Here is a 57,003-nt window from a genome sequence, read left to right as displayed (position 1 = left end):
TCGACCTAGCCGCCTTCGTCGCGCCCAGAGTAGGAGCACCAAAGGGCGCGACCATGCTGGTAACGGAGTTCAGCCGCCATACCCAAGGATTCCTGGTGGAGGCGGTCGATCGCATTGTGCGGGTGGACTGGGACCAGGTGAAGCAGCCAGAGGACATCGTGGCGGTGGAGGGAAACTTTATCACCGCTCTTACTCGGCTTCCCGACGGGCGGTTGGTGTCTATCCTGGACGTGGAGCAGGTGCTGGCAGTCGCCCTCGGCGAGCCTACGGTGCCAGAGCTTGCGCCGCTTGCCGCACCCATGGAAGGGATGCTCTTCTTTGCCGACGATTCTGGCACTGCCCGGCGGATGATCGTACAAGTGCTCGAACGTCTCGGCGCGCGCTATCAACAGGCCAGGAACGGAGCGGAAGCCTATGCCCGCCTGAAAGCCATGGCCGACCAAGCCGAGCGGCAGGGGGTGCCACTCAAGCGCGAGTTAAAGCTCGTGCTTACCGATGCCGAAATGCCAGAAATGGATGGCTACGCCCTCACCCGCCAGTTGCGGGCCGACACGCGTTTCGACGGTGTCCCGGTGATCATGCACTCGTCACTGTCTTCATCGGCCAACCGGGCCCTGGGGCAAAGCGTGGGTGTAGACGCTTACGTAAGCAAATTCGACCCCACGGTGTTGGCGGACACCTTGCGACCATATCTCTCCCGTTGAGAGCTGCTCGACCGATCATTAACTGGAGCAAAGGCGATGAGCGACCCGAACACAAAATTCCTGGTGGTGGACGACTTTTCCACCATGCGCCGCATCGTCAAGAACCTGCTCAAGGAGCTTGGGTTCAACAACGTGGAGGAGGCCGAAGACGGTGCCGAAGCTCTCGCCAAATTGCGCGCTGGCGGCTTCGGTTTCGTCATCTCCGACTGGAATATGCCCAACATGGACGGCCTGACCCTGCTCAAGGAGGTGCGTGCCGACAGCCGGCTAAAGGATCTGCCCGTCCTCATGGTAACCGCCGAGGCGACCAAAGACAATATCATCGCTGCAGCCCAGGCAGGCGCGAGTGGCTACGTGGTCAAACCTTTCACTGCCGCCACTCTGGGAGAGAAGCTGGAGAAGATTTTTAAGAAAATGGAACAGGCGGCTTGATCATGAATGCTATCGACGCAGGCGCCACGGGCGCCGAGGATCTGGAGGCGCTGTTTGACGCTGTGGCCGAGCAGCGCAGGCACAATGCTTCTGCCCCGGTAGCCCAAGGCAAGGAGCCGGCGGCCCATGATGCCCAATCCTGTCCGGCGGGGGAGGTGATGAGCCGGTTGGGGCAGCTCACGCGGGCGTTTCACGATGCGCTGCGACAGTTGGGCTACGACCGTCTGCTGGAGCAGGCTGCCCAGACCATCCCAGACGCGCGGGACCGGCTGAACTACGTTGCTGCCATGACCGAACAGGCGGCGGAAAGAGTGCTGAACGCCATCGAAGCGGCCAAACCTATCCAGGAGCGGCTGGGCAGACAGGCCGAGGACTTGGCCACGCGCTGGGACGCCCTGTACGAGGGACGGCTTGACGTGGAGGGCTTCAAGCGGCTCGCGGCCGAGACCCGCGCGTACCTGAAAGAGGCCACTGTGGACGCGTACGCCACGGGGGAAAAACTGTTGGAGATCATGATGGCCCAGGACTTCCAGGACCTTACTGGCCAGGTGATCAAACGCATCGTGGAGTTGGCGCGTAACCTGGAGAGCCAGCTCGTGCAACTGCTGCTGGATATTTCCCAAGGAGAGATCAAGCCGGCCGCGCCGCTTGGAGCCGATCGCCTGCTCAATGGGCCGGTCGTCAATCCCGGCGGGCGCGATGACGTGATGACCAGCCAAGACCAGGTGGACGAGCTGTTGGAGAGCCTGGGATTCTGAGTCTACCACGACGAACGGGAGAGAGGCGATGAGCGGATTCTCTGGCATGGAGGACATGCTGCAGGAGTTCCTGCAGGAGGCAACCGAACTCCTCAATGAGGTTGATCTGAAGCTGGTGGATTTGGAGCGGCGACCCGACGACCGGGGGCTGCTCAACGAAATCTTCCGCGGTTTTCACACCATCAAGGGCGGAGCGGGTTTTTTGAACCTGACGGCGCTGGTGGAGTTGTGCCACCGCACTGAAAATCTATTCGATAAGCTGCGCAGTGGTACCCTCGCCCTCACTCCGGAAATGCTGGATGCGATTCTCTGGGCCACGGCGTCGGTGCGCGCCATGTTCGACGAGCTGACCCAGGGCCGGCCGCCGGCCGAGCCGGAGGCGGCACTGCTCTCGGCACTGGAGAGCGCTGCCGAAGGCGATTCACGCCCTCGCGAGCCGTTGCCCGGCCCTCGTGAAGACATCGACTGGGCGGCGTTGCACAAGGCGGTGGCCGAGGACGCAGTTCCCACAGGCGCGGCGCCCGATCAGGCGGCAGATGGGCAGGCGCCCGGCCGAGCAGCGCGCAACGACGCCGAACGGATGCCGTCCGCCAAGGACACGAGCATCCGGGTCGATACCGACCGGCTCGACTACGTGCTTACCCTGTCTGGGGAGATCGGGCTCACCAAGAACCGCTTGACGGCGCTGCGCAATGATCTCCTCAAGGGGCGCGTCGATGCGCACACCCTGAAGGCGCTCGACGAGGCGGTGAACCAGTTGGATCTGATGGTGGGCAATTTGCAGAACGCGGTGATGAAGACCCGCATGCAGCCCATCGGCCGGCTGTTCCGCAAATATCCCCGTGTTGCCCGGGACCTGGCGCGCCAGCTCGGCAAACAGTGCGAGCTCATTCTTTGCGGCGAGGATACAGAGATCGACAAGACCATGATCGAGGATCTGAACGATCCGCTGGTACACTTAGTGCGTAACGCCGTGGACCACGGGGTGGAGCCACCCGAGGAGCGGGTGCGACTTGGCAAGCCGGCGAAGAGCGAAATCCGGTTAGAGGCACGACAGGAGGGCGACCACATCCTTATTGCCGTTTCCGATGACGGCCGGGGCATGCGTCCAGAGGTGATCCGCACCAAGGCAGTGGCAAAGGGCCTGATTTCTGCGGAGGAGGCGGACGCGCTGGATGAACGCCAGGCCTTGAACCTGATCTTTCTTCCCGGCTTCTCTACCAAGGATCAGGCCTCGGACGTCTCGGGTCGCGGCGTGGGCATGGATGTGGTGAAGACCAACATCGAGAAGCTCAATGGTGCAATCAGCATCGAGTCCGAGCCCGGCAAGGGCTCCTGCTTTACCATCCGCCTTCCCCTCACGCTCGCGATTCTGCCCGTACTGGTGGTGCGCCTCGGCGGACAGCCGTTTGCCCTGCCCCTATCCCTGGTGCAGGAGATCCTGACGGTAGCTCCAGGGGACGTACAACGGGTGGGGGGCCGCCCCACCATGGTCATACGTGGAGAGGTATTGCCGGTGCTGTCGCTCGCTGACCTCCTCCAGTGGCCAGAAGGCCGCGCGGGCGAGGTGGGCGTGGTCATTCACTTGGGAGGACGGCAGTTCGTGCTTACGGTGAATGGCTTTGCCGGACGCGATGACGTGGTAATCAAGTCGCTCGATTCGTTCCGGCCCAAAGGGGTCGCCGGCGCCACTCTGTCCAGCGAAGGGGAGGTGGTGCTGATCCTGGATCTGTCTCAGCTCCTTGCCGGTCGAGAAGGGCTGGTTGCCAGCCGCGCCCCCGTGCCGATGTCCCTCGCCGCCTGAAGACGGCGGTCCTACCCGGCGCCGCGCATCGCCGAATTGACGCCCGATCCCAGGCCTATTCTGCGTATGGAGGTTTTTGCCTTCTCGCCATAATCGTCGGCACCAGGGGCGTTCGAGCTTCGCCCCGTCACTGCATACATCATGGCCGACGAGAACGATCTCGAACGTACAGAACCGGCCTCGCCAAGGCGCCGCGAGGAGGCCCGCAACCAAGGGCAGGTGCCCCAGTCGCGGGAACTGGCCAGCCTGGCGATGGTGGGTGGCGTAGGCGCACTGCTGTGGCTCGCGGGCGCCTCATTGGTCTCTCGCGTCGGCGCCACCCTGGCCCACGGTCTTACCGTGGAACGGGAGCTCGCCTTCGACGCACACCTGCTGCTGCCGCGCCTTGCCCGTTTGACGGTCGAGGCGCTGGTGGCACTGCTGCCCATTGCAGGGGCAGCGCTTGTCTGCGCTCTGGTGGCGCCCATCGCGCTGCGCGGCTGGATCCTGAGCGCCAAGGCCCTTACTCCGGATTGGAACCGCTTGGATCCCGTTAAGGGTCTGAGCCGCATGTTTTCCCTGAGCAGCCTCGTGGAGCTCGCGATGTCGGTGGCCAAAGCGCTGCTGGTGGGTGGGGCTGGCGCTTGGGCCCTGTGGAGCCAGCGCGATACCCTGGTCGGCCTTGCTTTCCAGAGGCCGGGCGCTGCTTTTTCGAGCCTTGCCGCGGTGCTCGCTCTCAGCTTTTTCTGCCTGGTAGGAGCGATTGCCCTGGTGGCCCTGGTGGACGTGCCCTTTCAGCTTTGGAACTACGGTCGCCGGTTGCGGATGAGCCGCGAGGAGGTAAAGCGCGAGCACAAGGAGACCGAAGGGGATCCCCAGATCAAAGCGCAGGTGCGCGCTCGCCAGCGGGAGGCGGCGCGCCGTCGGATGATGGCGGAAGTCCCGAAGGCGGATGTGGTGGTGGTGAACCCCACCCATTACGCCGCGGCGCTTGCCTACCAGGAAGGTCGCATGCGGGCGCCGCGGGTGGTGGCCAAGGGCGCGGGGCTGCTCGCCGCGCGCATCCGTGAGGTGGCGCAGGCGCATCAAGTGCCAGTGCTTTCGGCTCCGGCGCTCGCCCGTGCCCTGTACTATCATGCGGAGCTGGGCGAGGAGATTCCCGAGGCCCTCTATACCGCCGTAGCTGAGGTACTGGCCTACGTGTATCAGCTGCGGCATGCCCGCGTCTACGGTCGGGCGTTGCCACCTTTCGGAGAAGTGCCGATCCCCCCGGGAATGGACCCTCACGCCGAGGATCCTGAGCGGAAGAGCGGGTAAAAGCCGTGACCACTGCCGCACAGCCTTCTTTCCTCCAGTTGGCACGGGCTTCCAGCACCGTTGCCGCGCCCGTGGTCATCATCCTCATCCTGGCGATGATGGTCTTGCCCCTGCCGCCCCTGGTCCTGGACATGCTGTTCACGTTCAACATCGCCTGCGCCATCATGGTGCTGCTGGTCGCCCTGAATACCGTCAAACCCCTCGATTTTGCGGTCTTCCCCACGGTGTTGCTCCTCACCACGCTGCTGCGGTTGTCGCTCAACGTGGCGTCCACCCGGGTGGTGCTTCTAGAGGGCCACACCGGACCGGATGCTGCGGGCCGGGTGATCGAGGCTTTCGGTCACTTCATCGTGGGGAGCAACTATGCCGTGGGCTTCGTGGTGTTCGTGATCCTAGTGGTTATCAATTTCGTGGTGATCACCAAGGGCGCTGGGCGTATCGCGGAAGTTTCGGCGCGTTTCACTTTAGACGCCATGCCCGGCAAGCAGATGGCGATCGACGCCGACCTGAACGCGGGGTTGATCGGCGAGGAGGAGGCGCGCCGCAGGCGGGCCGCCGTAGCCCAGGAGGCGGACTTCTACGGGGCTATGGATGGGGCCAGCAAGTTCGTGCGCGGCGATGCAGTGGCCGGGATCCTGATCCTGCTGATCAACGTCGTGGGTGGCCTGGTGGTGGGGATCTTCCAGCACGGTATGGATTTCAGCCAGGCGGCGCAGAACTACACCCTGCTTACCATCGGTGATGGCCTGGTGGCCCAGGTCCCGGCACTGGTGATCTCTACGGCCGCTGGCGTGGTGGTCTCCCGGGTTGGCACTGGCGAGGACGTCACCCAGCAGGTCAAGGGTCAGCTTTTCCACAACCCCCAACCTCTCGCTCTCACCGCCGCGATCCTGGGGGTGTTGGGGCTCACGCCCGGTATGCCCCATGCGGCATTCCTGCTGCTCGCTGCAGCGCTGGGTACGCTCGCCTACGCTTTGGCTCGACCCCGTCCGTCGCCTGCTGCCTCGGCTCCTTCTGAGCCTGGGCCCGAGACCCAGGAGGCGAGCTGGGACGATGTCACCCCGGTCGATACGCTAGGGCTGGAAGTGGGCTATCGCCTGATTCCCCTGGTGGATCAGGGCCAGCAAGGGGAGCTGCTACGACGGATCAAAGCGTTGCGCAAGAAATTCGCCCAGGAAGTGGGTTTTCTGCCGCCGGCGGTGCACATCCGTGACAACCTGGAGCTAAAGCCGGGGGGCTACCGCATTTTACTCAAGGGGGTGGAAATGGGGCGGGGCGAAGCCCATCCGGAGCAATACCTCGCGATCGACCCGGGCCGGGGCGCGCCGGCGTTGCCGGGCACGGCGGCCCGGGATCCGGCCTTCGGGCTGCCGGCCACGTGGATCGAGGCGAGCTTGCGCGAGCAAGCTCTGGCCCAGGGCTACACGGTGGTGGATGCGGCCAGCGTGATCGCCACCCACTTCAATCAGGTGATGCGCACCCACGCGCGAGAATTGCTGGGGCGCCAGGAAGTGCAACAGCTCCTCGATTACCTGGGCCGCGTGAGCCCCAAGCTGGTGGAAGACTTGGTGCCGAAGACGCTTTCCCTCACCACGTTGCAGAAGGTGCTGCAAAACCTGCTGGAGGAGGGCCTCCACATCCGGGATGCACGCACCATCGTGGAGACGCTGGCCGAGCATGCATCCCGAACCCAGGACAGCGCCGAGCTCACCGCCCTCGTGCGGATCTCCCTCGGCCGTTCCATCGTCCAGGGCTTGTTCGGGACGGTGGCTGAGCTGCCGGTAATCGCCCTCGAGCCCGAACTGGAAAGTCTGTTGCTGCAGGCAGTGCAGGGTGCGGCGCCCGCAGACGGCTTCGAGCCGGGCCTCGCCGATCGGCTCCTCGCCGGGGCGAAGGCAGCCCTGGCCCAGCAGGAGCGGAACGGACACCCGCCGGTTCTGCTCACGCCCCCGCCGCTGCGGCCGCTGCTCGCCCGCTTCCTACGGCAGACGCTGCCCCAACTCCAGGTGCTATCCCATGCCGAAATTCCCGACTCGCGGTCTATCCGCGTCACGGCCGTCATCGGAGGTAGAGCATGAACGTTTCCCGTTTCGTTGCAAAAACATCGCGCGAGGCCTTGCGCCAAGTAAAGGAGACCCTTGGCCCGGACGCAGTGGTCCTGTCCAACCGCACGGTGGAAGGCGGGGTCGAGATCGTAGCGATGCGTTCCGAGGAGATCGCCCCCCTGGTGACGCCGTCCAAGCCGGCGATTGGGGGCGATACCGGCGAAGCGAGCGAGCCGCCGGCTCCGGCTTCTGCGCTCCCATGGATCCAGACACTCGTGGCGGAGATCAAGACGTTGCGCGGCATGGTGGAGGAGCAGTTGGCGGGGCTTGCCTGGGGCGGCGTTGCCCAGCAGGATCCGACACGGGGTGCTGTGCTGCGCAAGCTGCTCGCCGCCGGCTTCAGTCCGTGCCTCGGGAAAAAAATCCTGGAGCGGCTACCCCGCGGGCGCTCGCCCGACCAGGCGCTGGAATGGGTACGGGCAGCCCTGGTGCACAACCTCTCCGTACTAAAGGACGAGGGGGAGGTGCTGGAGAGGGGAGGCGTGTACGCGCTCATGGGCCCCACGGGCGTGGGCAAGACCACTACCACCGCAAAGCTGGCGGCTCGCTACGTGGTGCGCCACGGTGCCCAGCGCCTCGGGCTCGTGACCACCGACAGCTATCGCATCGGCGGCCACGACCAGCTCAAGCTCTACGGGCAGATTCTTGGAGTGCAGGTGCACTGTGCCCGGGATGCCGAAGAACTGGCAGCGGTGCTCGAACGCCTGCAGCACAAGCATCTTATCCTGATCGACACGGTGGGCATGAGCCAGCGCGATCGCCTGGTATCGGAGCAGGTGGCCATGCTGCGCTCGCAAGGACAATCGGTGCGCCGGCTGCTGCTGCTCAACGCGACCTGCCACGGGGACACCCTGGAGGACGTCTATCTGGCTTACAGGGATGGGCTCGCAGGCTGCGTGCTTACCAAGCTTGACGAAGCCATTACCGCTGGCGCCGGGCTGGACGTGGCGATCCGCCACAAGCTCAAGGTGTTCTACGTGGCCACGGGCCAGCGGGTTCCAGAGGACCTGCATCTGCCCGATGCCCGGGCACTCATCCAGCATGCGTTCGACGATCTCTCCTTGCGTTCCCCCCATGCGCCGGCAGAGGACGATCTGGCGGCGTTCATGGCCTGTGGAGCGGCACGCCGGGCGGCGGTGGAAGCGGCCTATGGCTGAGTGCTATGGGGACCAAGCCGCAGGCCTGCGGAAACTACTGGCTTCCCAAGGGCCGCGGGTCGTGGCCGTGGCTGCAGGAGTCGACGGGGTCGGCCGGAGCACCACCGTGGCCCACTTGGCCATGACCCTTTCTCGGCTGGGACGGCGGGTGGTGGTACTCGACGGCAACTCAAACGCTGGCAACCTGAATGATCTTCTGCAGGCCAAGGCCCGCTTCGATCTGGCTCATGCCCTCTGCGGCGAGCGTTCCTTGCGGCAGGTACTAGTGCGCAGCCCCCACGGGTGCATCGTGCTGCCGGCGGCGCGGGGTCTCGCCCAATTATCCAAGCCGGGCTGCTGGGGTGGGGACGGGCTGCTCAAGCGGCTGATGGACCTGAATGTCGGGGCGGATTTCGTTCTGGTGGATGCGGCCGCTCGCGCGAGCGGCCTGCTGCTGCCGGTGGATGCGATCTGCCAGGAATTACTCCTGACGATCTCTCCGGAGGCCGGCTCCATCACCCAGGGCTATGGGTTGATCAAACGCCTCGTGTGGCGCGGCACTCCGCCGCCGTGCCGGCTCCTGGTGTGCCAGGTCGCTGATGCTGCCCAGGCGCAGGCGATCCACGGCAATGTCGCCGATGTGGCGCGCCGTCATCTGGGGGTGAGGCTGCCCCTGGCCGGCTGGATGCCCACCGATTCGACGGTGAGTCATGCCGTTGCCCGCCATGGCTCGGCGACAGGGGCTTTGCGCGGGGGTGCCTTCCTCCATGCGGTGGAGCGGCTGGCCGAGACGCTGCTTGAGCCGGTGGCAGAGGGAGACAACCGCCCGCAAGGGGTGGTGCCAGCAGCGGCGGGCCGTCGGGCCCGGGTGACAACGGTTGCATGCTGATCCCTACAGACTAGCCCGGAACGGCTGTGGCAATCATCCTGAGCGGCCATGAGGATCAAGGAAGGAGGAAGGTGGGATGTACACCGCAACAGGGTTGAGCGATCGGGAGTACTGGGTCGAGCGCTACATGCCCCTGGTCAAGCGCATCGCCTATCACATGATGGCGCGGCTGCCCGCGAGCGTGCAGGTGGAGGATTTGATACAGGCAGGGATGCTCGGTTTGCTGGACGCGATCCAGCGCTTCCAGGAAGGACAGGGTGCTCAGTTTGAGACCTATGCTACCCAGCGTATCCGAGGCGCGATCCTCGATGAGTTGCGGGCCGCAGATTGGATGCCACGCAGCGTGCGCCGCAGTCTGAGGCGCATCGAGCAAGCGATAGCGAGCTTGGAACAGCGCCTACAACGGCCACCCAGCGAGCAGGAACTGGCGCGGGCGCTGGGGGTTTCCCTGGAGGAGTATCAGGCAATGCTGTCCGAGGCGCGCGGCGTGCAAATCGTCCACTACGACGATTTTCACGAAAGCGAGGAGGAACACTTCCTCGACCGCCACGCGGCCGACCCCCATCCGTCTGCTCTCGAGCGCATCATCGACGAGGACTTCCGCAGGCGGCTTGCGGCGGCGATCGATGAGCTGCCGGAGCGGGAGAAGCTGGTCATGGCGCTCTACTACGAGCAGGAGCTTAACCTCAAGGAAATCGGCGCAGTGCTCGGGGTTACCGAGTCCCGGGTGTGCCAAATTCATAGCCAGGCTGTGGCGCGATTGCGCGCCAGACTCAGAGACCGATAGCGACGCCCTAGCGGTGGATTTTTTTTAACCTTCACGGGCCTGCTTTCCTACTTGTTGCGCTCCTAGAGGCGGTTGCTGAACCTGGTTCCGGATCGCGGAGGAGCCAAAGGTTTCCTACTGCCCCGTTGCTGGTGACGAAACGCCAGAGAGCCGAGCGCCACAGCCGCCGCGTGACGGTGATGACCCTGGCCGAAAGCGTGGGGGAAGCAGAGCGGGCTCCTTCCGGGCACGTCGAGGCAAAGCCCCGGGTTCCGCAGCCATTCCATGGCTCGAGGCTTCCCAACTCGGGCAACAGGGCCAAAGGCTGACCGCCTGGAGGGAACCGGTCGCGGGCGTGGAGCTCAGGCCCGAACGGCCTCGCAGGGGCGGCTTGCGGGAAGGAGGCGTCCGGTCTGATCGTAGAGGTTTGCCTCGCTGGAGCGGGCCAAAAGGGCGAGACCCTGGCGGCAGAGGGCTAGGCGCTGGTCGATGAGCCGCCCGTTGAGGCGGTTCAGATCCCGAAGCCGGGCCGCCTCGGCAAGCAAGGATCCCCAGGCGGCGTGCACCGTATCCGGCTGCCGCGCAAGCCAGGCGTTGTGTCGGGTGCGCATATCCGGGGGGGCGCCTTCCCCGCCAAGTGCGGCGAAGCGCTCAGCCAAGAGCCGCTCCAGAGCCTCGACGGACGCCTCTTTTTCCGCCGCGAGGCAAGCCAGGGTCTCCAAGTCTCCGGCCACCAGCGTCTCCCGCTCCCGGGTGAGAAGGGCAGCCAGGGCAGCGAGGGCGCGACGCTCGGCAGTGAAGTCCTGCGCGGGGTTTTCTTCAGCTCCGGGGGCGGGCGAGCAGCTCACGGGCCTCCTCGATTAACTTGTCGGCAATGGCCTGTGGATCGATGCGCAAGCGCCCTTCGGCGATAGCAACCCTGAGCTCGGCTACCTTGGTGGCGTCAATCCCCTCGGTGTCGGCAATTCCTTGCGCCAGGCGCTGAAGTCGGGCAGAAAGGGGGGAAAGTTCGACACTATCTGCCTCGGAGGTTCGGGGAGCGGGTGCTGGGCCATTTGTTGGCCGGGCTTGTCCCTCGCCCACGGGGCCGATGCCGGGGAGCTGCTTCACCGAATGGTCGATTTTCATGGGTGTCCTTCCGTCTCCTGGGGGCAACTGGATTACGGCTTCGGTTCCGGAAACTTTAATGCGTCACCTCCACCATGGCTCCCGGGCGGGCGATCCCCGAGACCAGCTGCCCGCTCCCCAAGCGCACCTGGACGAGCTGACCCTCGGCGGCGGAGGACAGAGACCGGCCCTCGGCGCTGACGGAAAACCCCCGTCCTCGGGCGATTACCTTTACTGTCTGGCCCTGCATCACAACGGGCGTTGCCTTCAGCTGATCTGAGCGCAACAGTTGCCCGGCGGCGATGGGGGAGGTCACCGTCTTGCCCAAGGCGTCCCGGGGGTCGCTCACCACGGCGGCCGGCAATTGGGTCAGGTCGGCGGCAACAGGGACGAGGTCCGCATCGCTTAATCGCATTCCGGGAGCGAGGGGACGAGCGGCGGCCAATACCTCGCCCTCGACGCGCACAGTGACCGGCAGATAGACGGTCCAGGCGGTGGGCGCCACGCAGCGCACACCTACCGAAGCGTTGCCCCACAACCGCTGGCCGGGCGGCAGAAAGGGCTCGAGAACCCCACAAGCCGGCAGGACGAGCCGCTCGTCGAGCCCGCCCACCTGCACGCTTACCCGGCCGGATAGGGACCGCGTTTCCTGCAGCACGAATTCCTGGGCTGCCTGGGCGATCGCTCCCGGTGCTTGGCGTAGAACCTCAGCACTCACCGGCCCGAGGGCGAGGGCGAGGGCGAGGCCCGCTATCCTGTGTCGGACCGCAGGGCGTTGGAAGATGCTGGCACGCTCCATGGGCGCCATGGTGCCACCGGGAAGAGCGGCCCACAGACGGAAAAAGGAACGGTTTTTCCGGCTTTTTCTTGCGTTTTGCCCTGCCGATACCGGGCGAAGATGCGCGAGATCGCCGGTCGCAGTGCAGCGAAGCGTTTAAGCTCCGAGACACGAGCGCCGTTAATGGGATCGTCGGTTTCGCGGAGAGAAGGCAGCCTCCGGCCCGGGTGGTTTACGGGGACCCTTCGGCTCCGGGAGGCCCTGGCTTAAGACGGGCACGTCGATAGGTCATCCACAGTGGGATCGCTTCGAGGGGAAGAAAGAGAGTTCGTCTACCAGGACCGCGACTTCGAGCGGGTGCGCACCCTCATTCAACAGCGGGCAGGTATATGCCTTTCGCCTGCCAAGAAGGATATGGTCTACAGCCGCCTGGCCCGCCGGTTGCGCTCCTTGGGCCTGAGATCTTTCGGCGATTATCTGGCTCGGCTGGAACAAGGCGACGAAGCGGAGTGGGAAGCCTTCACCAATGCCTTGACCACCAACTTGACAGCCTTTTTCCGGGAAGCCCACCACTTCGACTTGCTGGCGCGCCACGTGGCGGAGCATCGCGGCGGTCGTCCTGTGCGCTTGTGGAGCGCGGCCACTTCCACCGGCGAGGAGGCGTACTCCCTGGCAATCACCATGATGGAGGTCTTTGCGAGCTATACGCCGCCGGTGACAATTCTCGCCACCGACATCGATACCCAGGCCCTGGCCTGGGCCCGAAGCGGGGTATATCCAGAGGAGCGGGTGGCGAAGCTTTCCCGGGAACGCTTGCGGCGCTTTTTTCTGAGGGACGCCGGCACTCCGGCGGGCTGCGTACGGGTGCGCGATGAGCTCAAGGCGATCATCACCTTCGCGCCCCTTAATCTCCTGGATCCCGTCTGGAGCGTGCGCGGGCCCTTCGATGCCGTTTTCTGCCGCAACGTGATGATCTATTTCGACAAGCCCACCCAGTATCGGATACTGGAGAAACTCGCGCCGCTGCTCGCCCCTCATGGGTTGCTGTTTGCTGGGCACTCGGAAAGCCTGACCCATGCGGCGGACCTGTTCCGTCCCTGCGGGCGCACCGTCTACGCACCGCTGTGCAACCCGCGGCAAGTCCATGAGAAGGAAAGAAGAATGGGTGAGGAAGGCTTTGGCTTGGCGGAGGGCCGTCCCGTGGCCGGGGCGAACGGGCAGGTTTCCTCTGTCGGGCTGCATGGGAGGGTCGGCACACCAGGTGTGGAGGCGACTGCACCGTTCCGAGGAGGGAAACGCTTGCCATGAGCGCCGGGCATCATCATCCGGCATCCATGCCTTCGGCAAAGAGAAGACTGGGGGGTCGGCTGCGGGTGTTGATCGTCGACGATTCCGCGCTCATGCGTAGGATCCTGACCGAGATCGTCAACGCAACGCCGGATCTGGAAGCGGTGGGTGCGGCCCGAGACCCCCTCGCGGCCGAGGAGCTCATTCGGACGCTCAACCCGGATGTGATTACCCTGGACGTGGAAATGCCCAGGATGGATGGGCTCACGTTCCTCGCCCGGCTCATGCGGCTGCGTCCCACGCCGGTGGTGATGGTGTCGAGCCTCACCGAGTACGGCTCTGAAACTACCCTGAAGGCGCTGGAGCTGGGTGCAGTGGATTTCATCGCCAAGCCAAAAAAGGATCCGCTCGGAGCCATGGGCGCTTACGCCGAAGAGCTCGCAGAAAAGATCCGCACCGCGGCCATTGCCCACCTGCGGCCTCCGCCTAACCCCTACCCGCAGCCTGCCGCAGTGCCGTCACGATTTTGCGCGAGCGACAAGCTGGTCTTGGTGGGAGCTTCCACTGGGGGCACGGAAGCGATCAAGGAATTTCTCATCAATTTTCCCCCGCAGGCTCCCGCGGTGCTCGTCACCCAGCACATGCCAGAAGGTTTCACCCGCTCCTTCGCCAGGCGGCTCGACGGCCTGTGCCGCATCGCCGTGAAAGAGGCCGAACATGGCGAGCGGGTGTTACCCGGGCATGCCTACATCGCCCCGGGTCATTCCCACCTCAAGGTGCGCCGCAGCGGAGCCCACTATACCGTGGAGCTTAGCCAGGAGCCGCCGGTAAACCGCCACCGACCGTCGGTGGAAGTGCTGTTTCGCTCAGCCGCCCAGTGGGTAGGCGGTAACGCCGTGGGCGTGATTCTGACCGGCATGGGCAAGGATGGGGCAGTAGGCATGCTGGAGATGAAACGCGCCGGAGCTTACAACTTCGCTCAAGACGAGGCGACTTGCGTGGTATTCGGCATGCCCCGGGAGGCGATCGCCTTGGGCGCAGTGGACGAAGTGCTGCCGATCCAACGGCTGGCAGCCCAAGTGCTGGCTCATCTCGCGCGGGCCTGAGCGCGCGGAATTAGCGGGCTTTCCGTCCGCTTATCCTCCTTTGGCTTTCCCTACATCGCGGCTAGCATGGTCTACGTGGGACCCCGCGCAGACAGCGCGCAGCCTTTAGCTCAAGGAGTATGCTCGATGATGGATCGGCTGGACGCATCGCTTTCGTTACACGAACAGGCGCTCGCCTTGCGCCTGAGGCGCCAGCAGCTCATTGCCTCCAACATCGCCAATGCCGATACGCCCCATTACAAGGCCAGGGACCTTGATTTTGGGCGCGCCGTGGCAGAGGCGAACGGTGGCGCCGGTGTTTTCATGGTACGTACCCAGTCAGCCCACCTGCCCGCTTCCAGCTTCGCTGCTGGCACGCCTGCGGCTCTGTACCGGGTGCCCCTGCAACCCGGCCTGGACGGCAACACGGTGGACATGGATGTGGAGCGTGCCCACTTCGCCGACAACGCGATCCGAGCCGAGGCGAGCATACGCTTCATCGCGTCCCGGCTCAAGTCCTTGCTCGCCGCGATCACCGGCTAGCGCGGTTCCTAACGGAGGAATTCCATGGCTCTCGGCAAGATCTTCGGTATCGCCGCCTCCGCCATGGCGGCCCAGTCCCAGCGGCTCAACGTGATTGCCAGCAACCTGGCGAACGCGCAGAGCGCCACTAGCGCGAGCGGCACACCTTATCGGGCCAGGCAGGTGGTGTTTAGCCCCGTGCCGATCGACGCAGGGGCTTCCGCGGTACGGGTGGCGGGCGTGGTGGAAGACCTCTCTCCTCAGCGCAAGGTGCATGACCCGGGGCATCCCCTCGCCGACGCGGACGGCTACGTTACCTATCCCAACGTGGACGTGGTGGAGGAAATGGTGAACATGATTTCCGCCTCCCGCTCGTATCAAAACAACGCTGAGGTCATGGCGACTGCCCGCCATCTGATGTTAAAAACCCTGGCCATCGGGGAATGAAAGGAACATGGCCGTGAATGCCGTCGAATCCGTCACTGCCGCCGCCACCTCTGCTACGCCGCCCCGCTCGGTCATGAAGGAGCAGGAAGACCGTTTCCTGCGACTGCTGGTCACTCAACTCAAAAACCAGGACCCACTTAATCCCCTGGATAATGCCCAGATCACCAGCCAAATGGCTCAGATCAGCACAGTACAGGGGCTCGAACGGCTGAACACCACCTTGAACGCTCTGCTTGGCCAAGCGAATGCGACGCATCAGTTGGCTGCTGCAAGCCTGGTGGGGCGGGGTGTCCTGGTGCCGGGTGGGGAACTGGTTCTGGAAGACGGTCATACCTTGTTCGGCGTGGAGTTGAAGGAGCCGGTGGACCAGCTCACGGTGGAGATCCGCGATGCCACGGGAGGCCTTGTCCATCGGGCGGAGTTAGGCCCCCATAGGGAAGGCATCCACGGGCTTCATTGGGATGGTGTCACCGAATCCGGCGTTGTAGCCGCAGACGGTCGCTACTCCTTTGAGGTGAGCGCCGTACGGGGCGAAGAGAGCGTTGCGGCGATGGCGCTTTCCTTCGGACGAGTAGACGCAGTTGCCCGCTCTGGGGATTCGGTCTCCCTGGTACTGTCCGGAGGACGCAGCGCGGTGCTCGCCGACGTGAAACAAGTGTTCTAAAGATCGGCCGCAAAAAGGAGCGATTCATGAGCTTTCAACAGGGATTGAGCGGTCTGAACGCCGCCTCCAAAAACCTGGATGTCATCGGCAACAACGTGGCCAACGCCAGCACGGTGGGATTCAAGGCGTCCGTAGCCCAATTCGCGGACGTCTACGCCAATTCCCTTGCAGGGGCCGGCGCCGGCCAGATCGGCATCGGCACGCGCCTTGCGGCGGTGGTCCAGCAGTTCACCCAGGGCAACGTGACGGTGACCAGCAATCCTCTAGACGTGGCTATCAACGGCAACGGCTTCTTCCGCTTAAGCGACAACGGTGCCGTCACCTATAGCCGCAACGGCCAGTTCCATACCGACCGGGATGGCTACATTGTCAACGCGAGCGGCAAGCGCCTGACCGGATATGGGGCGGTGAACGGCTTACTCAACACCGCCGCTCCGGTCGAGCTGCGCATCGATACCGCTGACCTCGTGCCCCAGGCGACCGGATCCGTGGCGGCGCGAGTCAACCTGGATTCCCGTAGCAGCGTGATCAGCGCCGCTTTCGACGTGAACGATCCGGCGACCTACACTAGTTCCACAGCGGCTACGGTCTACGACAGCTTGGGGAACCCCCATACTTTGTCCACCTACTTCGTAAAGACGGGGGCCAATCAGTGGAGAGTTTACGGGGCCCTGGACGGTGCCCAGATCGGAACCGGTCCCTTGGGAAGCCTGAATTTCACCTCCAGCGGCACCATTGACACGACCACTACCTCTTTGCCTTTCAGCGTCTCCGCGCCCGTTGCCACCGGCGCGATAAGCCCCCTGACGTTCGACCTAGATTTCGCCGGCAGCACCCAGTTCGGATCGCCCTTCGGAGTGAATGCCCTCAGTCAGGACGGCTACGGACCCGGCCGGCTCGCCGGCTTCAGCGTGGGGGGCGACGGCGTGATCCTGGCACGCTACACCAACGGCCAGTCCAGCGTGCTGGGGCAGGTGGTGCTCGCGAATTTCGCCAATCCGACGGGCCTGCAACCCTTGGGGGACAACGCCTGGGCGGAGACCGCCGATTCGGGGCAGCCCCTGGTCGGAGCGCCCGGCTCGAGCAACCTAGGCCTGCTGCAATCGGCGGCGGTGGAGGACTCCAACGTAGATTTGACCCAGGAGCTGGTCAATATGATCACCGCTCAACGAGTCTATCAGGCCAACGCCCAGACCATCAAAACCCAGGATGCCGTCATGCAGACCCTGGTGAACCTGAGGTAAGGACGATGGAAGCCGTGCCTGCCGACGTAGGCCCCCGGAGCCTGCAGGAGGTAGTCGGAGGAAATCTTCTATGGACCGCGTGATCTATCTCGCTATGGGCGGCGCCAAGCAGATCCTGGTACGCCAAGAGGTGGTGGCTCATAATCTGGCCAACGCCGGTACCACGGGCTTTCGGGCCCAAATGTCGGCTTTCCGCGCAGTCCCCGTGGAGGGGGCGGGCTTGCCCACTCGGGCTTACGTGGTGGAGACAACGCCTGCAGTAAGCCTCGCCCCCGGCCCGATGGAGCAGACGGGACGGGCGCTGGACGTGGCTGTGCTCGGCGCCGGGTGGATCGCGGTACAAGCATCCGATGGCGAAGAAGCCTACACTCGCAACGGGCGTTTGCAGGTCAATCCCAATGGGGTCCTTATCACCGGCGCAGGCCATCCAGTGATGGGCGACAGCGGGCCCATCACCGCACCTCTGGATGCTCGGATCACCATTGCTCCTGACGGTAGCGTATCCGCTCTGCTCGACGGCCAAAGCGGCGCCAACGTGATGCCCCTCGGACGTATCAAGCTGGTAAATCCTCCCGGGGCCGAGCTCTTGCGGGGCGAGGACGGTCTGTTTCGGATGAGGGGTGGGGGCGCCGCGGCGGCGGACGCGGCGGTGCGGCTTGCCCCCGGTGCGCTGGAAGGCAGCAACGTGAACGTGGTAGAAGCCATGATCACCATGATCGGGCTCGCGCGTCAGTTCGATTTGCACATGCGCTTGCTCGGTAACGCCGAGGCAAACGAACGTCAGGCGGACCAGCTCCTCGGCCCGGCGCGCTGATTCGGACTCCATGGCAACTGAAAGGAAAACGTCATGATTCGATCGCTTTGGATTTCCAAGACCGGGCTCGACGCTCAGCAGACCCAGATGGACGTGATCGCCCACAACCTGGCGAACGTCAGCACCAATGGCTTCAAGCGCTCGCGCGCGGTATTTGAAGACTTGCTCTATCAAACGCTGCGCCAGCCGGGAGCCCAGTCGTCCCAACAGACCCAGATTCCCTCGGGGCTTCAGATCGGCACCGGCGTGCGGCCGGTTGCTACCGAACGGGTCCACACCCAGGGCAACCTGCAACAAACCGGCAACGCCCTGGATGTGGCAGTGCAGGGGCCAGGCTTCTTCCAGGTGCTGCTGCCCGACGGCACCCTCGCGTATACCCGGGACGGCGCGTTCCAGACAGACGCCGATGGCCAGCTGGTGACAGCAAGCGGCTATCCGGTCCAACCGGGAATCACCTTGCCCGCCAATGCGCTGAGCGTCACCATCGGCAAGGATGGGACGGTGTCGGTGGTGCTGCCCGGCTCCACCCTCCCGACACAGGTGGGTTCCCTGCAACTGGCCACTTTCGTCAATCCGGCAGGGCTGCAAAGCTATGGAGAGAACCTGTATCTGGAGACCGCTGCCTCCGGCACCCCCAATGTGAGCATGCCGGGGACCAACGGTGCCGGGCTGCTCAACCAGGGCTATGTGGAGACCTCCAACGTAAACGTGGTGGAAGAGCTGGTGAGCATGATTCAGACCCAACGGGCCTACGAGATCAACTCCAAGGCAATCCAGGTTTCCGACCAGATGCTGCAGCGCCTCGGGCAGTTGTAAAAGCGGGGCAGAGGAGGGAGAGGTAAGCAATGAAGGGAACCCGGCGTAACGAGGTTGGACGTTGAAGGTTCGCCCGGGTATCGTCGGGGTGGCGCTGGTGTTGTGGGGTTGTGCCGCGCCCGCGCCCATCGTGCATCAACCCATGAGCGCCCGGCCCCTTCCACAGGTTGCGCCGCCGCCGGAGAATGGCGCCATCTACCGGGCCGCTCATTCCGGTCCCGGGTTCGGCCCGGGAGGGCTCCTGTTCGAGGATAGGGTGGCCAGCGCCGTGGGCGACACCCTTACCATCGTGCTCAACGAAAAGACCATCGCCGCCAAGAATCGGGCGACTTCCGCCTCTAAGAGTGGCTCGGTGGATTTTAGCGTTCCTTTGGTGCAGGGGCTGCCGTTCAAGAGTCTTCAAGGCGCCGGCTTGCAGGCCGACTCGGCTAACACTTTCCAGGGCAAAGGTGCCGCGAGCGCTGACAACATGGTAAGTGGCACCCTCACCGTCACCGTGATTGAAGTGCTTCCCAACGGCAACCTGCTGGTGTCAGGGGAGAAACAGCTCGCCTTGTCCCAAGGTGAGGAGTATGTTCGCTTCTCGGGGGTGGTCAATCCGAGCACCATCACTCCCGCCAATACGGTGTCTTCCACCCAAGTGGCGGATGCTCGCATCGAATACCGCGGCCGCGGCACGATCGACGAGGCCCAAGTCATGGGTTGGCTCGGCCGCTTTTTCCTCACCGTCCTGCCGTTCTAGCCGGAGGCCGAAGGACATGAAGGGAGGCAGGGACGAAAAGACCGTGCGCTGCAAGGACCGATCCGGCCTCGGACGCGCGAAACGGCGTGGGACGCCCGTGCTCGCTTGCGTCCTGTGTTTGCTCTTTTCCGCCCCCGGCGAAGCTGAGCGCATCAAGGACCTGGCTTCCCTGCAGGGCGTGCGGGACAACCCCCTCATCGGCTACGGTCTGGTGGTGGGACTGGATGGAACGGGCGACCAGACCACTCAGACGCCCTTCACCGTGCAAAGCCTTGCCAACATGTTGTCGCGGTTGGGCATCAATCTGCCTCCCGGAACAAACCCGCAGCTAAAGAACGTGGCGGCGGTCATGGTCACAGCGAGCCTGCCGCCCTTTGCCAAGCCGGGGCAGGCGATCGACGTAACCGTCTCCTCCCTGGGCAACGCTAAGAGTCTACGGGGTGGAACGCTCCTGCTCACTCCCCTGAAGGGGGCCGACGGCCAGGTGTACGCCATTGCCCAGGGAAATGTGGTGGTGGGGGGCGCGGGAGCAGAGAGCGCCGGAAGCAAGGTGCAGGTCAACCATCTGAGCGTCGGGCGTGTGCCCAGCGGCGCCACGGTGGAGCGCGCGGTGCCTATGCCGGTGGGCCAGGAGGGCTACTTTCAGCTCGAGCTCCACGTCACCGATTTCGGCACCGCCAAGCGGGTGTCGGACGCCATCAATGCCTTGATGCCAGGCAGCGCGGTGGCCTTGGACGGGCGCGTGATTCGGGTCCAGGCTCCCACAGCCCCCGAGGAACGGGTGGCTTTCCTTGCCCAAATCGAGTCGCTAGAGGTGACGCCCGCCCAGACCGCGGCGAAGGTCATCGTCAACGCGCGGACAGGCTCGGTGGTCATGAACCAGGCGGTCACAGTGGGCACTTGCGCGGTGGCCCACGGCAATCTGGCGGTGCTGGTATCCACCGAGCCGGTGATCAGCCAGCCGGCCCCCTTTGCCCGCCGCGGGGACACGGTGCGGGCTGAGCGCAGCGACATTGAGCTCCGCCAGGAAGGCGGGCGGCTGATGATGGTGTCCGCCGGCGCATCCCTGGCTGAGGTGGTGAAAGCCTTGAACGCCCTGGGTGCCACGCCCCAGGACCTGGTGGCTATCCTCCAGGCCATGAAGGCGGCGGGCGCTCTAAGGGCCGAGCTGGAAATCATCTGAGCGCGGAAAGTCTCCGGTGATGCACAGCCTCGAAGCGTTGAGCGCTCTGGCGATCGACGGCCGAAGCCTGGATGGGTTGCGGACCAAGGCGCGCCGCGATCCCGACGGGGCGCTCAAAGCAGCGGCCAGAGAATTCGAGGCGGTATTCATGGAGATGGTGCTGAAGAGCATGCGGCAGGCGGCGGTTGCGCAAGCGAGCCTTGAAGAGCACGGCTTCGGAGGCAGTGAGGTGCGAACCTACCAGGGGATGCTGGACCAGCAACTCGCCCGGGACGCTGCCTCCCGGGGATTGGGACTGGCACAGCGACTGGTGGAGCAGCTTTCCCGCAGCCAGCCTCCGAGAGTCGAAAGAACGCCCCTCTCCTCCACGACTTCGGCTTCGACCGTGTCGGTCCAGGACGCCCCTACGTCGGCGCCGGCAAGCTTCGTTGAGCAGTTGTGGCCCCACGCCGAAGCCGCAGCTCGCGCCTTGGGACTGCCGCCGCGCTTCGTGCTCGGCCATGCGGCGCTGGAGAGCGGTTGGGGCCGGTACGAAATCCGCCATCCGGACGGGCGCCCGAGCCACAACCTGTTCGGTATCAAGGCGGGAGCCGGTTGGAAGGGCGAGACCGTGGAAGTGGTGACCACCGAATATGTGGACGGTCGTGCCGAAAGGCGCCGCGAGCGCTTCCGCGCCTACAGCTCCTACGCTGAAGCCTTTGCCGATTACGCTCGGCTGCTCGCCGCAAGCCCTCGCTATGCGCCGGTACTCGCCCATGGGGGTGACGCGGACGCTTTTGCTCGGGCGCTCGCGCAGGCGGGGTATGCCACCGATCCCCTCTACGCCCGCAAGCTCTCGGCGGTGCTGAGGAGCCCGGTACTGTCCGCGCCTGCGGCGGGGTGAAGCTCAAGTCTTTTTCTGCGCGACCGATAACTAAAAAGCATGGGCAACAGCATCCTCAACATCGGCGTGACTGCACTGACCGCTGCCCAGACGGGGCTTACCACGGCGGGGCACAATATCGCCAACGTGAACACGCCCGGTTACAGCCGCCAGCAGGTGATCCAGGCTACCAACCCAGCGCTGCGGGCAGGAGCGGGCTATCTGGGACAAGGCACCCACGTGGCCCGCATCGAGCGGTTGTACAACCAGTTTTTGGCTCAGCAAGTCCTATCTGCGGAAAGCGCAGCTGCAGAGGGGGCGACCCATTACGAACGCATCCAGCAGGTGGACAACCTGCTCGCGGACACGGTGGGTGGGCTTGCTCCGGCATTGTCGGATTATTTCAGGGCTCTGCACGATCTTGCTACCCATCCTGCCTCCGCGGTGGCGCGCCAGACGGTGCTGTCTTCTGGGCAGGCGCTGGTTGCCCGCTTCCGCATGTTGGACGCCCGGCTAGAGGAGATGCGTGCCGCATCGAGCCGACAAGTGGAGGCGAGCGTGGCCGCCATCAACGGGTATGCGCGCCAGATCGCGGTGCTGAACGAGCGCATCGCCCTTGCCGAGAGCGGCAACGGGGCGGTGCCGCCCAACGACCTCTTGGACCAGCGCGATGCTCTGCTTGCCCAGCTCAACCGGGAGATTCGGGTGACAGTGGTGCGCCAGGACAGCGCCTACAACGTGTTCATCGGCAACGGTCAGCCCCTGGTGACGGGCACGGTAGCGGGTCGGCTCTCGCCTGTGCCGGATCCCCAGGACCCGACCCGCATCACCGTGGCCCTGGAAAGCGGCGCCGGCATCGTGGTGCTGAAGGAGGAGCTTCTCACCGGCGGGCGCCTGGGGGGCGAGCTCGCGTTCCGCCGGGAGACGCTGGAGCCTGCCCGCAATGGACTAGGGCGCATCGCCGTCGTGCTCGCTGCCACCATGAACGACCAGCACCGGCTGGGCCAGGATCTGCAGGGAAACCTGGGCGGTGATCTCTTCGCCGTGGCAAGCCCCCGGGTCACGGACCACGGGGCGAACAGCGGAAGCGCGCAGCTCACGGCCGTCATCGCCGATGCCTCAGCCCTCACGGCGAGCGACTACCGCCTGAGCTACGACGGTGCGGGCTATACCCTCACGCGTCTGAGCGACGGCAGCGTGACCACTTTCAGCACCTTCCCCCAGACCGTGGACGGGTTTACCCTGACGTTGTCTTCTGGCGTCGCGGCAGCGGGCGACAGCTTCCTCATCCAACCTACGGTGGACGGGGCCCGTGACCTGGTCCTCGCCGTGGCTGATCCGGCCAAGCTTGCTGCAGCCGCCCCCATCACCACCGCTGCCGCAAGCGGCAACACTGGCAACGGGCTCATCAGTGCCGCAGAGGTGGTGGGGCCGCCGCCCACTGATCCCAACCTGCAGGCGCAGGTAACCATCGAGTTCAACGATCCGCCTACTTCGTTCAACGTGACGGGTCCGGGGACCGGTGACCCAGTAGGCGTCCCCTATACGCCCGGCGGCCCGATTGCCTACAACGGCTGGATGATTACCATCACCGGCACGCCCGCGGCGGGGGACCGCTTCACCGTCGGCCCCAACACGGGCGGGGTCTCCGACGGGCGTAACGCGTTGAAGCTGGCGGCACTCGCGCAAGCGGGCACCTTGGTGGGCGGCACGGCGAGCTATCAAGGGGCATACGGAGCCCTGGTAGGACGCATCGGCAGCGCCACCCGCGAGTTGGAAGTCATCAGTACCGCCCAGGCGAACCTCGCTCGCCAGGCAGGGGAAGCCCTCGCGGCGGTCACTGGCGTGAACCTGGACGAAGAGGCGGCGGCGCTCCTGCGCTACCAGCAGGCATACTTGGCCGCCGGAAAGGTGATGCAGATCGCAAGCCGCCTGTTCGACACACTCCTCGAGCTGGGACGTTGATTCTCTGGAGGAAGGGATGCGAATCACCACGGGCATGGTCTACGAACGGGGGCTGTTGGCACTCTTGCGCCAACAGCAAGCACTGTTGGAAGTGCAGCAGCAGCTCTCCACCGGTCGGCGGGTGGTGACGCCCTCCGACGACCCCATCGCTGCGGCGCGGGCGGTAGAACTAAGCCAGGCCCAAGCCCTTAACGACCAGTACGCCGTCAACCGGGGTTACGCCCGCGACGCCCTTTCCCTGGCCGAGTCCACGTTGGCGCGGGTGGGCGAGCTTATTATCGAAGCTCGTACGGCCTTGGTCCGGGCTGGTAACGGCACGCTGAGCGACGCCGACCGGCGATCCATCGCAGTGGAGTTGGAGGGCCGATTGCAACAGTTGCTTGCCTACGCCAACGCCACAAACGGAGCCGGCGAATACTTGTTCTCTGGCTATCGCGGTACGGTGCAGCCTTTCGTGGCAAGCCCCGCAGGAATCGTCTATCAAGGCGACCAGGGGCGGCGCGAAGTCCAGGTGGAAGCATCGCGGTTCATGCCCGTCACCGACTCGGGCGATGCCATCTTCCAGCGCATTCGAAACGGCAACGGCGTGTTTGTCGTCACTGCCGATAGCGGCAACACAGGCGGTGGCGTGGTGGACCCCGGCCGCCTCATCGATCCATCGGCCCTCACTGGCCACCGCTACGCGATCGTTTTTACTGTCTCTGGTGCTACGACTACCTACAGCGTCCTGGACGAGACCACCGGCACGACCCTGTCGTCTGGCAACCCTTACACTAGTGAAGCTGCCATCGAATTCGATGGCCTGCAGCTCACTATCACCGGAGCGCCAGCGGATGCGGATCGCTTCACCGTGGAGCCGAGCGGCACCCAGAGCCTGTTTACCACCCTGCAAAAAGCCATTTCCACCCTGCAGACTTCCACCACCACGGTCGCTGGCGCTGCCCGTGTGGCCAACGGGCTTAATGCGGCCCTCGCCGACCTGGATCTCGCCCTCGATCACGTGTTGGCGGCTCGCGCTTCCTTCGGTGTGCGCCTGGCGGAGCTGGATACACTGCAAGCGGGGGGCGAAGGCTTGGCGGTGCAGTACCAAACGTCCCTTTCGCGGCTGATCGACGTGGATTATGCCCAGGCGATCAGCGACTTTTTGCGTGGGCAGCAGTCGCTTGAAGCGGCTCGAGCCTCGTTTAGCCGGGTTGCCGGGCTGTCCCTGTTCGACTACCTCTAGCGGCCGGCCCCTCAACGGGCCGGTGCTATGGCGAGGAGCATATGGCCGACGGCTTCGGTGAGCGTCCGCTCTAGCGCAGGTGCGAGGGCCGGCAGCGCCAGGGCCAGAGCCACAAAGCCCGTGAGCAGGGTCACCGGAAAGCCCACTGCAAACAGGTTGAGCTGGGGGGCGGTACGGGACAGGACGGCGAGTATCGCGTTCACCACCAGTAGCGGTCCCACGACCGGCAGCGCGAACAGGGTACCGAGGGAGAACACCCTCGCGCCCATTTCCGCCAGGTCTTTCCAATGGTCTGGCGCCAGAGCAGCGCCGACAGGCAACACCTCGAAGCTTTGGGCGAGCGTTGCCAGCATCATCAAATGGCCGTTGAGGGCGAGAAAGAGCAGAAATCCGGCGAGCTCCAGAAACTGGGCGACAACCGGCGTCTGGCCAGCACTCTGGGGGTCATAAAAGATAGCGAAGCCCAGGCCCATCTGCAGCCCGATCAAGTCGCCCGCCAGGGAAAGGGCCGCAAAGGCAAGGCGTGCGCTCAAACCCATGAGCGCGCCGACGAGCACTTGCTCTGCCAAGATCGCAAGCCCAGCCGCCGAGCCCACCTGCACTTCAGGCATGGTGCCTGCCATGGGAGCGACGGCAAAAGCCATTGCGGCGCCCAGACCGATGCGCACCCGCACCGGCACATTACGAGAGTGCAAAAGTGGCGCCGTCATGATCAGCCCCAATACCCGGGCGAGGGGCCAGAGGAAAGTGGCCAACCAGGCGTTCAACTGGGCATCGGTGACCGAAATCATTGTTCTAGCCGATCACCGCGGGAATCGACTCCAGCAGTCTGCGCGTGTAGTCTGTGAGTAGGGTGAGCATCCATGGACCGGCCAGTGCCAGGGCCACCAGAATCGCCAGCAGTTTTGGGATGAAAGACAAGGTCATTTCGTTGATCTGTGTCGCCGCTTGGAAGATGCTGATCACGAGGCCGGTGACGAGAGCCGAGAGAAGCAGTGGAGCCGACACGATGGCCGTCAGCTCGATCGCTTGACGAGCGATGGTCATGACCGATTCTGGCGTCATCAAGGTTCTCCTTAAATTCTCATATGCCGAAACTCTGCACCAGCGAGCCGATCAACAGGTGCCAGCCGTCTACCAACACGAACAGCATGAGCTTGAATGGCAGCGCAACGATCACTGGCGAGACCATCATCATGCCCATGGACATGAGCACGCTTGCTACCACCAGATCGATGATGAGAAAAGGAATGAACACCACGAAACCGATCTGGAAAGCGGTCTTCAATTCGCTCGTCACGTAGGCCGGAATCAGCACTTTCATCGGGACATCCTCCGGCCCGTTCATGGTCTGCGTTCCGGAGATACGAGCAAAGAGGGCGAGATCCGGCTCCCGGGTCTGCTTCAGCATGAACTGCTTGAGGGGTTCGCTCGCACGGGTGACCGCATCCTCGAGGCTCATGCGGCCCTGCGCGTAAGGGACGTAGGCTTGCGCGTGAATTTTTTCCAGTACTGGCGACATCACGAACAAGGTGAGGAACAGCGCCAGGCCGATCAGCACCTGGTTGGGCGGCGAAGTCTGAGTGCCGAGGGCGTGGCGCAGCAGGGACAGCACGATGATGATGCGGGTAAAGCCGGTGAGCATGAGCAATGCCGCTGGTAGAAAGGAAAGGCTGGTGAGGAGCAGCAGGGTTTGCAGCGGCAGGCTGTAGGTCTGCCCCCCGCCAGGAGCGGGGGTAGCGGTGAGGGCGGGCAGCCCCGCTTGTTGGGCTGCGGTGGGCAGGGCAAGCAGGGCAAAGACGGCCGCTGCCATGGTGAACAAAGTGCGGCGCGCCCGCAGAGCCCTCGACCTTCCCTCAACCGGCACGGTCGCGCTCCATAAATTGCTTAAGCCAAGCGGCAAAGGAGCCGTTATTCGTTACAGGGGGGGAAGTGGGCGTGGCCTGGGCCGGCATTGCGTGCAGGGCATAGACCCGGCCCGGCGCGACCCCCAACACCAGCCAGGCACCGCCCACTTCCACCACCACCACCCGCTCCCGCGCGCCCACACCCACTGCGGCCACGACCCGCAGCCCTGCCGCACCACTGCCCGATGACCGGGAAGAGCGGCGCAGAAGCCAGGCGCCCCCCAGCACGACGAGCAGGACGAGAGCCAACCCTAAGACTCCCTGGAGCAGTTCCGCCACCGGTGCGCCTTGGCCCTGGGCCAGGGCGTTGGCCGGCAGGAGCACCGCACAAGCACAGGACCATGCTCTGCTTGCCATAGAAATCACCGGTTCAGGCGCCGGATGCGTTCGCTCGGAGTGACGATGTCGGTCAGCCGGATGCCGAACTTGTCGTTTACCACTACCACTTCGCCCTGGGCGATCAGGCAACCGTTTACCAGCACGTCCATGGGCTCGCCGGCCAACCCGTCCAGCTCTACCACTGAGCCCTGGGCGAGCTGGAGCAGGTTCTTGATGGGTAGCTTGGTGCGGCCCAGCTCCACCGTGAGCTGGACTGGGATGTCCAGGATCAGGTCCAGGTCGTTGCGGGCGGAAGGCGGAGCACCGTCCGAGAAGCGCTCGAAGATCTGGGCACTGGCGGCAACCGGCTGGGAGCCGGTTGCCGCCTGCTGTTCCGCCATGGCGGCAGCCCAGTCCTCGTTGCTCGCGCTACCCTGGGCGTCTTTCAGGTTGGACATGGCTTCCTCCGTCAGAGGGCGTCTGCGGGCGAGACCAGCCGCTCCACTCGCAGGGCATATTGACCGTTGGAAATACCGTAGCGGCATTCCATGACCGGAACACCGTCCACAGTGGCCAGGATGCGGAGCGGAATCTCGATCGGAATAACATCGCCTTCCCGCATGGTCAGGATCTGCTTCAGCGTCATGGTGGTCTGAGCCAGGTTGGCGACGATCTCCACTTCGGCCAGCTTCACCTGCTGGGAAAGCAGCTGCACCCAGCGCCGGTCCACGTCGAGCTGCTCGCCGTGGGTGGTGCTGTAGACTTTTTCTCGGATCGGCTCCAGCATAGAGTACGGCAAGCAGATGTGGAGCTCCCCCGCGCTCGCGCCCACTTCGATACGGAATGCAGTGGCGACGACTACTTCGTTGGGGGTGGCGATATTGGCGAACTGGGTATGCATTTCAGAACGCACGCACTCGAAGCTCAGGGGATGCACGGGCTGCCAGGCCTTTTCATACTCGGCAAACACCAAGGAGAGCAGCCGCTGGATGATGCGCTGCTCGGTCGGGGTGAAATCGCGACCCTCGACCCGGGTGTGAAAGCGGCCATCGCCGCCGAACAGGTTGTCGATCACCAAGAACACCAGATTCGGGTCGAGCACGAAGAGGGCCATTCCCCGCAGCGGTTTCACCTGGACCACGTTGAGATTGGTAGGCACCGCCAGGTTGCGGGTGAATTCGCTGTACTTGACCACTCGCACCGGACCGGCGGTAATCTCCGCCGTGCGACGGATAAAGTTGAAGATCACCAGCCGTAACTGCCGCGCCAGGCGTTCGTTGATGATCTCCAGTGTCGGCATGCGGCCGCGGACGATGCGCTCCTGTTTCGCCAGGTTGTAAGGGCGCACCGCCGAAACCTCGGAAGGTAGCGCTTCGTCCTCGACCTCCCCGCTTACCCCTTTGAGCAGGGCATCGACCTCTTCCTGGGACAGGAAATCCTTGGCCATGGCCTCACTGGATGACGAAGGAGGTGAACAATACAGCGTCCACCGCCTGAGGTCGCTCGCCGTCAAAAGGGGCGGTCACCGCCGCGGCGATTTCTGACGCCAGTTTTTCCTTGCCCTCGGTGCTAAGCAGGGCTTCACCCCGTTGGCTCGAGAGCACCCGCAGGATACGGTCCCGCACTACCGGCATATGGGCCTTGATGGCGGCTTCCGTATCCGGCTCGGTGGTCCTGAGTACCACGGTGGTCTGCAAATACTGGGCATCGCCGCCAGGCTGGAGATTCACCGTGAAGGGCTCGAGCGCGATGAAAACAGCCGGCTTGGGCTTGGATGCTTGAGCAGCGGAGGCTTCCTGCTGGAAAGTGAAATACCAGGCCCCGGCGCCACCCGCGCCAGCGAGTCCCAGCGTGCCGAGCAGGATCAGCCAAAGTTTTTTTCTTTTGGGCTTCGTGCTCTTGGGGGCCCCCGATACTGGAGTGCCGGTAGGAGTTGATCGAGCCATCGCTTTCTTTCCATCTTTCGCTGTAAATTATGGGCAGTAAGAAAACAGCATCATTTCCGGAAAAGCGTGCCCTTCAGGCGTCATTTCTCGATTGGAAGGCCCCCCTGTGCTTCATCGGATTCCCGGCGGAAATCTTTAGGCAGCCTGTGTAACAGTCATCTGCTACCAGAGTGATGCGCCTAATCGTGAACGCGGCCGGCAGGAAACCGAATGCGGAAACAAAGCTTTGCCGAGGGCACTTTCAAAGCGTAGACAAAGCCCATGCGCCGCGCGGCGTTTCTGGTCAGAATGGAGCGAGAGATGACTGTCTTAACAGCAAAGGGCAAGGCGCGTCTAATGAATAAGAAAGGGCCAGAAAGGGCAACTGCCAAAATGGTCTGACGCCGCTACGCTGGCACTGATTTTCCGGACCCAAAAGCTGCACACTGCACCAGGCAAGAGCTTTTACGGAGAAGTAAACCAGGTTGTCAAGCTGATATTTCGTGCAAGGGAGCTCACAAGTAGGGTTTCAACTTTGAAGGCCACAGGTTCAGCAACCGTGCATAAACACCCCTGCCAAAGCCTGGCCCACTTCGAGGGTCAGGGGTTTTCCCGACAGCACGAAAACCTGCGTTACGCTGCCTTTATCAACAACTCGCCATCTCTTGGCGATCCCCGCCCCGGCGGGGATCGAGACTCGGAGCCTGCAACCACCTGCGCGCGAAGACCCCGGCCGGCTGTGGCTGGTCGAAGTAATACCCCTGTGCTTCGTCGCAACCCAATGCCTGCAGTGCGTACACCTGGGCGGCCTGTTCCACGCCCTCGGCGAGTATTTTGAGCTGAAGGCTTTTCCCCATCGCGACGATGGTGCTCACGATGGAATAATTGCTGCGATCGTTCAACATGTCACGCACGAACGAGATGTCGATCTTGAGCTTGTGTACCGGAAAGCGCTTGAGGTAGGCAAGCGAAGAATAGCCGGTGCCGAAGTCATCGATGGCAAGGGCAAAGCCGGCCGAGGCCAGGGCGCGCGTGACCTCCACGGCCCGCTCCGGGTCGCGCATTACGCCGGATTCGGTCAGCTCGAGCTCGATTGCAGAAGGTGCTGTACCGGTTTCGCGAGCGATCCGAAGACACCGGTCGATGAAGCTGTCGTCCTCGAACTGCCTGGCGGACACATTCACTGCGATTTTTCCGGACAGCGGGCATTGGCGCTCCTGCCAGCGCCGCACCTGGCGGCAGGCTTCGGTAAGGACCCATTCGCCCAAGGTGCCGATTATCCCCCGTTCCTCGGCGATAGGGATGAATTCGGCGGGGGAGACTGCCCCCCACTCGGGATCGTGCCAGCGCGCCAGCGCCTCGGCCCCCGCGAGCCTGCCGCTTGCCAGATGCACCTGGGGCTGATAGTGAAGTTGCAGCTCTCCCTCGGCAAGCGCCGCTTCCAGCCGGCGGGCGATTTCCAGCTTCCTCGCCAGCTCGGCGCTCATCTGCGGGCGATAGAAGTAATAGCCGCCGCCGGAGGTCTTGGCGCGGTACATGGCAATGTCGGCGTTCTTGCGCAGCTCCTCGGGCGTGCGGCCATCTTCGGGAAAGACGGCGATGCCGATGCTTACCTTGAGGGTAAACCTCCGTCCATTGATGGCGAGAGGCTCACTGAGCGCCTTCTGGAGCCGTTCGGCGATGAGCGCCGCGGCCGACTGGTCGGCCCCTATGGCGATCACGACAAACTCATCACCCCCCAGGCGCGCCAGGGTTTCCCCCCCTCGCACGGTGGCCTGAAAGCGCCGGGCAGCCTCGACGAGCACCCGATCGCCGATGGCGTGCCCCTGCGTGTCGTTGATTTCCTTGAAGCGGTCCAGATCCAAAAACAGAAGCGCCAGGCGCTGCCTGTGGCGCTTCCCGCTCGCCAGCGCCTGCTGGAGTCGATCGAGGAACAACGCGCGGTTGGGCAGCCCCGTCAGAGGATCGTAGAAGGCAAGCTGCTCGATCTTCGCCGCCTGGGCTTTCTGCTCGCTGATGTCGCGGGCGATCGTGGAAAGATATTCGATTTTCCCCTCCATCCCCTTATGTGCCAGGATCACCTGTGAGACCAGAATCTCTCGCCCATCCCGGCTCAAGAAAGCCGTCTCTCCCTCCCAGGTGCCCTCAACGCTAGCCGTGGGAATGCCTTCTTCCAGCACGATCTTGCTTGCCCATTCAGGGTGGGTATCTTGGATTCTGATCTTCGAAACATCTTCTTGCTCACCGACCCCGAGCAAGCGCCGGGCAGCCCGGTTGAAGTACAACACCCGGCCATCGGGTGCGGCCGTGGCGACGAAATCAGGAGTCTGTTCCAAGATGGCAGCAAGACGCGTCAACTCTGCCTCAGTTTTCTTTCTTTGGGTGATGTTCTGCATCTGGGAGATGAAATACAAGGGCTCGCCGACCTCGTTGCGAACCAAGGAAACGCTCAACAACACCCAAATCACGTGGCCTTGTTTGTGGAGGTAGCGTTTCTCCATTTGGTAGGTCTGAATTTCTCCGGCCAGCATCTGGCGCACGTACTGTAAATCGGTCTCGAGGTCATCGGGATGGGTAATGTCCTGGAACGTGCGAGTCAATAATTCCGCCTCGCTATAGCCGACCACTTCGCAGAGCGACCGGTTAACTTTTAACCAGCGACCTTCTGGCGACACCAGAGCCATGCCGATAGCGGCATATTCGAAGGCGCTGATAAAGGTTTTCTCGCTTTCCCTAAGCGCTTGCTGCATCCTGGCCTTTTCGGTCGCGTCTTCCACAATCATGAGGAGACGGGCTTCTTCTTCCGCGAAGCGGATTCCAGTCAGCGTCACGCGCACCGGCTTGCGCGCCCTTGTTCCCGCCGCGCCCATGCTGAAGGGCACATCATGCTGGGCGATTCCGCTTTCCAGCACTTCCCGGACGCGCGCTTCCAGCCCCTCGGCCGCGACCACCTCCGTGAGCCTGCGGTTGCGCACCGCCTCCGGTTCCAGCCCGAACTGCTGCAGGAACGAGCGGTTGGCAGACAAAATCGTAAGCTCCTGGGAGAGCACCAGCAGACCGTCGGGCAGGCTCGCGAACACCTTCTCTGCGTACTCTTTCAGCGCCAGGATGGCTCGCCGGTCGGCCTCGATATAGGTGTCGATGGCGAGCCCCATGTCCAGCAGCACGATCTTGACGAGCGAGCGCACGCTGGCAATGAACGTCTCGGGGTTTTTCCCGAGCCGCTGCCAGAGTTCAGGGAGCAATCCCGAGAGATACTTGCCATAGGCGCCCAGATACCATGCCGGCGCCAGGCCGGCGCGCTGGTGAGCGACCCCCACGCGCAGGCGGTGGTGGGTGTATTCCAGGCCGTAGTCGCCTGCGGTGAGGCTATCGAAGTAGTGGGCCTGGGCCTGCTTCAGGCGCTCGAGCGCGGCGGTGTCGGGGATGAGGCGCCGGATTTCTTCGAAACGCAGCAGATGATCGTAGAAAGCCCGGGTGAATTCCGGGCCGAGATCCCGCAGGGCGACATGGAGCCGCTTGAGCCGGGCGATGTCTTCGTCGGTGAACTCCAGAAAAGCCTTACGCCGCTCTATCGCGGCCTCGTCGAGCTGCAAAGCCCGCATTACCGCTTCGGCGATCTCGTGCCCCTGCTTCATGCCCGCGGCCCTCGCCTGAACCCAGGAGCGGGAGATGAAGCTTGCTTGCGCAAGATTTCTTCTATCCACTCCAAATCCGACCGCTGATGTTCACGCACGCGATTCCCTCCTAAAAATCATGACCTTATAAGAATTTCACGAGAGACAATTTTTGGGCGGCGGCGAGAGGGGTGTGGCACAGCGCTTCGCGTATCAGGCGAAGAGATCCACCAGACCGCGCCTGCGCCGGGAGGAAATCTCGGCCACTGCTGCGGTTTTGGTATCAGGGCCGTTGTGGATAAGGGAGGGGAGAGAGGGACGGTCGCCGTCGAATCTGCGCCAACCCTCGAAGCCTTCGGCGCTCACCGTGGCACCGCCCAAGGCGATGCCCGCCTCCGCCAGCATGTCCTTCAGGCGGGGCAAAGCCGCCTCGATGGCTTCCCGAGTTTGGGGGTGCAGGGCTGAGAACGCCGCGCTGGCTTCGCCTTCCCGCAGGTGGATGACTATCCGCACCGGGCCGAGCTCAGGCGGGTCGAGGCGCAGCTCCGCCTGTTGGAGTTCGTGGGTCGCGATCCATACCACTTGCCGGGAGAACTCCTCATTGAAGCGGGGAGAACTCACTGGCGCTGTGACCGGCAAGGAGGCGATGCGAGGCTCGGTCCCCGGAGGGGGAGGGGCTGGGGGAGCCATGGGAGCGTCGCGCGCACTCACTGCTTGAGGCAACGATTCCCCCGGTGTGACCCCCAGCGAGCCGCGGGCTGACGACTGCTGTTCATCCCGGACGCGCGCCGAAACCTCGGGGGGCTCCACAGCGATCTCGGGGGTGCTGATGGGGCGACCATTGCTCGAAATCGATTCTAGGGGGATCGTCCAGTGCAGCGGTGCCGCAACGATGTTGCCTTCATCTGAGACGGCGCTTTCAATCCTAGACCATGAATCCGATGCCTGCGGTTCTGTGGAGTCGGCCTCCCGGTCCTCGCGGCTGATCCCCTGTGGAAGGAAGGATCCTAGGGCGAGTTCGCTGGCAAGCACGGCAGCGAACGTGTCTTCCGCGCCTAGGGCGGTAGCACCGGGCGCCGCGGGTAAAAGGGCGTGGGCAGACGAGGCGGTGACGAGGGGAGCGGAAATCGGGGGCGGGGTTTCCATGACGGAATCTCTCTCACCTTTGCGGCCGGCTTCATTCCGTGGGTTTGTCCCAGGGCGCCGCGACGCCTCGGGCTCCGTGCTCATCCGACTGGCGTTGCTCCACGCGGGCGTTTCTCGCCCGCTCGGCGTGGCGGCGACGCTCTTCCAGCCGTTGAAACGACTGGAGGGTGCGTTGCTCCGTCTGCCATGTCACCTGACCGCTCTGACGCCGGATGCGAGCCGCAGCCAGCTGTTCCCGGCATTGGGCAATGGTCCGGTCCAGGGTTCCCAGGAATGCCTGGTAGTTTTGCAGCGCTACGCGGGGCAGGCCCGAGCGCACCGAGGCGAACAGGCGGGCTTGGTACTCGGCCTGATAGGCAGTTAGGAGCTTGAGCCGCTCCTCCGTTTCCCGCTCGTGGTGGAGTAAGTGCCCGAGCTGACGGGCGGCGGCTTCAGCCCGATTCTTCGCAAGACGGATCAAGATACTCAGGGTGTCGCGGGTCATGGGATGTGCTCCGAGTCGGCTTCCATGTTGAGCAATTGCGCCATAGCTTCTATGCTTTCTGCATAGTTTACCCGTTCGTTCATGCCCTGTTGCAGGTACGCCTCCATTCTGGGATAGAGGGCGATGGCCCGGTCGAGCACAGGATCGGCGCCTCTCTGGTAGGCGCCCACGCTGATCAGATCGCGGGAGCGCTGGTAACGGGCGTATAGAGCCTTGAAGCAGCGCACCTGCTCGAAGCGCTCCGCGGGCATGAGGCTTGCCATGGCGCGGCTTACCGAAGCCTCGATATCGATGGCTGGATAGTGGCCGGCCTCCGCCAGGGGGCGGGACAGCACCACGTGCCCGTCCAGGATTGCCCGGGCGGCGTCGGCGACAGGATCCTGGGGGTCGTCGCCCTCTGTAAGCACGGTGTAGAAGGCGGTAATGGAACCACCGCCGGGAGGGCCGTTACCCGCCCGCTCCACGAGTTGGGGCAGCCGGGCGAATACCGAGGGCGGGTAGCCTTTGGTGGCGGGCGGCTCGCCGATAGCCAGGGCGATTTCTCGGGCCGCCATGGCATAGCGGGTGAGGGAATCCATGATAAGCAGCACCGAGCGCCCCCGGTCTCGGAAATACTCGGCGATGGCGGTAGCGTAGGCCGCGCCCTGCAACCGCATGAGCGGCGGGTTGTCGGCAGGGGCGGCAACCACCACCGAACGCGCGAGCCCCTCCGCTCCCAAGATCGACTCGATGAATTCTTTAACCTCCCGGCCACGCTCCCCGATCAGGCCTACCACCGTCACGTCGGCGCTGGTGTAGCGGGCCATCATGCCGAGGAGCACGCTCTTGCCCACGCCGCTGCCGGCAAATAGTCCCATGCGTTGCCCGCGTCCGAGGGTGAGGAGGCCGTTGATCGCCCGCACGCCCACGTCCAGCACTTCCCGAATGGGCGCCCGGTCAAGGGGGTTGTAGGGCCGGGCCTGGAGCGGCGCAAGATGCACGTTGGCGAGGGGTCCCAGGCCGTCTAGGGGGCGGCCCACTCCGTCCAACACCCGTCCTAGCAGCCCCTCGCCCACAGGCACCAGCCGCGTCCGGTCGGTAGCCCGGCGCAGGGGTTGGCGGCCTCCGCCCGGCTGGCGCAATGCCAGAGGCATTTCCATCGGTACCACTGGTGCCCCTGGTGTGAGCCCGAGAACCTCCCCCGTCGGCATGAGGTAGAGCTTTTCCCCGTTGAAGCCCACTACTTCCGCTTCTACGCTGGCACCGTGGGGCAAAAGCACACGGCAGCCGCTACCCAGAGCGAGCTTGAGGCCCACCGCCTCCATCACCAGTCCTGCCACCCGGGTGAGACGCCCGCTGACGAGTAGAGGCGAGCGCTGGATTAGGCGCTCGGCGCAGTCTTCCAGCCGAGCCCGCCAGCGCGCTGCATGGGGGCTCATGGCGTCCATGCCTGCTCATCCTGGAGAGCAGCCGTGATACGTTCCCAACGCCCGGCGAGGGTTGCATCCACCGTCGTGGCAGCGCTCTCCACCCGGCAGCCGCCGCGCTCGAGGACGGGGTCCTCCACCAGTTTCCAGCCGCCCTGTTCCAGCTCGTGGGCGAGGAGCCGGCGCACCAAGAGCGCATCGTCGGGGTGGAGCACGAGTCGCGGATGGGCGCCTGAATGGGGTACGGCCGCCATGGCTTCCTTCACTACAGCGATGACCAGCTCGGGGCGAACCGCCAGGGCCTCCCGCAGCACGTGAGCAGCAATAGCGAGGGCAAGCTGCACGAGCGCCTGTGACACCTCTTCCTCCAGGCTGGCGAGAGCTGAAGACCAGGCCTCTCCGATCGCTTTGAGCCGTTCGGTCTCCAGACGGGCTTGCGCAAGCCCTTCGGCGTAGCCCGCTGCGTAGCCTTCGTCGCGGGCGCTTTGGTGCCACTGCTCCAGCTCTTCCGCCGTGGGCAACTTGGTCACCGGCGCCTCGGGAGGCGCGGGATCGAAGGAACCCAATTCCCAGCGCTGGTAGGCAGACAGGCGTTCCTTGGGAATTACGCTAGACATAGGTATCTTCCCCGGCTCCCCCAAGGACGATTTGGCCGGCATCGGCTAGGCGGCGCACGATCTTGAGGATTTCCTTCTGCTCGGCTTCTACTTCGGAAACCCGCACCGGACCCTTTGCTTCCAGATCCTCCCGCAGAAGCTCTGCCGCCCGCTGGGACATGTTCTTGAAGATCTTTTCCTTGAGTGCGTCGGAAGAGCCCTTCAGCGCGACGATGAGGGATTCGGACTGGACCTCCCGCAGCAGGAGCTGGATGGCCCGGTCTTCCAGCTCCAGCAAGTCCTCGAATACAAACATCTCGTCCAGGATCCTCTGGGCAAGCTCGGCGTCGTGTTCGCGCACGCTTTCGATGACTGCGTTTTCGTAGATTGTGGGCATGAAGTTGAGAATCTCGGCCGCTGCGCGCACACCGCCCATGGCGGTTTTGCGCAAGCTGGCGTTACCGGTGAGGAGCTTGGCCAGCACTTCGTTGAGCTCTTTGATGGCCGCTGGCTGTACCCCGTCCAGGGTAGCTATACGCAGGATTACGTCGCTGCGCAGCCGTTCAGGGAGATTACCGATCACCTCTCCAGCCTGGTCCCGATCCAGATGTACCAGGATGGTGGCAATAACCTGGGGATGTTCGTTGCGGATGAGCTCCGCGACCGAAGCCGAGTCCATCCATTTCAGGCTTTCGATGCCGCTCGTGTCGCCGCCTTGGAGGATACGGTCGATGACGTGGGCCGCTTTCTCGTCTCCCAGGGCCTTGGTGAGCACGGCACGGATGTACTCGTCAGAGGCGAGGGCGAGCGTCGAGCGATCCTCAGCCTTCTTTTTAAATTCGTCGAGGACCGCATCAACCCGTTCTTTTGGCACCGCTTTGAGCCGGGCCATGGTCGCGCCCAGCTTCTGCACCTCCCTCGGAGACAAGTACTTCAGCACTTGGGCCGCTTCTTCCTCCCCCAAGGACATCAGAAGGATTGCGCTTTTTTCCAGACCCTCATCCTTCATCGCCGCCAACCCACGACTTGACTACGTTGGCCACGACTTTGGGGTCCTGGCGGGCGAGCTGGCGGGCAGCTTCCAGGCTGCTCGCCTGGGGGGAGGGTGGTGCCGCCAGTTCCGGCACGGAATCCTCCACCGCGAGCGGCCTGCCGGTAGTGCCCGCCGCCAGGAGGTTTTGCAGCAACGGCCGCAGCACGCCGAACAACAGATAGGCGGCGAGGAGAGCGAGCAGCAAGTGCTTGCCCAGGTCTTTGGCCAAGGACAGGATCTCTGGCTGTTTCCAGAACGGAAGCTGCGGCGCCGGCGCCTCCTCAGGCACGGTGAAGGGACTGTTCACCACGTTCACTGTGTCGCCGCGCTTCTCATCGAAACCGATGGCCTCCTTCACCAGGTTGGTGATCTGGGCGAGCTCCTCGGGGGAGAGGGGTTTCATTTCCATCCTGCCGTTCGCCCCGACGACCGCGCGGTAGTTGACCACCACCGCTGCTGAGAGCCTGCGCACGCTCCCGCTCGCCTGCCGTGTATAAGTGACGGTCTTGTCCACTTCATAATTGGTAGTGGATTCCTTGCGGCTAGGTGCAGCAGCAGACGCTGGTGATGGTCCGGCCGACTCTTTTTTCCCGGACTGGGGCTCGAGGGGTGCGGTGACCGGGGGAGGCGGCTGGTTGGACAGCGCTCCTGGTATGCCGCCAGTCGGAACCAGGCCATCGCCCGTTGACTCGGTCATGTGCTGACTGCGCACAGCGGCCTGTCCCGGCATGGCGTTTGGCCGGTAGGTTTCAGCGGTTTGTTCCACGTGGGAGAAATCCACCTCTGCGGATACTTGGGCCCGCAGGTTGGGCGCGCCGACAATGGGCGTCAGAATCGCCTCGATGCGCCGGGCGTAGAGGCTCTCCAGGTGGTTGCGGTACTTGATCTGGACCGAATCCAGACCCGAGGCCGAAAGCGGCTCAGCGTTGGCGGAAAGCAGGTTGCCTCTCTGATCGATCACCGTGACGTTGCGCGGCGCGAGTTCAGGGACGCTGCTCGAGACGAGGTGGACTATGGCGTTGACCTGGGCTTCGTCCAGGGTGCGGCCCGGGTACAGGTGCACCAGGACCGAAGCGCTGGGCTTTTGCCGCTCTCGCAGGAACACGCTGGGGCGCGGCATGGCAAGATGGACCCGGGCGGATTCCACCGAGGCGATGGACTGCACCGTACGTGCAAGCTCTCCTTCCAGCGCGCGCTGGTAATTGACCTGTTCCTGGAACTGGGATGCGCCGAGCTTCGGGTTTTCCAGCAGCTCGAAGCCCAAGACGCCCCCCTTGGGCAGCCCCTGGCTGGCCAATTTGAGCCGCACCTCGTGGACCTGGGCGGCAGGCACCATGATCGCCCCGCCCTCCCCCAGTTTGTAGGGCACGTTCATTTGCTGTAGCGCTGCCAGCACAGCTCCCCCGTCCCGGTCGCTCAGTTGGGTGAAGAGGATGCGGTAATCGGGGGCGCGAGCCCAGATCCAGGCTCCTGCCAAAAGGGCCGCGGCGAGCGCCACCGTGACGATCAACGCGATTTTCTGGGAAGCGGATAGCCGGGTGAGGGCTAGCCAGCGCACGGGCATGCGGGAACTCTCCACAACAGCCATAGACGGCGTCTCTCTCCTCGGTCGCGCAGGTGGCTCCGGTGCTTGTCCGGCTCCTATTCTCGACGCTGGCATTATCGAGGCCATCTCGGCCAGGGTGATAAGCAGAAAAGAGGGAAATTCACCGCCATTTTCCCCGGTTCGGAAGGCTCCGGGGTTGCTACCGTAGCGACGTTACGCTCAAGGCTTGAAAAGAGGTGGCCGATATGGACGCAAGAGGCATCGACAAACTGCTCGCTCCCTTGGAGGTAGACGCCGCTGGGCCGCACCCAGGCGGGAGGGTGGCGTCCGGGCAGGGTGTGGATTTTGGGCAAGCTCTCAAGGCTGCCCTGGAAGCAGTCAACGCCCGCCAGCAGGAAGCGGCACGGCTGTCGGCGAACTTCGAGCGTGGCGAGCCAGGCACGGAGTTACACCAGGTGATGGTGGCAATGCAGAAAGCCAATATCGCCTTGCAAGTCACCATCCAAGTGAGAAACCGCATCGTTTCGGCTTATCACGACATCATGAACATGCCGGTTTAGCCCTAGGCGGGGCGGGTATCGTCTGATTGCACGGGAGCGATGGACGCGGAAGACCAGGATCGCTACCGCGTGGACTGCGCCATAGAGGTGGCGGCCATCCTGCAGGCGATGGCCCACAGCCGTTCCTTGGTTACCGCCTGGTACGGTGGAGGTAGCGCTTTCGCTCTCACCGCAGTGCTCGAGGCCGATGCCGGCCGTGATGAGCTGATTCTGGATCAGGTGCACGAAGAGCATGCCCCGAGGCTGCTGGCGAGCCACGGCATTCAATGCACAGGGACCCACAACGGGGTGGAGATCCGCTTTGTCGTGGAGAGTGTGGAACCCGTCCTCTTTCAGGGGGTTGCCGCTCTGCGCTCGGCGTTACCTGTAAGGCTCCTGCGGCTCCAGCGCCGCGAGTACTTCCGGGTAGTGACGCCGGCAGAGGCTCCGGTCACATGTATGATTCCCGCTGTTGCAGCCCCGATCGAAGCGCCCGTGCTGGATATCAGCTGTGGCGGCCTCGCCCTATGGATCTCCCAGGATGTGCTCGCCTTGGAGCGCGGCACGATACTCCGCGGCTGCCGGCTTCGGCTGCCCCACTTTGGCACGGTTGAAATCGACATCCGGGTAGTACGCGTGGGAGAGCCGAGCTTCACGGCCGGAGTTGCGGGCCGACGCTGCGGCTGCGCATTCGTGGGCATGGGCGAAGGCGAGCGCAAGCGCGTGCAGCGCTACATCATAGAACTTGAGCGTTGCCGCAATTCCCGGTTAAGCGGCTTGAGGTAAGCTCTCGTCCGGCATTCGCGAGATCAACTTTCCCCGTGGCCCTCGCCGCTTGCGTAGACGCGCCTGAGCGCTTGCTCCCGCCGATGGGTGTCGAGCAGTCGTTCCAGCTTTGCCATCCAATCCACGGCGAGGCTGCGGATCTCGGCGTCATCGGCGAGCACCTTGCGGATGAGGGCCGCTTTGCGCTGTTGCTCTTCGTGCGTGAGGGGGATCCGGGGGGCGGTCTGGAGCGTCTCGGCCAGATGGCGGCATTCCTGTTCCAACTCCACCAGCCGGTCCCAGTCCCCGGCGCGGGCACTCTGCAGCATGCGCTCGGTGAGGGCCGAGAGCGCCTCGAACGCGGCGAGACAAGGGCGGGGCGAGGAAGGGTTCGTCATCGTCACCGCCCCGGGGCTGACGGTCTCTGAGGTTGGAGCGTTAGCGTTTTTTGCGCCGCGCCAGGAGTGATGCTTTCCCAGGCCTCCTGCAATTCGCCAAGGAGCCAAGCTACCTCTGCCAGGGCGCCAGCGTCGTTGTGCCGGTTAGCTACCACCAAGCGGTGGGCAAGGTAATCGTAAAGCGAGGCTAGGCGTTCTGCCAGCTCACCGCCGGCTTTCATGTCTAGGCTGGCCTTCAGCCCCTGGTCGATGATCTGAATCGCCTTGGAGATGGCTTCTCCCTTGGCAGCGGTTTGGCTGTCCGCCATGTGACGGCGGGCGCGGGCGATGGCCACCCGCGCCGCTTCAAACAGCATGACAATCAGCCGGTGCGGATGCGCCGTCATGACATCGGCGTCCACGCTCGCCTGGGTATAGGCGCTGACGGCACGGTCGATGAGCGATTGCATGAAAGTGTCCTCAAGAAGAAGATGAAAAGGCAGCGAGCTGCCGCTCCAAGAAGCTCGAAGTCTTGAGCATACTGGCGACCATGGCGTCTAAGGCCGTGAATTGGGCGCGCAGCCGCTTTTCCACCGCCTCCAGCCGCCGCTGCATCTCTTGCTGGCGGCGTTGCAGGGCGTCGATGGCGGCCTCCAGCGTATCGCTGCGTCCCGCGACGAGCCCATCGGCGGCGAGCAGGGTGTCGGCGAGGGTTCGCAGCCGGTAGGCATAGCCTTGGGAGTAAGAAACGCTGCCGCGTTCGCCGAGTGCACCACCCCATACCTCGATGGTGATGCCTTCAGCGTCGGTACCCGAGGCGGCGGTCAGGGTGCGGCCCGAGCCGATAGCGGCTACGCCACCAATGCTGCCTGCCGCATCTACGCCCGCCGCTGCACTGGGACTTGCGCCGAACAGACTCTCCTGGGCGTTGCCACCGCCCAGAAGCACCGCGGAGGCCGAACCGTAACGGTTCGAGGTCACGGTAAGGGCGCCGCCCGCCTCTGAGACGGTAACGCTCACGCCGGTGGTGGAGAAGGCTGGAGCGCCGTTGATCTTGGACTGGAGTTCTGCCGCGAGGCCGTCTGCCGTGTAGGTTCCGGCCTGCAGGGTGATGGTAGCTGTGACCCCGTCCACGCTCAGGCTGAGGGTGTCGTTGACCCCCGCGGTGATGGTGGTATTGGCTGCTGCCGACCCGGTCACGGATCCCTGGGTGGCGAGTCGGGTCACGGAGACCTGGTAGATGCCCGGCTTGGCAGTAGAGGCTGCGGAGGCGAACCGCATCAGGCTGTCGGAGGTTTTCCCTGTGGTGGCAAATACACCCGCCACGGACGCGGCATCAGCCTGGAGCGCCGCCTCCAGCTTGGTAGCGTCCAGTTTCAGGGTGCCATCGGGGGCAAAGGTGATGCCGAGCTGGTATAAGGCGCTATAGCTCCCCTGGAGCCCGACCAGCTCCGCCGAAAGAGTCGAGCGCAGACGCGATTCGATGAGCCGGGGGAGCCCGTCGCTCTGGAGTACCCCGGCGGTTTTCGTGGTGGAATCGTAGCTGCCTAGCTCCTTGAGGGATTTCGCCAGCCGGTTATATGCCTCTACAAACGATTCCACCGCTTGACGAATCCCGGCGACGTCAGGGGCGATGGTAAGGTTTGTCGGCGCACCCGCATTCGTCTTGGCTAGGGTAAGGGTTACTCCTTCCAGCGCACCGGTCACGGTGTTGGAGGCGGAGCGCATGGCGATACCGTCCAGGGTAAAGTGGGCGTCTCGGGCGGTGACCGTTTCCGCGAGGTTTTGGGTTCCGGCCGGGTCGTGGGCTAGGAGGTTGGCGAGCGCCGCATCTCCCGAGACCGAAATGCGCATGCTCCCCTGAGCGCCCGAAGTACCTGAGGACAGCACCAGGCGATGGCCGCTGCCATCGTACACGATGCTGGCGCTCACTCCGATGCCCGCCTCGTTGATGGCGTCGCGAATGCCGGCGAGACTGGCGTGAGCGGCATCGATGGTTACCGTTTTGGATGCGGTGCCACTCGGGGTAAAGGTGGCGCCGCTGTACTTGCCCGTCGCTGCATCGAAGCTTCCGCCGTCAATGCTACCGAACTCGACAGTGAGGGTTCCGGTACCAATCGATGCGGTCGCAGAGTCCTGGAGTGTCGTGGCCAGCTTTTGAGCCTGAGCCAGTTGAGTGACCTCCAGGCTGTGGAAGCCGGCTACCGCCCCTGCGCTGGCGGTGGCGGTGGCGACCTGGGCATCGCCCAAGGTGGCGGCGTAGGCGCTGAAGCGGGAAGCGGAGGCGAGGCCGGATACGGCTGACTGGAACTGAGAAAGAGACCCTTTGAGGGAACCTAGGGCTGACAGCCGCGTCTGAAAATCAGACTCCCGGCGTTGCAGCAGGGAGAGGGGCCGCCGCTCTAGGGCCATAAGCTGGGCCACCAGAGTGTTCACATCCAGGTTGGAGCCGATGCCGGGCGATGATAAAGACATGTAGCGCCTCCGTCCCAATTACCCCTTGTGGTCCAGCAGCACCCCCTGCATCCGGTCGAGACCCCGAGCGATGGCCAATACTTCCTCTGGGGGAATCTGCCGCAAGACCTCGCCAGTGGTCCGGTCCACTATTTGCACCACGAGCTTGCGGGTCGCCTCATCCATACCATAGCGAAGTTCTACCGACAGATGGCGCAAGGCGGCGTTGATCTGCCCGGACGCCTCGCGCACTTGTGCTTCCTCCACGGCTGATGTCCGAGCGGCCTCGGTACGTGGCAGTTCGTGCTCGCGGGGTGCGAGATCGAGAGACTGCGCTGCTCTGGTGTCCGTAGCAGGGCCGATGGAGTTGGCGATCATGGGTTAGGCTCCCTTTTTTTTGAGCCCGCGCCGGAGAAGCGGCGCGGGCGGCACGGAGCTTACCGTAGTAAGGAGAGCACGGTATTGGGCAGAGCGTTTGCTTGCGCCAGCATCGCAACGCCGGCCTGTTGCAGGATTTGACCGCGGGTGAGGGCTGCCGTCTCGGCGGCGAAGTCCGCGTCCATGATCCGGCTGCGGGAAGCGGTGAGGTTCTCGGCATAGTTCTGCAGGTTGGCGATCACGGCCTCGAACCGGTTTTGCACGGCACCGAAAGTGGCGCGCACCGTGCTTACCTTAGAAATGTCGGCGTCCAGGTTGGCGATCGCCGCTGAAGCGTTGGCTGAGGTGGATACGTTGACCACGCCTGTCGCAGTGAGGGTGCCACTGTAAGAGTAAAGACCTGCAGATCCGTTGGTCGCGAGATCGGTGGTGGTCACGGAAACCTGGTTAGACGCTACTCCGCTTGCACCCACCTGGAAGGTCAGCGTCGAGGAACCTGACAGCAGCGAGGTGCCGTTGAAGGTGGTTGTCTGGACGATGCGGGAAATTTCCTGAGTGAGCTGATCCACCTCCTTTTGCAACTGGCCACGGTCGGTGTCGCTGATAGTGCCATTAGCGGCCTGCACCGCGATCTCGCGGATGCGTTGCAGGTTGTTGGCTATCTGGGCTAAGGCGCCCTCGGCCGTTTGGCCAAGGGAGATGCCGTCGTTGGCGTTACGCACCGCTTGATTGGTGCCCCGGATTTGGGAAGTGAAGCTTTCTGCCACCGCCAGACCCGCAGCGTCGTCCTTGGCGCTATTGACCCGCAGCCCAGAGGACAGGCGTTGAATGGCGGTCTGCAATTGGGATTGGGATGCAGACAGATTGCGCTGAGCGTTCAGCGACGCGATGTTGGTGTTGACTACAAGTGCCATTTCCGATCTCCTTTCAATTCGATGTAACTGGGGCGATCCGACCGCTCGATTCGCGTCGCACAACCGCCTTGTGCCGGTTATCGGATGGCTGACGGGAAAACTTTAGGGTAAAGCCGGGGCGCACGGCCGGGCCTGGACCGGGGCCCGGTCAGTAAGCGCGTCTAGCCATTCCTCCAAGGAATTTTCCAAAAGGTAGCTCGCGAGTACCCACTCGCGTAGCCTGTCGCCTTCTTGTGCTGCTGCATCCAGATTGTGGATCCGTTCCCGGATCGCCTCGATCCATACGCGGGGTTCGTTTGGCAGACGGGTGACCGGGGCCCCATGGTAGGGATAAATGTCAGTGCACACCACCGGCCAACCCAGCACGCCGTACTCCAGCAGCCGCAGGTTGCTTTTGGCCTCGTTGAAGGCATTGAGCTCTAGAGGCGCTATGGCCAGGTCCAGGTTGAGGCTCGCGAGCTTGGCGGGATATTCGTCGAAGGAGACGAATTCGTGGAATTCGTGCACGTAGGGGCGCAGCGCTTCCGGGCACATGCCGAAAAACACCCATTCGGCCTCCTGGGCGGTAGCGCGCACCACGTCGTAGATGAGTTCCAGGTCCCCTTGGTGTTGCTGGGCGCCGGCCCAACCCACCCGTGGCTTACGGCCTGCCCGGCGCGCCGAGTGCAATCCGAGCCAGCGATCGCTCTCCAGCCGGTTAGGCACCACCCGCACGTCATCGCACATGCTGCGGGTAAGTTCCCGTAAAGGCTCGGTGGAGACGATTAGGCGCTGACACAAGGCCGCTGCACGGCGTAGACGCGGTTTGGCGTCTTTGAAGGCGAAGCGGTAAAAAGCGTTCTTAGGCGGAAGCTGGGTAATAAGATCATCCAGGCTCATGACGCGCAGCATTCGCGGAAGGAAACGGCTATAGAGTTCGAGTGCCTGCAGGTAGGCGTCGTTGATCGCCGCGTGCAATACTAGCGTGTCGGGAGCCAAACGCTCCATCTCGATGAGGCTCAGCACCCTTGCCTGCATGAGGCCAGGAGGATCGATGGCGGTGCACTGGGCAAGGCCCGCGTCGGACAAGGCTCGGAAAGGGCCACGGATGCGATACTCGCCGGAGCCCCCTGCCAAGGGAAGACCCAGCACCCGTGGACGGTCGTGAAACTCGGGATCCCATTCCGGCACAGCACCGGCCTCCACCCGGAAGTCCAGGGCGGTGAGGGCGAGGTTACGGTTGTACGCAGGATCCCGGGCAAGTCGGGGGAGCCAGCGGGAGAGCATCCAGAGGCGCTCTTTCTCCGCGCGCTCTGCAGCTAAGGCGAGTTTCTTCAAGTCCCTGCGCTCATCGTGGATGGAAGTGGAGCCATGATGAACTACAGTGGCAAACGGCGTCCAAACTACCCGGTATCCTTGTTTGGCGAGGCGCAGACAGAAGTCCACGTCGTTAAACAGCACGGCAAGATTCTCTTGATCCATGCCTCCGGCATTCAAATAGACATTGCGCCGCACCAGCATGCATGCTGCAGTCACCGCCGAATAGTTTTGGTCCACCTGGGCGCGGTTCATGTAACCGGAATCGCTCAGGCTGGTCTTGCCGTCACTGAACGCATGGTGGGCGATATCTGTAAGGCCAAGCACTATGCCAGCATGTTGAAGGGCCGCGGACTCCGGGTACACCAACCGGCAGCCTACGACTCCAACGTCGGGGCGCATGCCGTGGAGCATCATGCGTTCCAGCCATTCCGGCTGTACGATCTGTGTGTCGTTGTTCAGAAACAGCAGATATTCCCCGCGGGCCTCTTTGGCTGCGGCGTTGCACATGGCGGCGAAGTTAAAAGGATAGGGATAGGATAGCAGCCGCACCCATTCGCCATGTTTTTCCTCGAGCGTTTCGTAGTACGCCAAGACGTCTGGATCGCTGCTGCCGTTGTCACACAGGATTACTTCGTAGTGGGGATAGGTGGTCTTGGCGAAAAGGCTTTCGACACAGGGTTGAAGGAATTCCAGTTTGTCTTTTGTCGGTATGATGATGGAAACAAGGGGTCTGTCCGGGTGGTGGTAGATGACCCGCACGGTGCCAGGGATAAACCCATCGGCCAGCTCGGCCTGGATGCCACGGCGGTGCAGGTGGCGCGTCAGGGCCGCTCGGGTAGAAGGCGTGTGCAGCCCGGCTTCCAGCTTGCTGGGAAGGCTCAGTAGCACATCCGCGATGTGCCCGATGGCTTCCTCCTCGTAGCGGTCCAGGATTTGGAGGAGAAGATCGTAATCATGCGCTGGCGATACCTCGGCGAAAGCGTCTGCCCGCACAGCAATCCCGGGGCCGGCATAAGGCATGGAGCGAGCCAGATCTAGGTTAAAGTCGGGTTTGAAGCGGGGATTCAAACGGTTTCCGCCAGGATCGATGCGGTCGTCATCCCAATAGATCAAGCGCCAGCGAGGATGGGCATCGGCGTAGTCGGCGATAGAAAACAAGGCATGGGGGGCAAGCCGAGCGCCGGCCGGCAGGCACACGATCCAATCCTCGGGAGGTGGCGCTACGGCGAATAGGGGTGCATCAGGCGAAATCCAGCGGACACCTGCAGCCACAGGACCCTCGGCTGCTGGCGCTGGGAATTCGGCCATCACCGTAAGTTCGAGTTGGCGATAGAGCTGGGTAGAGAGGGAATCCAGGGTGTCTGCGAGTAGTTCTTCCTCCCCGTGCCTCGCGTACACCACAACGTGTAGCGTCGGGCGCGAGCGCCAGCGCAGCATCATCCGTTCGGCATACACTTGGCCGTGAATTAGGCGCAGGCGCTTGTGGGCGCACCAGCGGGCGTAAGCATGCGCGTCGTCGCGGACTTTGGTAGGCTCGGACGGGGTGCTTGTTAGGCCCTCTTCCGCAAAACGGGAAAGGGGGCCATGGTGGACTGCCGTTACCCGCGGCAGGTGGGCATGGGTGACCCCCATTTCCAGGAAACGCTCCCAAAGATCCCAATCGGCAGGGTAAAAATACTTCCAGCTGGCCCCGTTGTAGTGGAAGGACTTCAATCCGGCGTGGTACAAGGATGAGATGCGGGCGATGTGCCCCAGTGCCGGGATTTCTCCCCCCACTCTCACGTTCGGGCGGCCGTTGCCACGGATGAATTCGACTTCTGAGTGGACCCATTCGACGCGGCGTTGCCTTGCGAGCTCCAAGAGATCTCCCAAGTGCTGGGGAAAAAATTCGTCGTCATCGTCCAAATGGGCGATCCATTGCCCCCGGGCAAGCGCCAGGCCTACGTTAGCGGGTTTGCAACCGGCCACGTACCAGCGTGGCCCGGCCAGTTCCGGATAGCGCCCGCGGCGGCGCAGATTGACGAAGCGCACGCGCGGGTCTTCGATTCCTGCCAGCAGCCGCGCGCTGTCAGGATCGGCGCCATCGCCGACGATGATCAATTCCCAATGGGGATATTCCTGGCGCAGCACCGAAGGCAGGGTACGCTCAAGAATGATCCGGGCGCGATTATAGGTGGGGATGATCACTGATATCAGGGGCGCGGGTGCGTCGAAGGCGGCAGCGTATTGGGAGTGGGCGCGGAGCCTTGCCAGGCGCTCACGGTCATCGCGGCGGCGTTTGGCCTTCTCTACGCGCCCGATTGCTTCGAAGAACTGCAGCGCGAATCGGTAATGGGCATCAGGTGCAGTGGGCGCTGGCTCGGGTAGGCTCATGGATCGGCTCTCGTGCTCGGAAGGTATCGGTAAGGACTTGGCTAAAGAGGGCGCTCGCCGCATCGATCAGCGAGGGCTTCATGGTCGCGTGCACCGGCATGCAGATCATCGAGGAGCAAAGGCGTTCGGTAACCGGCAAAGCGCGCTTCAGGCCGTAGTGGCGGAATAGCCGGGTGCGATGCAGCGCCGGATGATAGTAGCGGCGAAGCTCAAGGCCAGCGCGGATGCAACATCGGCGCAGCGCTTCAGCGTCCGTGCCCGGGGCGAGCAGCAGGGGCAGCGTTTGCCAAGGGGGTTCGCCTGGGGCATGGGGTGCGGTGATGATCCCCCTTTCAAGCCACGGCGAGAGCTGCTGGAGGTAGCGGCCCACGGTGGCGCGCCGTGCGGCAATGTGGCGCTGCAGCTCATCAAGGGCCGCTAAACCGATAGCCGCGGCAAACTCGGAGAGTTTGCCGTTCACGCCGCGGGCGATGACGTCTCCGTCTTGAAAACCGAAGTTGATAGCCCGGCGCACGGCGGTTGCGAGCTGCGGAGGGCACAGAACGATTCCACCCTCGCCGATGGCGAACACCTTGGTGGCATGTAGCGAGAAAATTTCGGCCACGCCGGCATGGCCCACGGGAATGCCAGGGCCCGCCCCGCCTAGGGCGGCGGCACTATCCACGATCAGGGGCACGCCGTGGCGAGCGCAGACGGATTCCAGCGGCGCCAGGTCACGGCAGAGGCCGAACGCCCGCACGGTGACCACGGCGTTTGCGCTCCGGGACGAGAGCAGCTCTTCCAAGGCCGTTGGGCAGAGCTCCCAGCTCACGGGATCCACGTCGCAAAAGAGCGGCGTCGCCCCTGCGGCCAGGACTGCTTGAGCGGTGGCTGCAAAAGTGAAGGAGGGCACCACGACCCGACCGCGGATCTCTAGGGCGCGCAATACCGCCTCCAATCCTGCTGTGGCGTTGGCGACCGGCACTGCCACGCGACTACCCATGCCGAAGCACTCACTGAGCCGCCGGGCAAAAAGCTCGTGGACGGGGCCAAAGTTGCTAAACCAATGGTTCTGGTAGGCCGGGCGCAGATACGCCAGCCAGCGCTCCGGTGGCGGAAGGTCGGGTTTGATGAAGCGGATCACTGGACTACCTGGCCAGGACAAAGGTTTTGGAATAGCCGTCCGGGCTTACCGTGCTGGGCATATAGCGATTGCTCCATGGCAAGCAAGGTATCGGCGGGGCGCCGGCCGATGCGGCGCGCTGGGCTGCCTGCCACCACGCTCCATGGTTCGACGTCGCGCCGCACCAAGGACAAAGCGCCAACCGCGGCGCCTGTACCGACGGTTACGCCGGGGAGAATGACGCTATTCGCCCCGATGATGGCGTGCGCTTGGACCCAGGCGCGGGAGCGTCGCACGGCTCGGTAAGACGGGGGGATGGTGGGATTAGTCAGCCCGCCTCCTAGGAAATCCTCGCTTCCAGTAAGAAGCCGCACCCCCGAGGAGAGACCGGCAAAATCTTCCAGCACGAACGGACCGCCTCCGGTGATGGAGGCAAAAGCGGCGATATGCACGTAGTTGCCGATAACACTGGGGCTGGTGGCCTGGATGAAAACGAAGTCATCGATGATGACGTGATCGCCGATATGGAGGTATTCGGCACCGACAATGCGGGCCGAAGGATAGATTCGTACCCCCAAGCCGACCGAGCAGAAGCGGTGCTCGGTCACGGTCCGTCCCCCTGCGGCGGTGGCAGCACTGCGACCCGGTTCTTGCCCGCCCGCTTGGCTTGATAAAGGGCCTTGTCTGCGCGTCCCAGCACCACATTGTCGTCCTCTCCAGCGCGACGCAGGGTCACTCCGGCGCTGAAGGTCACGATGGGTCTGCGTTGATCGTGGAGATAGATATTCTTAGTGAGCTCCCGCTGCAGGCGCACGAGCACTTTGGCCGCCTCTTCCAACTCGGTCTCGGGAAAGAGCAAGACGAACTCCTCGCCGCCATAGCGGGCCACCACGTCGGTCGGCCGCAGGCTATGGCGCATGGTTTGAGCTAGGGCGCGCAACGCCTCGTCTCCCACCTGATGGCCCCAAGCGTCGTTGAGTTGCTTGAAGTTATCCACGTCCAGCATGGCCACGGCGAGGGGTGCGCCATGCCGGTCGGCGCGGGCCGCCTCCCGGTGCCACGCTTCGGCCAGGCCCACGCGATTGAGCGCACCGGTCAAGGAGTCCTCGCGAGCGTTCTCCGCAGCCAGGGCAAGTTGGGCTTCCAGATGGCGGATTTTTTCTTCCGCTTCCTCGGCCCGCCGGCGAGCTTCTTGTAACTCCTTGTGGGAGCGGCGCGCGCTTGCTTCCATGGCCCGGGTGTCTTGCAGCACTTCCGCCAGAATCGTGCCCAGCTCGTCCAGATCAGCGGCGCCGCTGATGCGCTTTGCGTAACGCTCGATTTGGCCGTGAAATTGACCGGTCTCGTCCGCAAGACTTCCCAGCCGGTCGATGAACAACGCGATCATACTTTTGAGGGCCTGGTGTGATTCGTGCACCGACCGGCGCACCGCGCCTTGGCGGATGATGGTATCCCGCAGGGCGCGCTCTGCCTGTGCCAGCGCAGGCAGATCGAAAGGCGCTTCCAAGGCTTGGGACAGCGCACGCATTTGCTGGTGAAGCCCCGGAGTCTCCTGAACGCTTTCGGCCAAGCTGTCGGCCATCAGTTTCAACAGACGGCGCGCCAACTCATCGCGCTGCGCCTGTTCGGCAAGGCGCATTTCCACATTTAGCCACAAGTGGCGCAACTGTTCCCTCAAGCGGTCGGCGGAAAGCGGTCGATCAGCTTGCCGAACGGCTTCCGCCAGACGCTTGGCCTGCGTTGCCGAGGCGGCGCTGCTTGTTTCAAGAAAAGCAGCGAAACGCTCCAGAGTGTCGGCAAGGAGATGGCGAAGTTCCCCGCCGTCAGCGTCGGAAGGCGGTGCGGGTGCGGGCGCCGGCTCCAGGCCCTGGGGCGCCCGGGCCCAGGCGTCAGCCAGCTCCTTTATCCGTCGAAACAATTCCTGCGCATGGCCGCCGTGGGCAGCAAGCACGTTTTCCAACCTTTCCCGCTTGCGGGTCGGCGTGAGGCCTTTGCGGGGAATGTCCCATTGGCGCAGCAAATGTCGCACCAGAGCGGCCCAATCCAGGTTGAGGTGGGAGGCGATGAACGCGGACAGGTCCTGTAGCGCGGTGCGCACGAGAGGCTCGCTGCGGGTGACGATGGCTTTCTGCACGGCATCAGTCTGGGAGGCCGCAGCGGGCGCCTCTCGACCCAGCCTGGTGCACCAGTCTGCGAGCAGCTCCCAACCATCGATCTCCAGCGGCAAACCGGCAATCTCCCGGTACACCCGGGCGTAGTTGTCGGGTGTCGGCACGAGCCGCTGCTGGGCCAGGCGGTGCAAGGTGGATCGAGCGATAGCGGCTGGATCTGCGGCGCTCGTGGACATAAGGCAAACCGGTCACTGAATGCACGAGCATTATGGGTGGCCGATTCGTGCCGCAAGGGTCAGAAAAAAGGCGGGGAAAGGGGTTATTTCCCCGCTCGCAGGACAGGAGAAGTGCCCCAGCCTACTCCACCAGGCCCTTAGAGATGGCGTAGCGGATGAGCTCGGCGTTGTTTTTAAGCCGCATTTTTTCCAGCAGCCGGGCTCGGTAGACGCTCACGGTCTTGACGCTAATATTGAGCTCCTCGGCGATCTGCGTGAGGCCTTTCCCCGAAGCAATCAGGCACAAAATCTGGTATTCCCGGTTCGACAGGCGCTCGTGGGGCGCCTCTTGAGCGTTGCCGGCGATGGAGTCGGCGAGCTGCTCCGCTAAGGTGGGGCTCACGTACTTGCGGCCTGAGGCCACCTGGCGAATGGCCTCCACCAGCAGCTCGGGAGCACTCTGCTTGGAAACGTAACCTGCTGCGCCTGCCTTGAGAACGCGCAGCCCGACCACGTCTTCCGGATACATAGACAGGACCAGGACCGGAAGGCGGGGAAACTCGTTCCGGATCTGGGTCAAGGTGTCGAGACCGCTCCGTTTGGGCATGGCGATATCGAGCAAGACCGCTTGGCACCCTTGCCCGTAGCGGCGCAGCCACTGGATTGCCTCTACCCCGTTGTCGGCTTCGCCTGCTACGTCAAGATCGTCGCAATCATTGAGGATCTGCTTGAGCCCGTGACGCACCACCGCGTGGTCGTCCACGATAAGCACTCGGATCATGGGCGGGCCTCGACTGAGGTCAGGCCAGGCTTGTGCGGCTCGTTCCGGCGTGGCGGGCCGCTCGTCTGAAAGTCCGGAATGCGGACTCGAAGCCGGGTGCCTCCTGCTAGCCCCGCCTCGATGTGCGCCTCGCCGCCCAGGGCACGGCAACGTTCCAAGATGCCTCGAATGCCGAACGCACCCGGTTTGGCGAGATCCGCGGCCTCGATCCCACGCCCGTTGTCCATCACCTCCAGGCTCACCAGCCCTCCTTGATAGCGTAAAACGGCGCGCACTTCGGATGCCTCCGCATGCTTCGAGACATTGGTCAGGGCCTCCTGGAAAATCCGAAACAGGGCAGTCGCCAGCTCCTCAGGGAGCTCTAGATCTTCCGGCTCTGCTTCCACATCGCACACGATCCCGAGGCGGTTTTCGAACTCCTTCGCCTGCCAGAAGAAGGCTGGCGCCAGGCCGAAATCCAGGATTGGGGGGCGCAAATCGCGGGCGATGCGCTCCGTCGCGGCGATGACCCGATCCACCAGGATGCGGATCGAGCTCACTCGACCCAACAGGTCCATGCTTTGCGTCGGCAGGCGATTCATGAGGGAGGCGAGCTCCAGCTTGACTGCCGTGAGCGTGCCGCCCAAGTCGTCGTGGATCTCCCGAGCGATCCGGGCGCGCTCCTCCTCCCTGACCCGTTCCACGTGGGAGGAAAGCTCCAAAAGCTGCGCACTGGAGCGCTTCGCTTCCAGCTCGATGCGCTTGTTGCGGGTGATGTTGGTCACGATGCCCGCCCATAGCACGGTACCGTCTTCCCGGCGACGAGGCCCAGCACGCACGTTTACCCACTTGGGACCGTTGCTATAGGAGGTGACGAGGCGCCCTTCCCAGTTACAGGTATCGAGGCGGCGCTCAGAGTGGGACAGCGCTTCGAGGAAGCTGGCCCGGTCCTCGAGCACGATCTGCTCGATGAAGCGCCCGGCATCCGCAAGGAGCGCTTCCGGGGCGAGCCCCAGAAGCGGCCGGGCGCCCTCGCTGACGAAGGTGAAGCGATCGCCGCTTCGCTCCCGGGCTAGCTCGAATACCATGCCGGGCACGTGGCAGGCGAGGCTGCGGAACTTGGCCTCGCTTTCCCGCAGGGCCTGTTGGGCCTGGAGCCGCTCCCGCCGTTCGGCGGCAACGGCAAGGGCGCGCTCTACCGCGTGGGCAAGCCGCCACAAGTGGTCCCGCAGCAGATATTCATCGGCGCCGGCTTTGACGATGTCCGCCGCGGCTTGTTCTCCGATTGGATCCAAGACCACTACCACGGGAAGGTCTGGGCGGATCTCCTTGGCCGAGACAATGGCGGCCAAGGCATTGAAGCCCGGAACGGCATGCTCCGTCACCAAGAGATCCCATGGCCGGAGCGAGAGCGCTGTTGTCAAAGCTGTCAGCGTTTCGACGCGCTCTGCCTCGATTTGGTATCCCTCGGCCTCCATCCGCGGGATGAGGCAGGTCTGCGCCGACGTCGCGTCTCCTGCGATGAGCAGGCGCAGTAATCGTCCTTTCATGCTGTTTTTGGGCTTTTTCCTACCCGCAGGCGCGGGCAATTGTAACATCGTTTTTGCCGCGCATCTTGACATCGGTCAAGTTTTCGCGAGCGCCACCCGAACTGGCGCGCGGGAACCGCTAGCACGATTCATGCAATAGGCGGCTCAAGTTTCGATGCAGCACGCCGTTAGGTCATCGGACAGCCCATCGACGCAACCCAATAGTGTATGCGAGACGTCTACCTCGGGCGCCAGCCCATCCTCGACACCCAGCGCCAAACTGTGGCCTACGAGCTTCTGTTCCGGAGCGCGTCGACCGGGCCGGCCGTGATCCGAGATGACTCCCTGGCCACTGCCCAGGTCATCGTGGGAGCGTTCTGTGACCTGGGTTTGCAGCAGGTGCTGGGAGCGTACAAGGGCCATATCAACGTGGGTAGCGATCTCCTGCTGAGCGACACGGTGGAGCTCCTGCCCAAGGAGTGCGCAGTGCTGGAGTTGCTGGAGACGGTGGAGCCCGTGCCGGAAGTCCTCAAGCGCTGCGCCGAGCTCAGACGCCAGGGTTATCGCATCGCCCTGGACGATGTGGTGGAGCCGGGCGAGCGGCTGGAGCGGCTGCTCGACGTGGCAGACGTGGTCAAGGTGGACGTCAAGGCTGCTTCAGAGAGTTCCATGCGCGCAACGGTCGAAGCGCTGCGGGGGCGGTCGGTGGTGCTGCTGGCGGAAAAAGTGGACACTCCGGAGCGGGCCGAGACATGCAGAGCCCTCGGCTTCCGGTTGTTCCAAGGCTATTTCTTCGCGCGTCCAGAAATCCTTTCCAGCAAGCGGGCCGACCCGACGAAGATGGCGCTGCTGCGACTCCTGTCCCTGGTTTTGGCGGACGCAAGTCCGGCCGAGATCGAGCAGGCGCTCAAACCCCACGTGGGGCTTTCCTACAACCTACTGCGCCTGGTGAACTCGGCCGCAAGCGGCTTGCCGAGGCGCATCCATTCCTTGCGCCAGGGCATCCTCGTTCTGGGACGGCGCCAGCTGCTGCGCTGGGTGCAGCTTCTGCTTTATACCGCCCCTGTGGCGGGGGGCAACCTGACCAATCCCTTGATCCAGCTCGTGGCCACCCGCGCCAGGCTGATGGAGTTGCTCGCCGCTCGGGAGGTGCCCGAACGACCGGAGGTGAGGGATCAGGCTTTTATGGTGGGGTTATTGTCCCTGCTGGACACTTTGCTTGGCATGCCGATGGCCGAGATCGTAGAGGAGCTGAATCTCGCCCCGGAAATTGCCGAGGCACTGCTCAAGCGCAGGGGGATGTTCGGCCGCCTGCTTGAGCTGCAGGAGTGGCTCGAATCGGGCGAGGTCGCCAAGGTGATGGCGGCGCTCAAGCAATTTACCGGCTTCAACCTAGGCGATCTCATGCAGGACCAGCTGGAAGCGTTCAAATGGGCCCATGACCTGGGTCGAGACAGCGGCGAGGGTACAGGCTAAGGAGTGGTAAAGTGGGAAATGGCATGGTCGCTGGGCTCGTGGCGGTCGAACCTCAAGATCTCGAGTCGGGGCAGCCACTGCCTTTTTGCGTATACGATGAGAGCGGACGATTGATTCTCGAACGGGGAGAGGTGGTTGCCAGCCGGGAGCTTGCGCGACTGTTGGTTGCCTGTCGCGCGAAGCGGGATTTGGTCCCGGAGGCTGCGCCGCCGAGAGCTGAAACGGCGCTCTCCAACGCTCGGGATGACCAGGCGGCTGTCCGTCGCTTGTTCCAAGCCATGGGGCTGCGTCCCGGAGACCGGCTGCAACTCGAGTTGCCGCGACCCCTGGGGGCGCGACGGGTGGTGGTGCGCCTAATCGGCTATCGGGAAGGGCAGGCCTTACTCGTGACATCACCCCTGCAGGAGGGAGGGTGTGTATCTTTGCTGGAAGGCGAGCAGGTACGCGTGCGGCTGTTCACTGGACGGCGGGCTTACGGCTTCGAGAGCTTTGTCGAGCGAGCGTGTCTACAGGGATTGGAGTGCCTCCAACTATCTTTTCCGACGCATGTTCAAGCGGTGAATGTGCGCAAGGCTCCACGGGTCAAGACTTGCATCGTGGCGAGCTTGCGCCCCGAGGATGCCGAGGCGTCCGCGTCCGCCTCGGCCGCGCTGATCGTCAACTTAAGCACGACCGGGGCCGCGGTGGTGACTTGCCGAGAGGTTGCCGCCAAGGAGGGTTGGGTGAAGCTGTCTTTCACCTTGCGCCTAGAGGAGGCTGCGGTGGCGATCGAGACCAGAGCGCTCGTTCGGTCGGTCAATTCGGATCCGGCCACGGGCGGGTTTCGTCTCGGGCTGCAATTCGACCGGCTAGAGGATCAGCAGCATCTGGCGCTCAAGGCGTACGTGCTGGAGCAGCTGTATGAGGACCCCTCAAGTGTCGTTTGAAAGGGAGGCCAGCCTCACCGACCGCCACCGCCAAACTCCTTTTTATCTGAACAGCGATCGATTGTTCGTGTCCACAGCACCGGCTGGCTTTTCTGTACTCCTCCCGGGAGCGGCCCACTATTGAGAATTACGTAATCTCTTGACATCAGAACAATTCAGCCTGTTTCCAGAAGGCGGCGATGAGCGAAGCGCGTCGCTGTGCCGATTGGAGCTTGCCGCGCGTGGTGGTGGCGAGTTCATTTATGGAATTCGGACAGTAGTTCGCCAAGGCATGTCGCTTGAGCCAGGCCCACAGGTATTCGACCGGATTGAGCTCGGGCGCATAAGGCGGAAGTAAGGCCAGTTCCATCTTCCCTGCCAGGCTGTCGACGTAGTCCCGCAGAACACGGGAGCGGTGCGCCTTGAGTCTGTCCCAGATAATCAGGAGCTTGCGACCGATCTGCCTGACCAGTGCTTCCAGGAAATCGACGATCTGCGCACTCCTGATCGCGCCCTTGTGCAGGCGGAAATAGGCGTTCGTGAAGCGCACCCCGGCGATCATCGACCATTGCTTCCAGTTGAAGCGGAACTGAATCACCGGCCTCTGCCTCTTGGGCGCCCAGGTGCGAACGCGCGTAGGCCGCTCCGACAGCCCCGACTCGTCGATGAAGGGAACCTCTAATAATTCACTCATTCTAACGCCCCAACAACAAAACGCGAGAAACGACGATGCTCCAATCCGGTTTCTTTGATCTCGAAGATCGCTTCGGCAAGCTCGATCAGCTGGGCGATCCGCTCAAGGCGCTAAACGAGGTGATCGACTGGTCGGTGTTCGTGCCGATCCTTGAGGAGGGGCTGACGAAGGAGAAGAGGAGCAAGGCCGGTCGCCCCGTCAGCTTCTCGCCCCTGCTGATGTTCAAGGTGCTGATCCTGCAAAGTCTTTACAACCTGGCCGATGCCCAGACCGAGTTCCAGATCCGCGATCGCTTCACGTTTCTGCGCTTTCTGGGGTTGACGCCGGAGAGCCGCATTCCCGATGAGAAGACGATCTGGCTGTTTCGAGAGTCCGTGAAGGCACGGGGCCTGCACGATGAACTCTTCTCGACATTCACCCGCTTTCTGGAAACCCGAGGCTTCGAGGCCCGCTGCGGCACGGTGATCGATGCCCGCATCGTCGAGGTGCCCAGGCAGCGCAAC

Annotated in this window: 55 protein-coding genes and 1 pseudogene (1 of these 56 only partly in view); 27 read left to right on the top strand and 29 right to left on the bottom strand. The window is 63.6% G+C overall.

Annotated elements, in window-relative coordinates; all coding sequences use genetic code 11:
• From ACTFO6_RS08455 to ACTFO6_RS08415, 9 genes are all read left to right on the top strand, one after another.
• On the top strand, positions 1–704 hold the 3' portion of the coding sequence (locus tag ACTFO6_RS08455) for a chemotaxis protein (protein ID WP_439934122.1). The gene continues 232 nt to the left of window position 1, outside the view; only the last 704 of its 936 coding nucleotides appear in the window; its start codon lies beyond the left edge, outside the window; its stop codon occupies positions 702–704.
• Positions 705–740: 36 nt separating this feature from the next.
• Positions 741–1,136 carry a chemotaxis response regulator CheY gene (cheY, locus tag ACTFO6_RS08450; RefSeq protein WP_439934015.1) on the top strand — a complete coding sequence of 132 codons (396 nt, stop codon included), beginning with the start codon at positions 741–743 and terminating at the stop codon, positions 1,134–1,136.
• Between the two features lie 2 nt (positions 1,137–1,138).
• Positions 1,139–1,894, top strand: coding sequence for a protein phosphatase CheZ (gene cheZ, locus ACTFO6_RS08445; RefSeq protein ID WP_439934014.1), 756 nt, complete (start codon positions 1,139–1,141; stop codon positions 1,892–1,894).
• A gap of 46 nt (positions 1,895–1,940) precedes the next feature.
• Positions 1,941–3,698 carry a chemotaxis protein CheA gene (locus ACTFO6_RS08440; protein ID WP_439934013.1) on the top strand — a complete coding sequence of 586 codons (1,758 nt, stop codon included), beginning with the start codon at positions 1,941–1,943 and terminating at the stop codon, positions 3,696–3,698.
• Positions 3,699–3,839: 141 nt separating this feature from the next.
• Complete coding sequence (gene flhB, locus ACTFO6_RS08435) at positions 3,840–4,994, top strand: flagellar biosynthesis protein FlhB (protein WP_439934012.1); 1,155 nt, start codon at positions 3,840–3,842, stop codon at positions 4,992–4,994.
• A 5-nt stretch (positions 4,995–4,999) separates the two neighbouring features.
• On the top strand, positions 5,000–7,072 hold the full coding sequence (flhA, locus tag ACTFO6_RS08430) for a flagellar biosynthesis protein FlhA (protein WP_439934011.1): 2,073 nt from the start codon (positions 5,000–5,002) through the stop codon (positions 7,070–7,072).
• Positions 7,069–8,256 carry a flagellar biosynthesis protein FlhF gene (gene flhF / locus ACTFO6_RS08425; RefSeq protein WP_439934010.1) on the top strand — a complete coding sequence of 396 codons (1,188 nt, stop codon included), beginning with the start codon at positions 7,069–7,071 and terminating at the stop codon, positions 8,254–8,256. The genes flhA and flhF overlap by 4 nt, the downstream gene beginning before the upstream one ends.
• On the top strand, positions 8,249–9,124 hold the full coding sequence (locus tag ACTFO6_RS08420; RefSeq protein WP_439934009.1) for a nucleotide-binding protein: 876 nt from the start codon (positions 8,249–8,251) through the stop codon (positions 9,122–9,124). Before flhF ends, ACTFO6_RS08420 begins: the two co-directional genes overlap by 8 nt.
• A gap of 76 nt (positions 9,125–9,200) precedes the next feature.
• Entirely contained in the window at positions 9,201–9,911 is a 711-nt protein-coding gene (locus ACTFO6_RS08415; RefSeq protein ID WP_439934008.1) for an RNA polymerase sigma factor FliA, read from the top strand.
• A gap of 341 nt (positions 9,912–10,252) precedes the next feature.
• Here the strand turns inward: ACTFO6_RS08415 and flgN are convergent, their stop codons facing one another.
• The 3 genes from flgN to flgA are packed head-to-tail and all read right to left on the bottom strand — an operon-like array spanning position 10,253 to position 11,796.
• Positions 10,253–10,738 (bottom strand): flagellar export chaperone FlgN, encoded by a 486-nt coding sequence (gene flgN / locus ACTFO6_RS08410; RefSeq protein WP_439934007.1) that lies wholly within the window; start codon positions 10,736–10,738, stop codon positions 10,253–10,255.
• On the bottom strand, positions 10,710–11,018 hold the full coding sequence (gene flgM / locus ACTFO6_RS08405; protein WP_439934006.1) for a flagellar biosynthesis anti-sigma factor FlgM: 309 nt from the start codon (positions 11,016–11,018) through the stop codon (positions 10,710–10,712). The genes flgN and flgM overlap by 29 nt, the downstream gene beginning before the upstream one ends.
• Before the next feature lie 55 nt (positions 11,019–11,073).
• A complete protein-coding gene (flgA, locus tag ACTFO6_RS08400) occupies positions 11,074–11,796 on the bottom strand; it encodes a flagellar basal body P-ring formation chaperone FlgA (protein ID WP_439934005.1) in 723 nt (240 codons plus the stop codon).
• A 276-nt stretch (positions 11,797–12,072) separates the two neighbouring features.
• Between flgA and ACTFO6_RS08395 the strand changes: the two genes are divergently transcribed.
• From ACTFO6_RS08395 to flgL, 13 genes are all read left to right on the top strand, one after another.
• Complete coding sequence (locus ACTFO6_RS08395) at positions 12,073–13,083, top strand: CheR family methyltransferase (RefSeq protein WP_439934004.1); 1,011 nt, start codon at positions 12,073–12,075, stop codon at positions 13,081–13,083.
• Positions 13,084–13,130: 47 nt separating this feature from the next.
• Positions 13,131–14,168, top strand: coding sequence for a protein-glutamate methylesterase/protein-glutamine glutaminase (locus ACTFO6_RS08390; RefSeq protein ID WP_439934121.1), 1,038 nt, complete (start codon positions 13,131–13,133; stop codon positions 14,166–14,168).
• A 126-nt stretch (positions 14,169–14,294) separates the two neighbouring features.
• A complete protein-coding gene (gene flgB / locus ACTFO6_RS08385) occupies positions 14,295–14,690 on the top strand; it encodes a flagellar basal body rod protein FlgB (RefSeq protein ID WP_439934003.1) in 396 nt (131 codons plus the stop codon).
• Between the two features lie 24 nt (positions 14,691–14,714).
• Positions 14,715–15,116: a flagellar basal body rod protein FlgC gene (gene flgC, locus ACTFO6_RS08380; RefSeq protein ID WP_439934002.1), complete on the top strand. Its 402-nt coding sequence runs from the start codon at positions 14,715–14,717 to the stop codon at positions 15,114–15,116.
• 13 nt (positions 15,117–15,129) lie between these two features.
• Positions 15,130–15,780 (top strand): flagellar hook assembly protein FlgD, encoded by a 651-nt coding sequence (locus tag ACTFO6_RS08375; RefSeq protein ID WP_439934001.1) that lies wholly within the window; start codon positions 15,130–15,132, stop codon positions 15,778–15,780.
• Between the two features lie 26 nt (positions 15,781–15,806).
• On the top strand, positions 15,807–17,024 hold the full coding sequence (gene flgE, locus ACTFO6_RS08370; protein ID WP_439934000.1) for a flagellar hook protein FlgE: 1,218 nt from the start codon (positions 15,807–15,809) through the stop codon (positions 17,022–17,024).
• Between the two features lie 70 nt (positions 17,025–17,094).
• Complete coding sequence (locus ACTFO6_RS08365) at positions 17,095–17,838, top strand: flagellar basal body rod protein FlgF (protein ID WP_439933999.1); 744 nt, start codon at positions 17,095–17,097, stop codon at positions 17,836–17,838.
• A gap of 33 nt (positions 17,839–17,871) precedes the next feature.
• Entirely contained in the window at positions 17,872–18,654 is a 783-nt protein-coding gene (gene flgG, locus ACTFO6_RS08360) for a flagellar basal-body rod protein FlgG (RefSeq protein ID WP_439933998.1), read from the top strand.
• A 61-nt stretch (positions 18,655–18,715) separates the two neighbouring features.
• Positions 18,716–19,396 (top strand): flagellar basal body L-ring protein FlgH, encoded by a 681-nt coding sequence (locus ACTFO6_RS08355; protein WP_439933997.1) that lies wholly within the window; start codon positions 18,716–18,718, stop codon positions 19,394–19,396.
• A gap of 97 nt (positions 19,397–19,493) precedes the next feature.
• The gene (locus ACTFO6_RS08350) at positions 19,494–20,579 is read left to right on the top strand and encodes a flagellar basal body P-ring protein FlgI (protein WP_439933996.1); all 1,086 of its coding nucleotides are present in this window, start codon (positions 19,494–19,496) and stop codon (positions 20,577–20,579) included.
• Between the two features lie 19 nt (positions 20,580–20,598).
• Positions 20,599–21,462, top strand: coding sequence for a flagellar assembly peptidoglycan hydrolase FlgJ (flgJ, locus tag ACTFO6_RS08345; protein WP_439934120.1), 864 nt, complete (start codon positions 20,599–20,601; stop codon positions 21,460–21,462).
• A 39-nt stretch (positions 21,463–21,501) separates the two neighbouring features.
• Positions 21,502–23,406 carry a flagellar hook-associated protein FlgK gene (gene flgK / locus ACTFO6_RS08340; protein ID WP_439933995.1) on the top strand — a complete coding sequence of 635 codons (1,905 nt, stop codon included), beginning with the start codon at positions 21,502–21,504 and terminating at the stop codon, positions 23,404–23,406.
• Between the two features lie 16 nt (positions 23,407–23,422).
• Entirely contained in the window at positions 23,423–24,631 is a 1,209-nt protein-coding gene (flgL, locus tag ACTFO6_RS08335) for a flagellar hook-associated protein FlgL (RefSeq protein WP_439933994.1), read from the top strand.
• Positions 24,632–24,642: 11 nt separating this feature from the next.
• Here the strand turns inward: flgL and fliR are convergent, their stop codons facing one another.
• The 14 genes from fliR to fliF form a co-directional block, all read right to left on the bottom strand.
• Positions 24,643–25,422: a flagellar biosynthetic protein FliR gene (gene fliR, locus ACTFO6_RS08330; protein WP_439933993.1), complete on the bottom strand. Its 780-nt coding sequence runs from the start codon at positions 25,420–25,422 to the stop codon at positions 24,643–24,645.
• 4 nt (positions 25,423–25,426) lie between these two features.
• Positions 25,427–25,696: a flagellar biosynthesis protein FliQ gene (gene fliQ / locus ACTFO6_RS08325; RefSeq protein WP_439933992.1), complete on the bottom strand. Its 270-nt coding sequence runs from the start codon at positions 25,694–25,696 to the stop codon at positions 25,427–25,429.
• A gap of 19 nt (positions 25,697–25,715) precedes the next feature.
• Positions 25,716–26,444, bottom strand: a complete 729-nt coding sequence (gene fliP, locus ACTFO6_RS08320; RefSeq protein WP_439934119.1) for a flagellar type III secretion system pore protein FliP — start codon at positions 26,442–26,444, stop codon at positions 25,716–25,718.
• Positions 26,445–26,487: 43 nt separating this feature from the next.
• The gene (gene fliO / locus ACTFO6_RS08315; RefSeq protein WP_439933991.1) at positions 26,488–26,895 is read right to left on the bottom strand and encodes a flagellar biosynthetic protein FliO; all 408 of its coding nucleotides are present in this window, start codon (positions 26,893–26,895) and stop codon (positions 26,488–26,490) included.
• A 5-nt stretch (positions 26,896–26,900) separates the two neighbouring features.
• Positions 26,901–27,401: a flagellar motor switch protein FliN gene (gene fliN, locus ACTFO6_RS08310; protein WP_439933990.1), complete on the bottom strand. Its 501-nt coding sequence runs from the start codon at positions 27,399–27,401 to the stop codon at positions 26,901–26,903.
• Complete coding sequence (fliM, locus tag ACTFO6_RS08305; RefSeq protein ID WP_439933989.1) at positions 27,326–28,303, bottom strand: flagellar motor switch protein FliM; 978 nt, start codon at positions 28,301–28,303, stop codon at positions 27,326–27,328. Before fliM ends, fliN begins: the two co-directional genes overlap by 76 nt.
• 4 nt (positions 28,304–28,307) lie before the next feature.
• On the bottom strand, positions 28,308–28,802 hold the full coding sequence (fliL, locus tag ACTFO6_RS08300) for a flagellar basal body-associated protein FliL (RefSeq protein ID WP_439933988.1): 495 nt from the start codon (positions 28,800–28,802) through the stop codon (positions 28,308–28,310).
• A 626-nt stretch (positions 28,803–29,428) separates the two neighbouring features.
• A complete protein-coding gene (locus ACTFO6_RS08295) occupies positions 29,429–32,419 on the bottom strand; it encodes an EAL domain-containing protein (protein WP_439933987.1) in 2,991 nt (996 codons plus the stop codon).
• Positions 32,420–32,611: 192 nt separating this feature from the next.
• The gene (locus ACTFO6_RS08290) at positions 32,612–32,980 is read right to left on the bottom strand and encodes a flagellar hook-length control protein FliK (RefSeq protein WP_439933986.1); all 369 of its coding nucleotides are present in this window, start codon (positions 32,978–32,980) and stop codon (positions 32,612–32,614) included.
• A 595-nt stretch (positions 32,981–33,575) separates the two neighbouring features.
• Positions 33,576–34,028, bottom strand: a complete 453-nt coding sequence (fliJ, locus tag ACTFO6_RS08285; RefSeq protein ID WP_439933985.1) for a flagellar export protein FliJ — start codon at positions 34,026–34,028, stop codon at positions 33,576–33,578.
• Positions 34,025–35,446, bottom strand: coding sequence for a flagellar protein export ATPase FliI (fliI, locus tag ACTFO6_RS08280; RefSeq protein ID WP_439934118.1), 1,422 nt, complete (start codon positions 35,444–35,446; stop codon positions 34,025–34,027). Before fliI ends, fliJ begins: the two co-directional genes overlap by 4 nt.
• On the bottom strand, positions 35,443–36,051 hold the full coding sequence (locus ACTFO6_RS08275) for a flagellar assembly protein FliH (protein WP_439933984.1): 609 nt from the start codon (positions 36,049–36,051) through the stop codon (positions 35,443–35,445). Before ACTFO6_RS08275 ends, fliI begins: the two co-directional genes overlap by 4 nt.
• On the bottom strand, positions 36,044–37,039 hold the full coding sequence (fliG, locus tag ACTFO6_RS08270) for a flagellar motor switch protein FliG (protein WP_439933983.1): 996 nt from the start codon (positions 37,037–37,039) through the stop codon (positions 36,044–36,046). The genes ACTFO6_RS08275 and fliG overlap by 8 nt, the downstream gene beginning before the upstream one ends.
• Positions 37,029–38,627 (bottom strand): flagellar basal-body MS-ring/collar protein FliF, encoded by a 1,599-nt coding sequence (gene fliF / locus ACTFO6_RS08265; protein WP_439933982.1) that lies wholly within the window; start codon positions 38,625–38,627, stop codon positions 37,029–37,031. The genes fliG and fliF overlap by 11 nt, the downstream gene beginning before the upstream one ends.
• Positions 38,628–38,854: 227 nt before the next feature.
• On the opposite strand from fliF, the gene fliE reads away from it, so the two are divergent.
• Together fliE and ACTFO6_RS08255 are read left to right on the top strand one after the other, a co-directional pair.
• Entirely contained in the window at positions 38,855–39,169 is a 315-nt protein-coding gene (fliE, locus tag ACTFO6_RS08260; RefSeq protein ID WP_439934117.1) for a flagellar hook-basal body complex protein FliE, read from the top strand.
• 69 nt (positions 39,170–39,238) lie between these two features.
• Complete coding sequence (locus ACTFO6_RS08255) at positions 39,239–39,934, top strand: flagellar brake protein (protein ID WP_439933981.1); 696 nt, start codon at positions 39,239–39,241, stop codon at positions 39,932–39,934.
• 23 nt (positions 39,935–39,957) lie between these two features.
• Here ACTFO6_RS08255 and ACTFO6_RS08250 read toward each other — a convergent pair whose 3' ends face one another.
• From ACTFO6_RS08250 to ACTFO6_RS08200, 11 genes are all read right to left on the bottom strand, one after another.
• Positions 39,958–40,311 (bottom strand): flagellar protein FliT, encoded by a 354-nt coding sequence (locus ACTFO6_RS08250; RefSeq protein ID WP_439933980.1) that lies wholly within the window; start codon positions 40,309–40,311, stop codon positions 39,958–39,960.
• A gap of 2 nt (positions 40,312–40,313) precedes the next feature.
• Complete coding sequence (gene fliS / locus ACTFO6_RS08245; protein ID WP_439933979.1) at positions 40,314–40,760, bottom strand: flagellar export chaperone FliS; 447 nt, start codon at positions 40,758–40,760, stop codon at positions 40,314–40,316.
• Between the two features lie 10 nt (positions 40,761–40,770).
• On the bottom strand, positions 40,771–42,765 hold the full coding sequence (gene fliD, locus ACTFO6_RS08240; protein ID WP_439933978.1) for a flagellar filament capping protein FliD: 1,995 nt from the start codon (positions 42,763–42,765) through the stop codon (positions 40,771–40,773).
• An 18-nt stretch (positions 42,766–42,783) separates the two neighbouring features.
• Positions 42,784–43,122, bottom strand: a complete 339-nt coding sequence (locus tag ACTFO6_RS08235; protein ID WP_439933977.1) for a flagellar protein FlaG — start codon at positions 43,120–43,122, stop codon at positions 42,784–42,786.
• Between the two features lie 59 nt (positions 43,123–43,181).
• A complete protein-coding gene (locus ACTFO6_RS08230; RefSeq protein WP_439933976.1) occupies positions 43,182–44,036 on the bottom strand; it encodes a flagellin N-terminal helical domain-containing protein in 855 nt (284 codons plus the stop codon).
• A 102-nt stretch (positions 44,037–44,138) separates the two neighbouring features.
• The gene (locus tag ACTFO6_RS08225) at positions 44,139–47,708 is read right to left on the bottom strand and encodes a glycosyltransferase (protein ID WP_439933975.1); all 3,570 of its coding nucleotides are present in this window, start codon (positions 47,706–47,708) and stop codon (positions 44,139–44,141) included.
• On the bottom strand, positions 47,674–48,831 hold the full coding sequence (locus ACTFO6_RS08220) for a DegT/DnrJ/EryC1/StrS family aminotransferase (protein WP_439933974.1): 1,158 nt from the start codon (positions 48,829–48,831) through the stop codon (positions 47,674–47,676). The genes ACTFO6_RS08225 and ACTFO6_RS08220 overlap by 35 nt, the downstream gene beginning before the upstream one ends.
• Positions 48,828–49,418: an acyltransferase gene (locus ACTFO6_RS08215; protein ID WP_439933973.1), complete on the bottom strand. Its 591-nt coding sequence runs from the start codon at positions 49,416–49,418 to the stop codon at positions 48,828–48,830. The genes ACTFO6_RS08220 and ACTFO6_RS08215 overlap by 4 nt, the downstream gene beginning before the upstream one ends.
• Positions 49,415–51,112 (bottom strand): diguanylate cyclase, encoded by a 1,698-nt coding sequence (locus tag ACTFO6_RS08210; RefSeq protein WP_439933972.1) that lies wholly within the window; start codon positions 51,110–51,112, stop codon positions 49,415–49,417. Before ACTFO6_RS08210 ends, ACTFO6_RS08215 begins: the two co-directional genes overlap by 4 nt.
• Before the next feature lie 166 nt (positions 51,113–51,278).
• Positions 51,279–51,917 (bottom strand): response regulator, encoded by a 639-nt coding sequence (locus ACTFO6_RS08205; RefSeq protein ID WP_439933971.1) that lies wholly within the window; start codon positions 51,915–51,917, stop codon positions 51,279–51,281.
• Positions 51,914–53,281, bottom strand: a complete 1,368-nt coding sequence (locus ACTFO6_RS08200) for a histidine kinase (protein ID WP_439933970.1) — start codon at positions 53,279–53,281, stop codon at positions 51,914–51,916. The genes ACTFO6_RS08205 and ACTFO6_RS08200 overlap by 4 nt, the downstream gene beginning before the upstream one ends.
• Before the next feature lie 372 nt (positions 53,282–53,653).
• On the opposite strand from ACTFO6_RS08200, the gene ACTFO6_RS08195 reads away from it, so the two are divergent.
• The gene (locus tag ACTFO6_RS08195; RefSeq protein WP_439933969.1) at positions 53,654–54,901 is read left to right on the top strand and encodes an EAL and HDOD domain-containing protein; all 1,248 of its coding nucleotides are present in this window, start codon (positions 53,654–53,656) and stop codon (positions 54,899–54,901) included.
• 266 nt (positions 54,902–55,167) lie between these two features.
• Positions 55,168–55,827: a flagellar brake protein gene (locus tag ACTFO6_RS08190; protein ID WP_439933968.1), complete on the top strand. Its 660-nt coding sequence runs from the start codon at positions 55,168–55,170 to the stop codon at positions 55,825–55,827.
• Positions 55,828–55,972: 145 nt separating this feature from the next.
• Here the strand turns inward: ACTFO6_RS08190 and ACTFO6_RS08185 are convergent.
• A pseudogene (locus tag ACTFO6_RS08185) lies at positions 55,973–56,482 on the bottom strand (IS630 family transposase); the annotation flags it as partial.
• A 53-nt stretch (positions 56,483–56,535) separates the two neighbouring features.
• Between ACTFO6_RS08185 and ACTFO6_RS08180 the strand changes: the two are divergent.
• Positions 56,536–57,003, top strand: a 468-nt coding sequence (locus ACTFO6_RS08180; RefSeq protein WP_439933967.1) for a transposase, incomplete at its 3' end; no start/stop codon positions are given.

Source organism: Pelomicrobium sp. G1 (assembly GCF_051905455.1).
Taxonomy (GTDB): domain Bacteria; phylum Pseudomonadota; class Gammaproteobacteria; order Burkholderiales; family UBA6910; genus Pelomicrobium.
This window is presented reverse-complemented; position numbering and strand designations above follow the sequence as displayed.

Bases quoted from the DNA above. Each gene is read 5' to 3' on its own strand.
- cheY (WP_439934015.1), top strand. From the start codon at position 741: ATGAGCGACCCGAACACAAAATTCCTGGTGGTGGACGACTTTTCCACC.
- cheZ (WP_439934014.1), top strand. From the start codon at position 1,139: ATGAATGCTATCGACGCAGGCGCCACGGGCGCCGAGGATCTGGAGGCG.
- ACTFO6_RS08440 (WP_439934013.1), top strand. From the start codon at position 1,941: ATGGAGGACATGCTGCAGGAGTTCCTGCAGGAGGCAACCGAACTCCTC.
- flhB (WP_439934012.1), top strand. From the start codon at position 3,840: ATGGCCGACGAGAACGATCTCGAACGTACAGAACCGGCCTCGCCAAGG.
- flhF (WP_439934010.1), top strand. From the start codon at position 7,069: ATGAACGTTTCCCGTTTCGTTGCAAAAACATCGCGCGAGGCCTTGCGC.
- ACTFO6_RS08420 (WP_439934009.1), top strand. From the start codon at position 8,249: ATGGCTGAGTGCTATGGGGACCAAGCCGCAGGCCTGCGGAAACTACTG.
- ACTFO6_RS08415 (WP_439934008.1), top strand. From the start codon at position 9,201: ATGTACACCGCAACAGGGTTGAGCGATCGGGAGTACTGGGTCGAGCGC.
- flgM (WP_439934006.1), bottom strand. From the start codon at position 11,018: ATGAAAATCGACCATTCGGTGAAGCAGCTCCCCGGCATCGGCCCCGTG.
- flgA (WP_439934005.1), bottom strand. From the start codon at position 11,796: ATGGAGCGTGCCAGCATCTTCCAACGCCCTGCGGTCCGACACAGGATA.
- flgB (WP_439934003.1), top strand. From the start codon at position 14,295: ATGATGGATCGGCTGGACGCATCGCTTTCGTTACACGAACAGGCGCTC.
- flgC (WP_439934002.1), top strand. From the start codon at position 14,715: ATGGCTCTCGGCAAGATCTTCGGTATCGCCGCCTCCGCCATGGCGGCC.
- flgE (WP_439934000.1), top strand. From the start codon at position 15,807: ATGAGCTTTCAACAGGGATTGAGCGGTCTGAACGCCGCCTCCAAAAAC.
- ACTFO6_RS08365 (WP_439933999.1), top strand. From the start codon at position 17,095: ATGGACCGCGTGATCTATCTCGCTATGGGCGGCGCCAAGCAGATCCTG.
- flgG (WP_439933998.1), top strand. From the start codon at position 17,872: ATGATTCGATCGCTTTGGATTTCCAAGACCGGGCTCGACGCTCAGCAG.
- flgJ (WP_439934120.1), top strand. From the start codon at position 20,599: ATGCACAGCCTCGAAGCGTTGAGCGCTCTGGCGATCGACGGCCGAAGC.
- flgK (WP_439933995.1), top strand. From the start codon at position 21,502: ATGGGCAACAGCATCCTCAACATCGGCGTGACTGCACTGACCGCTGCC.
- flgL (WP_439933994.1), top strand. From the start codon at position 23,423: ATGCGAATCACCACGGGCATGGTCTACGAACGGGGGCTGTTGGCACTC.
- fliR (WP_439933993.1), bottom strand. From the start codon at position 25,422: ATGATTTCGGTCACCGATGCCCAGTTGAACGCCTGGTTGGCCACTTTC.
- fliQ (WP_439933992.1), bottom strand. From the start codon at position 25,696: ATGACGCCAGAATCGGTCATGACCATCGCTCGTCAAGCGATCGAGCTG.
- fliP (WP_439934119.1), bottom strand. From the start codon at position 26,444: ATGGCAGCGGCCGTCTTTGCCCTGCTTGCCCTGCCCACCGCAGCCCAA.
- fliO (WP_439933991.1), bottom strand. From the start codon at position 26,895: ATGGCAAGCAGAGCATGGTCCTGTGCTTGTGCGGTGCTCCTGCCGGCC.
- fliN (WP_439933990.1), bottom strand. From the start codon at position 27,401: ATGCCGCTACGGTATTTCCAACGGTCAATATGCCCTGCGAGTGGAGCG.
- fliM (WP_439933989.1), bottom strand. From the start codon at position 28,303: ATGGCCAAGGATTTCCTGTCCCAGGAAGAGGTCGATGCCCTGCTCAAA.
- fliL (WP_439933988.1), bottom strand. From the start codon at position 28,802: ATGGCTCGATCAACTCCTACCGGCACTCCAGTATCGGGGGCCCCCAAG.
- ACTFO6_RS08295 (WP_439933987.1), bottom strand. From the start codon at position 32,419: ATGAAGCAGGGGCACGAGATCGCCGAAGCGGTAATGCGGGCTTTGCAG.
- fliJ (WP_439933985.1), bottom strand. From the start codon at position 34,028: ATGACCCGCGACACCCTGAGTATCTTGATCCGTCTTGCGAAGAATCGG.
- fliI (WP_439934118.1), bottom strand. From the start codon at position 35,446: ATGAGCCCCCATGCAGCGCGCTGGCGGGCTCGGCTGGAAGACTGCGCC.
- ACTFO6_RS08275 (WP_439933984.1), bottom strand. From the start codon at position 36,051: ATGTCTAGCGTAATTCCCAAGGAACGCCTGTCTGCCTACCAGCGCTGG.
- fliG (WP_439933983.1), bottom strand. From the start codon at position 37,039: ATGAAGGATGAGGGTCTGGAAAAAAGCGCAATCCTTCTGATGTCCTTG.
- fliF (WP_439933982.1), bottom strand. From the start codon at position 38,627: ATGCCCGTGCGCTGGCTAGCCCTCACCCGGCTATCCGCTTCCCAGAAA.
- fliE (WP_439934117.1), top strand. From the start codon at position 38,855: ATGGACGCAAGAGGCATCGACAAACTGCTCGCTCCCTTGGAGGTAGAC.
- ACTFO6_RS08250 (WP_439933980.1), bottom strand. From the start codon at position 40,311: ATGACGAACCCTTCCTCGCCCCGCCCTTGTCTCGCCGCGTTCGAGGCG.
- fliS (WP_439933979.1), bottom strand. From the start codon at position 40,760: ATGCAATCGCTCATCGACCGTGCCGTCAGCGCCTATACCCAGGCGAGC.
- fliD (WP_439933978.1), bottom strand. From the start codon at position 42,765: ATGTCTTTATCATCGCCCGGCATCGGCTCCAACCTGGATGTGAACACT.
- ACTFO6_RS08235 (WP_439933977.1), bottom strand. From the start codon at position 43,122: ATGATCGCCAACTCCATCGGCCCTGCTACGGACACCAGAGCAGCGCAG.
- ACTFO6_RS08230 (WP_439933976.1), bottom strand. From the start codon at position 44,036: ATGGCACTTGTAGTCAACACCAACATCGCGTCGCTGAACGCTCAGCGC.
- ACTFO6_RS08225 (WP_439933975.1), bottom strand. From the start codon at position 47,708: ATGAGCCTACCCGAGCCAGCGCCCACTGCACCTGATGCCCATTACCGA.
- ACTFO6_RS08205 (WP_439933971.1), bottom strand. From the start codon at position 51,917: ATGATCCGAGTGCTTATCGTGGACGACCACGCGGTGGTGCGTCACGGG.
- ACTFO6_RS08195 (WP_439933969.1), top strand. From the start codon at position 53,654: ATGCGAGACGTCTACCTCGGGCGCCAGCCCATCCTCGACACCCAGCGC.